This is a genomic window from Rhodococcus mengyinensis, from assembly GCF_048381435.1.
GTDB lineage: Bacteria > Actinomycetota > Actinomycetes > Mycobacteriales > Mycobacteriaceae > Rhodococcus_F > Rhodococcus_F opacus_D.
Map to the genome: position 1 here is coordinate 1 of NZ_JBLWIT010000009.1, position 56,057 is coordinate 56,057.

The 56,057-nt window shown below is 68.4% G+C and carries 51 protein-coding genes, 1 pseudogene and 2 riboswitches; of the genes and pseudogenes, 26 read left to right on the top strand and 26 right to left on the bottom strand.

All coding sequences use genetic code 11. The annotated features are described in order from the left end of the window. The coding region (gene hutH / locus ACNJ7E_RS00390) for a histidine ammonia-lyase (protein WP_418338727.1) at positions 1 to 1,385 on the bottom strand (1,385 nt) is incomplete at its 3' end. A gap of 476 nt (positions 1,386 to 1,861) precedes the next feature. On the opposite strand from hutH, the gene ACNJ7E_RS00395 reads away from it, so the two are divergent. From ACNJ7E_RS00395 to ACNJ7E_RS00420, 6 genes are all read left to right on the top strand, one after another. Then, on the top strand, positions 1,862 to 2,317 hold the full coding sequence (locus ACNJ7E_RS00395; RefSeq protein ID WP_418338729.1) for an SRPBCC family protein: 456 nt from the start codon (positions 1,862 to 1,864) through the stop codon (positions 2,315 to 2,317). Positions 2,318 to 2,351: 34 nt separating this feature from the next. Next, a complete protein-coding gene (locus ACNJ7E_RS00400; protein WP_280779823.1) occupies positions 2,352 to 2,876 on the top strand; it encodes a hypothetical protein in 525 nt (174 codons plus the stop codon). Next, entirely contained in the window at positions 2,851 to 3,888 is a 1,038-nt protein-coding gene (locus tag ACNJ7E_RS00405) for a DNA polymerase III subunit beta family protein (protein ID WP_418338731.1), read from the top strand. Before ACNJ7E_RS00400 ends, ACNJ7E_RS00405 begins: the two co-directional genes overlap by 26 nt. Before the next feature lie 62 nt (positions 3,889 to 3,950). Continuing rightward, positions 3,951 to 4,664: a phosphatidylserine decarboxylase gene (locus ACNJ7E_RS00410; protein WP_005251765.1), complete on the top strand. Its 714-nt coding sequence runs from the start codon at positions 3,951 to 3,953 to the stop codon at positions 4,662 to 4,664. Next, positions 4,661 to 5,524 carry a CDP-diacylglycerol--serine O-phosphatidyltransferase gene (gene pssA / locus ACNJ7E_RS00415; protein ID WP_005251763.1) on the top strand — a complete coding sequence of 288 codons (864 nt, stop codon included), beginning with the start codon at positions 4,661 to 4,663 and terminating at the stop codon, positions 5,522 to 5,524. The genes ACNJ7E_RS00410 and pssA overlap by 4 nt, the downstream gene beginning before the upstream one ends. 27 nt (positions 5,525 to 5,551) lie before the next feature. Next, positions 5,552 to 7,735 (top strand): AAA family ATPase, encoded by a 2,184-nt coding sequence (locus ACNJ7E_RS00420; protein WP_418338733.1) that lies wholly within the window; start codon positions 5,552 to 5,554, stop codon positions 7,733 to 7,735. A 39-nt stretch (positions 7,736 to 7,774) separates the two neighbouring features. Here ACNJ7E_RS00420 and ACNJ7E_RS00425 read toward each other — a convergent pair whose 3' ends face one another. Then, entirely contained in the window at positions 7,775 to 8,527 is a 753-nt protein-coding gene (locus ACNJ7E_RS00425) for an isocitrate lyase/PEP mutase family protein (protein ID WP_280779820.1), read from the bottom strand. A gap of 112 nt (positions 8,528 to 8,639) precedes the next feature. Between ACNJ7E_RS00425 and ACNJ7E_RS00430 the strand changes: the two genes are divergently transcribed. Further along, positions 8,640 to 9,980 (top strand): hypothetical protein, encoded by a 1,341-nt coding sequence (locus ACNJ7E_RS00430; protein WP_280779819.1) that lies wholly within the window; start codon positions 8,640 to 8,642, stop codon positions 9,978 to 9,980. Here the strand turns inward: ACNJ7E_RS00430 and ACNJ7E_RS00435 are convergent. Further along, positions 9,977 to 10,393, bottom strand: a complete 417-nt coding sequence (locus ACNJ7E_RS00435) for an NUDIX hydrolase (RefSeq protein WP_280780017.1) — start codon at positions 10,391 to 10,393, stop codon at positions 9,977 to 9,979. The two genes, ACNJ7E_RS00430 and ACNJ7E_RS00435, sit on opposite strands and share 4 nt — an antisense overlap. Before the next feature lie 195 nt (positions 10,394 to 10,588). Between ACNJ7E_RS00435 and ACNJ7E_RS00440 the strand changes: the two genes are divergently transcribed. The 6 genes from ACNJ7E_RS00440 to mnhG are packed head-to-tail and all read left to right on the top strand — an operon-like array spanning position 10,589 to position 16,769. Beyond that, positions 10,589 to 13,423, top strand: coding sequence for a Na+/H+ antiporter subunit A (locus ACNJ7E_RS00440; protein WP_280779818.1), 2,835 nt, complete (start codon positions 10,589 to 10,591; stop codon positions 13,421 to 13,423). After that, complete coding sequence (locus ACNJ7E_RS00445; protein ID WP_007301319.1) at positions 13,420 to 13,989, top strand: Na(+)/H(+) antiporter subunit C; 570 nt, start codon at positions 13,420 to 13,422, stop codon at positions 13,987 to 13,989. The genes ACNJ7E_RS00440 and ACNJ7E_RS00445 overlap by 4 nt, the downstream gene beginning before the upstream one ends. Then, a complete protein-coding gene (locus ACNJ7E_RS00450; RefSeq protein WP_280779816.1) occupies positions 13,986 to 15,608 on the top strand; it encodes a Na+/H+ antiporter subunit D in 1,623 nt (540 codons plus the stop codon). Before ACNJ7E_RS00445 ends, ACNJ7E_RS00450 begins: the two co-directional genes overlap by 4 nt. Beyond that, positions 15,605 to 16,177: a Na+/H+ antiporter subunit E gene (locus tag ACNJ7E_RS00455; RefSeq protein ID WP_280779815.1), complete on the top strand. Its 573-nt coding sequence runs from the start codon at positions 15,605 to 15,607 to the stop codon at positions 16,175 to 16,177. The genes ACNJ7E_RS00450 and ACNJ7E_RS00455 overlap by 4 nt, the downstream gene beginning before the upstream one ends. Continuing rightward, on the top strand, positions 16,174 to 16,434 hold the full coding sequence (locus ACNJ7E_RS00460; protein ID WP_005251754.1) for a monovalent cation/H+ antiporter complex subunit F: 261 nt from the start codon (positions 16,174 to 16,176) through the stop codon (positions 16,432 to 16,434). The genes ACNJ7E_RS00455 and ACNJ7E_RS00460 overlap by 4 nt, the downstream gene beginning before the upstream one ends. Continuing rightward, positions 16,431 to 16,769: a monovalent cation/H(+) antiporter subunit G gene (gene mnhG / locus ACNJ7E_RS00465; RefSeq protein WP_005251747.1), complete on the top strand. Its 339-nt coding sequence runs from the start codon at positions 16,431 to 16,433 to the stop codon at positions 16,767 to 16,769. The genes ACNJ7E_RS00460 and mnhG overlap by 4 nt, the downstream gene beginning before the upstream one ends. Here mnhG and ACNJ7E_RS00470 read toward each other — a convergent pair. The 5 genes from ACNJ7E_RS00470 to napA form a co-directional block, all read right to left on the bottom strand. After that, on the bottom strand, positions 16,738 to 18,021 hold the full coding sequence (locus ACNJ7E_RS00470; RefSeq protein ID WP_280780016.1) for a phosphatase PAP2 family protein: 1,284 nt from the start codon (positions 18,019 to 18,021) through the stop codon (positions 16,738 to 16,740). The genes mnhG and ACNJ7E_RS00470 overlap by 32 nt on opposite strands. A gap of 118 nt (positions 18,022 to 18,139) precedes the next feature. After that, positions 18,140 to 19,264, bottom strand: coding sequence for a glutamate--cysteine ligase (locus tag ACNJ7E_RS00475; RefSeq protein WP_007301315.1), 1,125 nt, complete (start codon positions 19,262 to 19,264; stop codon positions 18,140 to 18,142). Positions 19,265 to 19,339: 75 nt separating this feature from the next. After that, positions 19,340 to 20,041, bottom strand: a complete 702-nt coding sequence (gene sodC, locus ACNJ7E_RS00480) for a superoxide dismutase[Cu-Zn] (protein WP_280779814.1) — start codon at positions 20,039 to 20,041, stop codon at positions 19,340 to 19,342. A gap of 73 nt (positions 20,042 to 20,114) precedes the next feature. Beyond that, positions 20,115 to 20,666: a LytR C-terminal domain-containing protein gene (locus ACNJ7E_RS00485; protein WP_280779813.1), complete on the bottom strand. Its 552-nt coding sequence runs from the start codon at positions 20,664 to 20,666 to the stop codon at positions 20,115 to 20,117. A 24-nt stretch (positions 20,667 to 20,690) separates the two neighbouring features. After that, positions 20,691 to 21,029 (bottom strand): nucleoid-associated protein NapA, encoded by a 339-nt coding sequence (napA, locus tag ACNJ7E_RS00490; protein ID WP_144287974.1) that lies wholly within the window; start codon positions 21,027 to 21,029, stop codon positions 20,691 to 20,693. 178 nt (positions 21,030 to 21,207) lie between these two features. Here napA and ACNJ7E_RS00495 point away from each other — a divergent pair, with 178 nt between their 5' ends. From ACNJ7E_RS00495 to ACNJ7E_RS00505, 3 genes are read left to right on the top strand one after another with little or no spacing between them, the layout of a single operon-like run. Further along, on the top strand, positions 21,208 to 21,798 hold the full coding sequence (locus tag ACNJ7E_RS00495) for a peptide deformylase (protein ID WP_280779812.1): 591 nt from the start codon (positions 21,208 to 21,210) through the stop codon (positions 21,796 to 21,798). Then, positions 21,788 to 22,753 carry an N-acetylglutamate synthase, CG3035 family gene (locus ACNJ7E_RS00500; RefSeq protein ID WP_317568331.1) on the top strand — a complete coding sequence of 322 codons (966 nt, stop codon included), beginning with the start codon at positions 21,788 to 21,790 and terminating at the stop codon, positions 22,751 to 22,753. The genes ACNJ7E_RS00495 and ACNJ7E_RS00500 overlap by 11 nt, the downstream gene beginning before the upstream one ends. Before the next feature lie 34 nt (positions 22,754 to 22,787). Beyond that, the gene (locus ACNJ7E_RS00505) at positions 22,788 to 23,591 is read left to right on the top strand and encodes an exodeoxyribonuclease III (RefSeq protein ID WP_105421297.1); all 804 of its coding nucleotides are present in this window, start codon (positions 22,788 to 22,790) and stop codon (positions 23,589 to 23,591) included. Here the strand turns inward: ACNJ7E_RS00505 and ACNJ7E_RS00510 are convergent. The 3 genes from ACNJ7E_RS00510 to ACNJ7E_RS00520 all read right to left on the bottom strand — a co-directional run bounded on the left by ACNJ7E_RS00510 (position 23,558) and on the right by ACNJ7E_RS00520 (position 25,178). Beyond that, the gene (locus ACNJ7E_RS00510; RefSeq protein WP_418338738.1) at positions 23,558 to 24,235 is read right to left on the bottom strand and encodes a hypothetical protein; all 678 of its coding nucleotides are present in this window, start codon (positions 24,233 to 24,235) and stop codon (positions 23,558 to 23,560) included. The two genes, ACNJ7E_RS00505 and ACNJ7E_RS00510, sit on opposite strands and share 34 nt — an antisense overlap. Before the next feature lie 92 nt (positions 24,236 to 24,327). Then, positions 24,328 to 24,690 (bottom strand): GNAT family N-acetyltransferase, encoded by a 363-nt coding sequence (locus tag ACNJ7E_RS00515; RefSeq protein ID WP_418338740.1) that lies wholly within the window; start codon positions 24,688 to 24,690, stop codon positions 24,328 to 24,330. Between the two features lie 101 nt (positions 24,691 to 24,791). After that, positions 24,792 to 25,178 carry a GNAT family N-acetyltransferase gene (locus ACNJ7E_RS00520; protein ID WP_418338741.1) on the bottom strand — a complete coding sequence of 129 codons (387 nt, stop codon included), beginning with the start codon at positions 25,176 to 25,178 and terminating at the stop codon, positions 24,792 to 24,794. Between the two features lie 133 nt (positions 25,179 to 25,311). Then, positions 25,312 to 25,419: riboswitch (TPP riboswitch) on the top strand. Here ACNJ7E_RS00520 and thiC point away from each other — a divergent pair. Both thiC and thiD read left to right on the top strand, forming a co-directional pair. After that, positions 25,412 to 27,058: a phosphomethylpyrimidine synthase ThiC gene (gene thiC / locus ACNJ7E_RS00525; protein ID WP_418338743.1), complete on the top strand. Its 1,647-nt coding sequence runs from the start codon at positions 25,412 to 25,414 to the stop codon at positions 27,056 to 27,058. Its footprint overlaps the riboswitch before it by 8 nt. Positions 27,059 to 27,068: 10 nt before the next feature. Next, positions 27,069 to 27,914 (top strand): bifunctional hydroxymethylpyrimidine kinase/phosphomethylpyrimidine kinase, encoded by an 846-nt coding sequence (gene thiD, locus ACNJ7E_RS00530; RefSeq protein ID WP_105421232.1) that lies wholly within the window; start codon positions 27,069 to 27,071, stop codon positions 27,912 to 27,914. 32 nt (positions 27,915 to 27,946) lie between these two features. Here thiD and ACNJ7E_RS00535 read toward each other — a convergent pair whose 3' ends face one another. The 7 genes from ACNJ7E_RS00535 to thiO all read right to left on the bottom strand — a co-directional run bounded on the left by ACNJ7E_RS00535 (position 27,947) and on the right by thiO (position 34,357). Beyond that, positions 27,947 to 28,801 carry an adenylate/guanylate cyclase domain-containing protein gene (locus ACNJ7E_RS00535; RefSeq protein WP_005563843.1) on the bottom strand — a complete coding sequence of 285 codons (855 nt, stop codon included), beginning with the start codon at positions 28,799 to 28,801 and terminating at the stop codon, positions 27,947 to 27,949. Between the two features lie 52 nt (positions 28,802 to 28,853). Then, positions 28,854 to 30,308, bottom strand: coding sequence for a M20/M25/M40 family metallo-hydrolase (locus ACNJ7E_RS00540; RefSeq protein ID WP_280779805.1), 1,455 nt, complete (start codon positions 30,306 to 30,308; stop codon positions 28,854 to 28,856). Positions 30,309 to 30,453: 145 nt separating this feature from the next. Beyond that, a complete protein-coding gene (locus ACNJ7E_RS00545) occupies positions 30,454 to 31,248 on the bottom strand; it encodes an ABC transporter permease (RefSeq protein ID WP_280779804.1) in 795 nt (264 codons plus the stop codon). Beyond that, on the bottom strand, positions 31,248 to 32,189 hold the full coding sequence (locus ACNJ7E_RS00550) for an ABC transporter ATP-binding protein (protein WP_418338745.1): 942 nt from the start codon (positions 32,187 to 32,189) through the stop codon (positions 31,248 to 31,250). Before ACNJ7E_RS00550 ends, ACNJ7E_RS00545 begins: the two co-directional genes overlap by 1 nt. A 113-nt stretch (positions 32,190 to 32,302) precedes the next feature. After that, the gene (locus ACNJ7E_RS00555; RefSeq protein WP_280779802.1) at positions 32,303 to 33,070 is read right to left on the bottom strand and encodes a thiazole synthase; all 768 of its coding nucleotides are present in this window, start codon (positions 33,068 to 33,070) and stop codon (positions 32,303 to 32,305) included. After that, positions 33,063 to 33,287: a sulfur carrier protein ThiS gene (gene thiS / locus ACNJ7E_RS00560; RefSeq protein ID WP_280779801.1), complete on the bottom strand. Its 225-nt coding sequence runs from the start codon at positions 33,285 to 33,287 to the stop codon at positions 33,063 to 33,065. The genes ACNJ7E_RS00555 and thiS overlap by 8 nt, the downstream gene beginning before the upstream one ends. Positions 33,288 to 33,289: 2 nt before the next feature. After that, positions 33,290 to 34,357, bottom strand: coding sequence for a glycine oxidase ThiO (gene thiO / locus ACNJ7E_RS00565; protein ID WP_280779800.1), 1,068 nt, complete (start codon positions 34,355 to 34,357; stop codon positions 33,290 to 33,292). Then, positions 34,356 to 34,468: riboswitch (TPP riboswitch) on the bottom strand. It overlaps the preceding gene by 2 nt. 24 nt (positions 34,469 to 34,492) lie before the next feature. On the opposite strand from thiO, the gene thiE reads away from it, so the two are divergent. Next, a complete protein-coding gene (thiE, locus tag ACNJ7E_RS00570) occupies positions 34,493 to 35,191 on the top strand; it encodes a thiamine phosphate synthase (RefSeq protein WP_005264846.1) in 699 nt (232 codons plus the stop codon). On the opposite strand, the gene ACNJ7E_RS00575 is transcribed toward thiE, so the two are convergent. Beyond that, positions 35,192 to 35,950 (bottom strand): NUDIX hydrolase, encoded by a 759-nt coding sequence (locus ACNJ7E_RS00575; RefSeq protein ID WP_280779799.1) that lies wholly within the window; start codon positions 35,948 to 35,950, stop codon positions 35,192 to 35,194. 124 nt (positions 35,951 to 36,074) lie between these two features. Between ACNJ7E_RS00575 and ACNJ7E_RS00580 the strand changes: the two genes are divergently transcribed. Genes ACNJ7E_RS00580 through ACNJ7E_RS00590 form a run of 3 tightly spaced genes read left to right on the top strand, consistent with a single transcriptional unit; the run spans position 36,075 to position 40,764 of the window. Next, positions 36,075 to 37,457: a hypothetical protein gene (locus tag ACNJ7E_RS00580; RefSeq protein ID WP_280779798.1), complete on the top strand. Its 1,383-nt coding sequence runs from the start codon at positions 36,075 to 36,077 to the stop codon at positions 37,455 to 37,457. Further along, positions 37,454 to 38,434, top strand: coding sequence for a glutamate ABC transporter substrate-binding protein (locus tag ACNJ7E_RS00585; RefSeq protein WP_280780015.1), 981 nt, complete (start codon positions 37,454 to 37,456; stop codon positions 38,432 to 38,434). Before ACNJ7E_RS00580 ends, ACNJ7E_RS00585 begins: the two co-directional genes overlap by 4 nt. A gap of 8 nt (positions 38,435 to 38,442) precedes the next feature. Next, on the top strand, positions 38,443 to 40,764 hold the full coding sequence (locus ACNJ7E_RS00590) for a serine/threonine-protein kinase (RefSeq protein WP_280779797.1): 2,322 nt from the start codon (positions 38,443 to 38,445) through the stop codon (positions 40,762 to 40,764). A 3-nt stretch (positions 40,765 to 40,767) separates the two neighbouring features. On the opposite strand, the gene ACNJ7E_RS00595 is transcribed toward ACNJ7E_RS00590, so the two are convergent. Next, complete coding sequence (locus tag ACNJ7E_RS00595) at positions 40,768 to 41,961, bottom strand: acetate kinase (protein ID WP_280779796.1); 1,194 nt, start codon at positions 41,959 to 41,961, stop codon at positions 40,768 to 40,770. After that, positions 41,958 to 44,078, bottom strand: a complete 2,121-nt coding sequence (pta, locus tag ACNJ7E_RS00600) for a phosphate acetyltransferase (RefSeq protein ID WP_418338749.1) — start codon at positions 44,076 to 44,078, stop codon at positions 41,958 to 41,960. Before pta ends, ACNJ7E_RS00595 begins: the two co-directional genes overlap by 4 nt. A 62-nt stretch (positions 44,079 to 44,140) precedes the next feature. Here pta and ACNJ7E_RS00605 point away from each other — a divergent pair, with 62 nt between their 5' ends. Beyond that, the gene (locus ACNJ7E_RS00605) at positions 44,141 to 44,650 is read left to right on the top strand and encodes a nitroreductase/quinone reductase family protein (protein ID WP_283336667.1); all 510 of its coding nucleotides are present in this window, start codon (positions 44,141 to 44,143) and stop codon (positions 44,648 to 44,650) included. Here ACNJ7E_RS00605 and ACNJ7E_RS00610 read toward each other — a convergent pair. Further along, positions 44,596 to 45,766, bottom strand: a pseudogene (locus ACNJ7E_RS00610) (HNH endonuclease). The gene ACNJ7E_RS00605 and the pseudogene ACNJ7E_RS00610 sit on opposite strands and share 55 nt — an antisense overlap. 186 nt (positions 45,767 to 45,952) lie before the next feature. On the opposite strand from ACNJ7E_RS00610, the gene ACNJ7E_RS00615 reads away from it, so the two are divergent. Further along, positions 45,953 to 46,576 carry a CatB-related O-acetyltransferase gene (locus ACNJ7E_RS00615; RefSeq protein ID WP_418338758.1) on the top strand — a complete coding sequence of 208 codons (624 nt, stop codon included), beginning with the start codon at positions 45,953 to 45,955 and terminating at the stop codon, positions 46,574 to 46,576. Position 46,577: 1 nt separating this feature from the next. On the opposite strand, the gene ACNJ7E_RS00620 is transcribed toward ACNJ7E_RS00615, so the two are convergent. Further along, positions 46,578 to 46,838 (bottom strand): hypothetical protein, encoded by a 261-nt coding sequence (locus ACNJ7E_RS00620; protein ID WP_418338751.1) that lies wholly within the window; start codon positions 46,836 to 46,838, stop codon positions 46,578 to 46,580. A gap of 255 nt (positions 46,839 to 47,093) precedes the next feature. On the opposite strand from ACNJ7E_RS00620, the gene ACNJ7E_RS00625 reads away from it, so the two are divergent. Next, positions 47,094 to 48,008, top strand: coding sequence for an AurF N-oxygenase family protein (locus ACNJ7E_RS00625; RefSeq protein ID WP_418338752.1), 915 nt, complete (start codon positions 47,094 to 47,096; stop codon positions 48,006 to 48,008). 69 nt (positions 48,009 to 48,077) lie between these two features. Here ACNJ7E_RS00625 and fgd read toward each other — a convergent pair whose 3' ends face one another. Both fgd and ACNJ7E_RS00635 read right to left on the bottom strand, forming a co-directional pair. After that, the gene (fgd, locus tag ACNJ7E_RS00630) at positions 48,078 to 49,085 is read right to left on the bottom strand and encodes a glucose-6-phosphate dehydrogenase (coenzyme-F420) (RefSeq protein ID WP_418338754.1); all 1,008 of its coding nucleotides are present in this window, start codon (positions 49,083 to 49,085) and stop codon (positions 48,078 to 48,080) included. A 55-nt stretch (positions 49,086 to 49,140) separates the two neighbouring features. Then, positions 49,141 to 49,482 carry a YidH family protein gene (locus ACNJ7E_RS00635; RefSeq protein WP_005264833.1) on the bottom strand — a complete coding sequence of 114 codons (342 nt, stop codon included), beginning with the start codon at positions 49,480 to 49,482 and terminating at the stop codon, positions 49,141 to 49,143. Positions 49,483 to 49,574: 92 nt separating this feature from the next. On the opposite strand from ACNJ7E_RS00635, the gene ACNJ7E_RS00640 reads away from it, so the two are divergent. After that, entirely contained in the window at positions 49,575 to 50,534 is a 960-nt protein-coding gene (locus tag ACNJ7E_RS00640) for an alpha/beta hydrolase (RefSeq protein ID WP_418338756.1), read from the top strand. Here ACNJ7E_RS00640 and ACNJ7E_RS00645 read toward each other — a convergent pair. Then, on the bottom strand, positions 50,490 to 56,057 hold a 5,568-nt coding region (locus ACNJ7E_RS00645), incomplete at its 5' end, for an amino acid adenylation domain-containing protein (protein ID WP_418338757.1). The two genes, ACNJ7E_RS00640 and ACNJ7E_RS00645, sit on opposite strands and share 45 nt — an antisense overlap.

The following is a 56,057-nucleotide window of genomic DNA, read 5'->3' on the forward strand; positions in this document are numbered from 1 at the left end:
GCCAGCGGGGCACGCAGGTCGAGCGCACGAGCGGCCGTCAACGCCTCGATCGCGAGTACCCGGGTCAGTCCGTCGATCGCCCGGCGCAGCTTCCGGGCCGCCGACCAGCCCATCGACACGTGATCCTCCTGCATCGCCGACGACGGAATCGAGTCCACACTCGCCGGCGCCGCCAGCCGCTTCAGCTCCGAGACGATCGCGGCCTGGGTGTACTGGGCGATCATGTGGCCGCTGTCCACCCCGGGGTCGTCGGCCAGGAACGGGGGCAGCCCGTGATTGCGGGCGACGTCGAGGAAGCGGTCGGTGCGACGCTCACTCATGCTCGCCACGTCCGCGACGACGATCGCCAGAAAGTCCAGCACGTACCCGACCGGCGCCCCGTGGAAATTGCCGTTCGACTCCACCCGCCCGTCCAGCGTCACCACCGGATTGTCGACGGCGCTCGCCAGTTCCCACGACGCCACCCGCTCGGCGTGCGCGAGCGTGTCCCGCGCCGCCCCGGCGACCTGCGGGGCGCACCGCAACGAATAGGCGTCCTGCACCACGGTGCAGGACGGGTTGGCGTGGCTCTGCACGATCTCCGAGCCGGCGAGCAACCGGACCATGTTCGCGGCGGCGTGGGCCTGTCCGGGGTGCGGCCGGAGCGCCTGCAGGTCCGGGGCGAACACCCGGTCGGTGCCCAGCAAACCCTCCACACTCATCGCCGCTGTCACGTCCGCGAGCGACAGCAGCCGACGTAGATCGTGGCACGCCAACAGCAGCATGCCGAGCATGCCGTCGGTGCCGTTGATGAGGGCCAGCCCCTCCTTCTCCTCGAGTATCACCGGTGCGATACCGGCGGCGGACAGTGCCGTCGCCGCGGGCACCAGTTCGCCGTCCGCATCCCGCACCGTGCCCTCCCCGATCACCGCGAGCGCGACATGCGCCAGCGGCGCCAGATCACCCGAGCATCCGAGGCTCCCGTATTCGTGGACCACCGGCGTGATGCCGGCCGACAGGAGCGACGCGTAAACCTGCGCGACTTCCGGCCGCGCGCCGGTCCTGCCGGTGGCCAGGGTCGACAACCGCAGCAGCATCAGCGCACGCACGACCTCGCGTTCCACCTCGGGGCCGTTTCCGGCGGCATGCGAGCGCACCAGACTGCGCTGCAGCTGCGTCCGGAGCGCAGAGGGGATGTGCCGGGTGGCGAGGGCCCCGAAACCCGTCGAGATCCCGTACACGGGCTTCGGGTCCTCGGCCAGCGCCTCGATGCGCTTCCGGGTTTCCGCCATGGCCGACATCGCGTCCCGCGAGATCCGCACCGGCGCGCCGAGACGCGCCACCCGGATCACTTCTTCGGCGGAGACCGCTCCGGTTCCGACCACGACAGACTCTTCGGCTCCCACAAACCCCAGTCTCCCCCGGGGCCGGGCGGAGAGTGACGGGATTGCCGGAGCGACGACGGCGTCTACAACCGGCCGCGGAGAGCTTCCTCGATTTCGCGTGGCGTCATCAGACGTTCGAGTTTTTCACTCGGCCACGAGGACGGACGTCCTTGCAATCGGGCTGATTCGAGTAGAGGGAGAGGGCTGCGGTCCCACCGCAGGATCGAATGAACATTCACTACCGATCACTTCCGAACACCGACTCGACAACTTTCCATTTGCGCCATTGCACCGGCGACATTTCGTCGCGCTCTTGACTCATCGCCCATCGTGCCCCTTTGGTTACACGGTTTCGATGAGGCGCGCGGAAGTGCTGGAAAACTGCGGTCGGGACGAGAATTCAGTGACCTACCGCACACCTCTCCGGCACGAGCGCCTACCATGACGTCAAAGTAATTGTTACCTTACGTACCACCTTCCCTGACTGGAGACAGCCGATGGCAAACACCCTCGAAGTAAGCATCGACATCGACGCGACCCCGCAAGACGTGTGGGCCGTCGTGTCGGATCTGAAGCGGATGGGCGAATGGAGCCCCCAGTGCCGCACGATGCGCGTCCTCGGCGGCGTCGTCGAAGAGGGCACCAAAACCGTCAACATCAACCGCAAGGGCTTCCTCGTGTGGCCGACCACGTCGAAGGTCGTGAAGTTCCAGCCGAACAAGACCATCGCGTTCCGGATCCTCGAGAACCGCACCATCTGGTCGTACGAACTCGAGCCGACGGCAGGCGGAACCAAGGTCACCGAGCGCCGTGAAGCCCCGACCGGGACGTCGAAGGTGTCGCAGTTCCTGGTCAAGACCGTTCTCGGCGGCAACGAGGACTTCGAGGTCGAGCTCGTGAACGGCATGAACACCACTCTCGCCCGCATCAAGTCGGCCGCCGAACGCACGTAGTCCGGTTGACCCTCGACCTGGTCGAGGCCTCAGCGTGGTCCGCATGGACACACCGGACGCCGTCATGGCGAGGATCGCGCAGGGACAGGAACTGGCAGTAGCGGGTGACCGGGAGGGCGCCCGACGCATCTTCGAGGAGGTGTGGGACGCCCTCGCCGGTCCCGGCGACGACACACCGGACCCGCTGCACGTCGTCACGCTGGCCCACTACATGGCGGACGTCCAGACCGACCCCGCCGAGGAACTGCGCTGGGATCTGCGAGCCCTCACCGCCGCCGACTCGCTGACCGACGACCGAGCCCGGCAGCACCACTCCTCGCTGCAGGTCGCGGGGTTCTACCCGTCGCTGCACCTCAACGTCGCGGCCGCTCATCACGCGCTCGGCCAGTCGTCCGAGGCACGCCACCATCTCGATCGGGCCACGCAGAGCTGCGAACACCTCACCGACAACGGATATGGCCGGATGATCCGCGCGGCCGTCGAGCGGCTCCGCGCAGAACTCGACGCCGAGGCTGTCGGACCGCAAGGGCAGAGTGAGCACCGTGCTCAGCATCGGTGAACTCGCCCGGGCGTCCGGTCTGTCGGTCAGCGCGCTGCGGTTCTACGACAAGGCGGGTGTGCTCACCCCGCACGTGGTCGACCCGCGCACGGGTTACCGCTGGTATGCCGACCGGCACGTGGGCGCAGCGGTCCTCGTCGCCGCGATGCGCCGGGTGGGTGTGCCAGTGAAGGACATGGCGGCCGTGCTGAGCGGGACGGATGCCCACGGGCTCCTCGACCGGCATCTCGGCCGGCTCGAGAAGGGGCTCGACGACGCCCGGCGCGAACTGGCAAGGATTCACCGCCTGCTCGACGCGCGAGCGGCGCGGGAGTGCACTGTCGTCCTCCGCACCACCGACCTCCTCACCGCGTTCGGCTCGGTGCGGTTCGCCGCCGACCCGCACTCGGCGTTCCCGGTGTTGCGCGGCTGCCTCCTGGAAACGGACCACGACGTGCTGCGGCTCGTCACCACCGACCGCTACCGGCTGGCGGTGGGAACGGTGACCCTCCTCGAACCGCCGGACGCACCGATCTCCGCCGTCGTCCCGTGCACGTTCCTGGACGACGCGGCCGGGCTGCTGGGTCGCCACGACACGGTGACCGTCGTCGTCTGCGCCGACAGCGTCACCCTCCGCTGCGGCGCCGAACAGCTCGGCACCCGCCTCGTCGACGGTGCGTTTCCCGACCATCGCAGTCTGTCGCCCCTCGACCGCGGAATCGAACACACCTTCTCCTCGGCGGACCTGCGTGCAGTCCTCGCCGACGCCGGCGACCGAGTGGATCTCGGCGTTCTCGAGTCGGGCGAGATCGCCGTCGGCAGGCAGGGGACGGAGCAGCCCGTGCGCTTCCAGGTGCAGGTGAACACCGGTTTTCTCCTCGAAGCCGTCGACGCGCTGCCGGGTGAACAGTTGACGTTCCAGGTGGGTGGACCCATCACCCCGCTCGCCATCCGGCCACGATCCGTTCACACATCGGACCCCGCGAGTGCGTACTCTCTCCTGATGCCGTTGCAGCCGGTAGCGCTCACGTAATCTGTGGGTGCGGCGCGATGGCGCGCAGGCAGCACGTCCGTCCGACACAGTTAGAGGAGCCCGTGGCACGCAAGCCCACACCCCCCGGAACCCCGCAATCCACGAGCGTCGGGCACATCGTCGACCTCGTCCGCGGAGCAGTTCCGCCCCTGCACCCGGCCGGGCTGCCCTTCGTCCTCGCGCCACTCGGTGTGGCCGTCCTCGGCCGCAAGCGCAAGTGGGTCCGGCGTGGAGCGCTGACCTCCGCCGCAGCGTGCGCCGCGTTCTTCCGGCATCCGCACCGTGTTCCGCCGAACCGTGTCGGCGTCGTGGTCGCACCCGCCGACGGCGAGGTCGCGCTCGTCGACTCCGCGGTCCCGCCGTCCGAACTCGACATGGGCACCGAGCCGCTCCCCCGGGTCAGCATCTTCCTGTCCGTGCTCGACGTGCACGTCCAGCGCAGTCCTGTCGGCGGTGAGGTCACGAAGGTCGTCCACCGGCCGGGTCAGTTCCTCTCCGCCGACCTCGCCGACGCCAGCGAGGTCAACGAACGCAACAGCATGCTGCTGCACACCCCGGAGGGCCACGACGTCGCCGTCGTGCAGATCGCCGGTCTGCTCGCCCGCCGGATCGTCTGCGACGCCAAGGTCGGCGACACCCTCCCGATCGGTGACACGTACGGCCTGATCCGGTTCGGCTCCCGCGTCGACACGTACTTCCCGGCGGGCACCACGTTGCTCGCCGAGCGAGGACAGCGGACGATCGGTGCCGAGACCGTCATCGCTCAACTGCCGTGATCGCCAACGCGAAGCAGCAGCGGAGGGGTCGACCCCAGCAGGCGGTCCGGCTCCTGCCGAGCGTGGTCACGATCCTCGCGCTGTGTGCGGGGCTGTCCGCCGTCAAGTTCGCGCTCGACGGCGACCTGGGAACGGCGTTGGCCATGATCGGTGCGGCCGCGGTCCTCGACTCGCTCGACGGTCGGATCGCGCGCATGCTCGACGCCACCAGCAAGATGGGTGCCGAACTGGATTCGCTCGCCGATTCCATCTCGTTCGGCGTCGCCCCGGCCCTGGTCCTCTACGTCACGCTGCTGGACGGCCAGAGTTTCGGCTGGATCATCGCCCTGATCTACGCGGTGAGCATCGTGCTGCGGCTGGCCCGGTTCAACACGCTCCTCGACGAGGACGACATGCCGGGTTACGCCAACGAGTACTTCACGGGTGTCCCGGCGCCCGCGGGTGCCCTGGTCGCGCTGACCCCGCTGGCTGCCGCGGCGCAGTGGGGCGACGGCTGGTGGTCGTCGTATCCCGTCGTCGTGGCGTGGACCGTGATCTCCGCGGCGCTGATCGTCAGCCGGATCCCCACGCTCGCACTGAAGACGGTATCGGTGCCCCCGCACATGGCGGCCGGTCTGCTCGTCCTCGTGGCGCTCGCGGCGGCGGCTCTGGTCACCTACCCGTACATCCTGCTGATCGCGCTCGTCGCGGTGTACCTCGGGCACATTCCGTTCGCGGTCCACTCCAAGCGGTGGGTAGCCGCGCGACCCGAGACGTGGGACATCAAGCCGTCCGAGCGGCGGGCCATCCGGCGTCAGCCCGACGCCCGTGGCAGGCGATCCGCCGCACGGCTCGGACTGCGCCGTCCCCGGGCCCGATAGTTCGCTCCCGCACGTAGGCTCGACGGCGTGACCTCCCCGGAACTTGCGCTCACAGTCCGACTGAACACCTCGGCCGCCGACACCCGGCGCGGCGTGGTCCGGCTGCATCCGGAAGCCCTGGCCGCGCTCGGCCTCCGCGAGTGGGACGCGATCGCCCTCGTCGGCGCGCGCCGCACCGCCGCGGTGGCAGGTCGCGCGCCGACCGGAACCCCCACCGGGACTGCACTCCTCGACGACGTGACGCTGTCCAACGCCGGGCTGACCGAGAACAGCACGGTTGTCGTGACACCGGTGACGGTGTACGGCGGGAAGACCGTGACGGTCAGCGGGTCGAATCTGGCCGTCAACTCCGTCTCCGACGTCACCCTGCGTCACGCCCTGCTCGGCAAGGTCCTCACGGTCGGCGACACGGTGTCGCTGCTCCCCCGCGATCTGGGCCCCGGCACCAGCACCGCCCCCGCGACGCAGGCACTGTCCCGGACGTTCGGTGTCGCCTGGACGTCCGAGTTGCTCACCGTCACCGGGGTCGACCCGGCCGGTGGTCCGGTGAGCGTGCAGCCCAACACCGCGGTCGGGTGGGGCGAGGGTGTGCGCGCAACGGTGTCCACGGCCCCGACCCGGCTGCCCGCGCCGCCCGTCCGGCCCGCCGAGGAGGTTCCCCCGGTTCCAGTCGAGGACCTGGTGGGCGCCCACACCCAGGCAGCCAAACTCACCGAGTGGCTCGGACTGGCACTCGACGAACCCGAACTGCTCCGCAAGCTCGGGGCCTCACCCCATCTGGGCGTCCTGGTGACCGGGCCCGCCGGTGTCGGGAAGGCGACGCTCGCCCGCGCGGTGCTCGCCTCCCGGCGACTCGTCGAACTCGACGGGCCGAGTGCCGGCGCGCTGGAAGCCGACTCACGGTTGCAGCGGGTCACCGCGGCGGTCGACGCGATCCGCAGCGGCGGCGTCCTGCTGATCACCGACATCGATGCCCTGCTGCCCGCCACCCCGGAGCCGGTGTCCGCGCTGATCGTCGAACAACTCCGCCGCGCAGTCGACACCGTCGGGGTCGCGTTCGTCGCGACGTCGGCGCACCCCGAGTCGGTCGACACCAGGTTGCGCGGGCAGGACCTGTGCGACCGCGAACTCACCCTGACCCTGCCCGACGGCTCCACCCGCCGGGCGCTGCTGGAACTGCTTCTGCGGAAGGTCCCCACCGACGGCATCGCCCTCGACGCGATCGCGGCCCGCACACCGGGGTTCGTCGTCGCCGACCTCGCCGCGCTGTGCCGGGAAGCGGCCCTGCGGGCCGCCTCACGCGCGACCAGGAAACCCGTCGACCCCGCACTCACACAGGACGACCTGCTCGGCGCGCTCGACGTCATCCGCCCGCTGTCGCGGTCGGGCAGCGAGGAACTCGCGATCGGCACCCTCACCCTCGACGACGTCGGGGACATGGTGGAGACCAAGCAGGCGCTGACCGAGGCGGTCCTGTGGCCGTTGCAGCATCCGGATTCGTTCGCCCGCCTTGGCGTCGATCCCCCGCGCGGAGTGCTGCTGTACGGTCCGCCCGGTTGCGGCAAGACCTATCTCGTTCGGGCGCTGGCAAGTTCGGGGCATCTGAGTGTGCACGCCGTCAAGGGCGCCGAGCTGATGGACAAGTGGGTGGGCGCGTCCGAGAAGGCCGTCCGCGAACTGTTCCAGCGGGCGCGGGATTCGGCCCCGTCACTGATCTTCCTCGACGAGGTGGACGCCCTCGCGCCGCGGCGCGGCCAGAGCTCCGACTCCGGGGTGTCGGATCGGGTGGTGGCCGCCCTGCTCACCGAACTCGACGGCGTCGAACCGCTGCGCGACGTGGTGGTCGTCGGCGCCACCAATCGGCCCGACCTCATCGACCCGGCATTGCTGCGCCCCGGCCGCCTGGAGCGGCTGGTGTTCGTGCCGCCGCCGGACGGCGAGGCCCGCCGCGCGATCCTGCGGACATCCGGGAAGTCGGTGCCCCTCGCCGACGACGTCGACCTCGACGCCCTTGCCGACGACCTCGACGGCTACTCGGCCGCCGACTGCTCGGCGCTGCTGCGGGAAGCTGCGCTGGCCGCCATGCGCCGGGACATCGACGCCGCCGACGTCACCGCGGCCGACGTGGCCGAGGCACGCGAAAAGGTGCGCCCCTCACTCGATCCCGAGCAAGTGGCGCACCTCGAGTCCTATGCGCTGTCGCGCCCGTGAGTACTTGTTAACCGCCCGCGGTTAACAAGTACTCACGGGTCAGGACCAGCGGCCGAGCAGCGTGGCCGCGTGTGCGGCGAGGGCGGCCTGGAAGAACGGCCCGAAGCTCACCCGCGCGACGCCGAGCGGCCCGAAGCTCGCCGGATCGTCCTGATCGGGCAGGCCGATGGCGTTGACGGGCAGCGGGAGCTCCGACGTGAGCCGCTTCTGGGTGGCGTCGTCGTGACGGCCCACGGGGTACAGCACGTCGGCGCCGGCCTCGGCGGCGAGCTTCAGCCGAGCGATCGCGCGGTCGACACGGTCGGACTCGTCGCCCACCTGCTTCACGAACAGGTCGGTGCGCGCATTCACGACCACGTGGACGCCGGCAGCGTCGGCCGCTTGCCGCAGCCCTCCGACGAAGTCGGCGTGCTCCTGCGGTTCGCGGAGCCGCCCGCCCTCGCTGTGGACCGTGTCCTCGATGTTCAGGCCCACGGCTCCCGCGCCGATCAGACCTTCGATCAGCCGGGCGGGCTCGAGCCCGTATCCCGATTCGATGTCGACCGACAGCGGCAACTCCACCGCCGCGGTGATCTGCGAGATGCGGTGCAGCAGCTCGTCGAACGTGATCCCCTCGTTGTCGGGCTTGCCGATCGAGTCGGATACCGGGTGGCTCCCGACGGTCAGCGCCTGAAACCCAGCGGACACAGCCAGATTCGCGGACCAGGCATCCCACACGGTGGGCAGGATGACCGGGTTGCCGGGCTGGTGCAGCCCCAGCAGGGTGGTGGCCTTCTCGTTGCTCGACGTCATAGGTGGGCTCCTCGCCTCGGTTGTATTCGATCGGAGTCGTTCTCGGGCACGCCTTCGGTGCCAACGCCGGGTTCGCCATTTCCATTCCTTCCCGCTCGAGTACCGTGAGCGAATGGACTTCCGGGAACCTCTGTCGGCCGCGGCTGCTCTCGCGTCCGGCGCACTGGCCGGTTTCGTCCTCACCAATCCCCGCAACCGGGCCTGGACGATCAACGCGTCCGACCGGGAGATCGAGCGGTGGCTCAGCAGCCAGCCGACGGGTGTGGTGGTGGCTCTCGTTCTCGCCGTCGTCGCGGTGGCCGGTCTGCAACGGTCCGGCTCCCGGCGGGTGTCGTGGATCCTGGCGGCGGCGTGCGCGCTCGCCCTGATCGGCGCGCGCTGGGCGGTGCCGAATGCCGGCGGGGTCGACACGCTGATCGCCCTGCACTTCGCGAAGACCGCGACTGCCGGGTTTCTGCTGGGCGCGGCGGTCGCCGCGGTGTGGGGTCGCTGGGTTTCGCATCTGGCGCTGACTCTCGGTGTCGCGAGCGCGTTCCTTCTCGCGAGTGTGCAGCGACTGCCGCGCAGTGACACCGCGTACGTCGAGCCCGCGAGTATGAGCACCTCCGCGATCGGCGAACCCCCGCAGTGGCTGCTGCTCGGAGTTCTCGTGCTCGCGCTCGCGTCGGCGGTGGTGGCGCGGTCGCAGTTCCGGGTGCAGCGTCCGGACCGGAAGACCCTGCTGACCGCGCTGGTCGGCGCCGTGGCTCTCGCCCTGCTCAACCGGTTGTTCGGGGCGTGGATCGACGATCAGGAATTCGGCGAGCCCCTGACGGTCTGGCTGATCGTCGCGTTCTCGCTCGCCGTGATTCTGACGGCCACGGTGCTGATCGCACGCCGGTTCCCGGGGATCGACGGACGCTTCCTGCTCGCCGCGACCGGTGTCACCGCGGCGGCCGTGCTCGTCCTCGACGACCTCCGCACTCCGCGGGTGACGACGCCCGCGCCGGCGTTGCTGGCGGTCGGCGTCGTTGCTCTCGCCGCGGGAATCGCGGTGGCGGTCCGGGTCCCGCCGAAGTGGCGGCGCCCGCAGTGGGGACTCTGCCTGGCCGCCGTCGTTCCGCTGCTCGCCGCCGTGTGGCCCGACTTCGGCGACGACGGCGTCGCACTGCTGATCCGGCTGGCCGTGCTGGGTTGCGGCACGGGTTTCGCGCTCGCCACCGCTCTGCCGGGGTCGGCGCCGGTCGCGGTACTCGGTTTCGCGTTGCCGTTCGCGTCGCTGGTGTTCGTGGCGGCGACCACCGTTCCCCGCAGCCGGGTGGTCTACTCGGGCGCGAGCAGCGAACACCGTCTGCCGTCGTCGCCTGCCTCGACCGCTGCGTCCGACCATCTCGTCGGCTTCGTGATGCTGCTCGTCGTGGCGTTCTGCGTCTACTCGGTGCACGAGCGGCGCAGTACCCCGGAAGGCAGCTAGTCGAGGAGACCGAGCGACTGAAGCCGGCGGAACACGAGCATCGAGCCGGGCGCGACGTCGGGCATGGCCGCGTATTCGTCGACGGTGAAGTACCGGAGTTCGGCGATCTCGCTCGTCGGCCGCGGCTCGGCGCTCAGTTCGGCGAGGAAGCAGGTCATGTGCAGGTCGGTGCCCTCGGGATGTCCGTACGCGGGCGCCTCGAAGACCCCCAGATGTTCGAGCGTCCCATCGACGATTCGGGCGTCGAGTTCCTCCCGGATCTCGCGGTGCAGAGCCTGTTCGGCGTTCTCGCCGGGATCGATCTTTCCGCCTGCCATGTAGAACGCGGTCTTCCCCACCGATCGGGTCTGGAGGAGTTTCCGGTCGCGGATGTGGGCGAGCGCGGCGGTTCGGATCTCGGCGGGCACCGTCACAAGATAGAACAGTCCGGTCGGCCGCCCATAACACACGCGCCCCAATAGTCCGATTTGCCGCGATTGCGAGTCCGAATAACCGACCCAGTAGGATGTACCCCGTAGCCCAGTTCGCTAGCTAAGCGAACGGTCTACACGACTCGGTTCGTTTCGTTCCGACACCCCGCCGCCCGCTGACCCCCGACGGAGTGCCTTTTGCTTGCTGTTCTGCTCGCCCATGCCGTTGCCGCCGTTCTGGCTCCGCTTGTGGTGCGCAAGTTCGGCCGCAACGGTTTCTACCCTCTCTCCCTCGTCCCGCTGGCGTCGCTCGGTTGGGTGATCGCGAACTGGGGCACGGAGCAGACCGTGTCCATCGTGTGGGCTCCGGGCCTGTCGATGGACCTCGACTTCTGGTTCGATCCGCTGGCCGCGATCATGTCGGTGCTGGTGCTGGGCATCGGCACGCTGATCCTGGTCTACTGTGCGCGTTACTTCACCGACGACGAACCTCGTCTCGGCATCTTCGCCGCCGAGATGGTGGCCTTCGCCGGCGCCATGTTCGGCCTCGTCGCCAGCGACAACATGTTGCTGCTGTACATATTCTGGGAACTGACGACGGTCCTGTCGTTCCTGCTGGTCGGGCATTACGCCGAACGCGCGTCGAGTCGCCGGGCGGCAACGCAGGCGCTGCTCGTCACCACCGCGGGTGGTCTGGCCATGCTGGTCGGCATCATCATCCTCGGGCAGGTGAGCGGCACGTACAACCTGTCCGAACTGATCGAGGTCGCACCTCGCGGCTGGCTCGCCGGTGTCGCCGTCGTGCTGGTCCTCATCGGCGCGCTGTCGAAGTCCGCGATCGTGCCGCTGCACTTCTGGCTGCCCGGAGCGATGGCCGCCCCGACCCCGGTCAGCGGCTATCTGCACGCCGCGGCCATGGTGAAGGCCGGCATCTTTCTCGTGGCCAGACTTTCGCCCGGTTTCGCCGACTCGGCGCCCTGGCGGTTCACGATCATCACGCTCGGCCTGCTGACGATGGTCCTCGCCGGGTGGCGGGCGATGCGCGCCTTCGACCTCAAACTGGTGCTCGCGTTCGGCACCGTCAGCCAGCTCGGTTTCATGATGGTGCTGGTCGGCCTCGGCACCCGCGACGCCGCGCTCGCCGGCATGACGATGGTGGTCGCGCACGCGATGTTCAAGGCCGCGCTGTTCATGGTGGTCGGCATCATCGACCACACGACGGGCACCCGCGACATCCGCAAGCTCGCGCACCTCGGTGACCGTGCGCCCGCGCTCGCGGTCGTCGCCGCACTGGCCGCGGCGAGCATGGCCGGGCTTCCCCCGTTCCTCGGGTTCGTCGGCAAGGAAGCCGCATTCGACTCCCTGCTGAGCACGACCGTCCTGGCCGACCCGGCGCGGATCGTCACCGTCGGCGTCGTGGTGTTCGGTTCGATCCTGACGCTCGCCTACAGCGTGCGCTTCATGTGGGGAGCCTTCGGTCGCAAGCGGCTCGCGCGGCCGAGCCCGGCCGTGCAGGGCATGCACGCACCCGGACCGTTGTTCCTCGGCGCGCCCGCCGTTCTCTCGGTACTGAGCCTGGCGGCGGGACTCGCGGCGCCGCAGCTCGAGAAGCTGCTGACGCCGTACTCGCAGACCCTGCCCGCCGAGGGCGTCTCCGACTACCACCTCGCCCTGTGGCACGGCATGAACACCGCGCTGGCGCTCACCCTGCTGGTGTTCGCCGTCGGCACCGCGCTCTTCGTGGCGCAGCGCTGGGTCAACCGGTTGCGGTTCGAGCATCCTCCGCTCGGCAACGCCGACCGCATCTACGACGCGACGCTGCGCGGCATGGACGCGCTGTCGATGCGGCTGACCGGGGCCACCCAGCGCGGTTCGCTGCCGCTGACCCAGGCGACCATCCTCGGCACCCTCGTGGTGGTGCCGCTGGTACTGCTCGTCGTCGGCACGAATACGGGCGCCGACGTCCGGTTGTGGGATTCGCCGGTGCAGTTCGTGATCGGGCTGATGATGGTCGCGGCCGCGCTCGCCGCCACGGTGATGCGCAACCGTCTGGCCAGCGTGATCCTCGTCGGTCTCAGCGGTTACGGCTGCGGTGTGCTGTTCGCCCTCCACGGTGCCCCCGACCTCGCACTCACCCAGTTCCTGGTGGAGACGCTGACGCTCGTCATCTTCGTGCTCGTGTTCCGGAAGCTGCCCGCCGAGGTCGACGAGCGCCGGGCCATCGGATTCAAGATTCCGCGGGCACTGCTGGCGGTCGCGGTCGGTGCCACCATCACCACGATCGGCGCGTACGCCATCAATGCGCGGAACTCGGTGCCGATCTACGAGCGACTCCCCGACGCGGCGTACTACCTCGGCAACGGCAAGAACGTCGTCAACGTCCTGCTCGTCGACATCCGTGCCTGGGACACGCTCGGTGAGATCTCGGTGCTGCTGGTGGCGGCCACGGGTGTCGCGAGCCTGGTGTTCCGCAACCGCCGCTTCGGCAGCGCCCCCCGGGTGTCCGACGCTCCCGCGGTCACGGCCGATTCGTCGGCGTCGCATTCCGAGACCACGTGGCTACTCGGCGGCGACCTCATCGATCCGAAACACCGGTCGCTGGTCCTCGAGGTGACGACCCGGCTGATCTTCCCGACCATCATGGTGTTGTCGGTCTACTTCTTCTTCGCCGGTCACAACGCGCCCGGCGGCGGGTTCGCCGGCGGCCTCACGGCCGGTCTCGCGCTGGTCCTGCGGTACCTCGCCGGCGGACGGTACGAACTCGGCGAAACCGTCCCGATCGACGCGGGCAAGATCCTGGGCCTCGGGCTCACGCTTGCCGCGGGCACCGCGCTGGCGTCGCTGTTCCTCGGCGCCCCGGCGCTCTCCTCCGCGGTGTTCGAGGTGACGCTGCCGCTGGTCGGCCACGTCAAGATGGTCACCGCCCTGTTCTTCGACCTGGGTGTGTATCTCATCGTGGTCGGTCTCGTACTCGACGTGCTCCGCAGTCTCGGGGCGCGTCTCGACGCACAGATCGAGGTGAACCAGCGATGAGCGCGAACATCGGATTTCTCGTCATCATCGGCGTCCTGGTGTCGGCCGGCGTCTACCTGCTCATCGAACGCAGCATCACCCGCATGCTGCTGGGACTGCTGCTGTTCGGCAACGGCATCAATCTCCTGATCCTCACGTCCGGCGGTACGGACGGCAATCCGCCCATCGTCGGCCGCGAGTCCATTCACGAGTCGATGGCCGACCCGCTGGCTCAGGCGATGATCCTGACGGCGATCGTCATCACGATGGGCATCGCCGGCTTCGTGCTCGCGCTCGCGTACCGGTCGTTCAAGATCACCACGCAGGACGCCGTCGAGAACGACCCCGAGGACACCAAGGTCCTGCGGCGCCGGTCGCCCGCCGAGGCACCCGACCGCGACCGCTCCGACGACCCGGTCACCGGCGAGCCGAGTTTCAGCGGCGACGCATTCGACAAGGACGGAAACCCCATTCCCCTGGAAGAGCTGAAGAACCTCGAAGACCTCGAATGCTACGAAGACCTGCACGAGGGTGACTTCGACGACGAAGAGGACTCCGACAAGGCCGGGATCGGGGAGAAGTCGTGACCATTTCCCCGCACATGATCACGGCCCTCGCGCCGCTGCCTGTCCTCGTCCCGATGCTCGCCGCCGCGGCCACGCTGGTGCTCGGCCGTCGTCCGCGGGCCCAGCGGATCATCACGCTCGTCGCGTTGATCGGCGTCCTCGTCGTGTCGGGACTGCTGCTGTTCCTGGCCGACCGCGACGGGACGACGGCCATTCAGGTGGGTGGCTGGGATTCGCCGATCGGCATCACGCTGGTGGTCGACCGGCTGTCCGCGATGATGCTGGTGGTCTCGTCGATCGTGTTGCTCGCCGTCATGGCGTACGCCGTGGGTCAGGGTATCCGCGACGGCAGTGAGGACCAGCCCGTCTCGATCTTCCTGCCGACGTATCTGGCGCTGACGGCGGGCATCTCCAACGCGTTCCTGGCGGGCGACCTGTTCAATCTGTACGTCGGCTTCGAGGTGCTCCTCGCCGCCAGCTTCGTGCTGCTGACGCTCGGTGCGAGCGCCGACCGCGTCCGTGCGGGTGTGTCGTACGTGATGGTGTCGATGGTGTCGTCGCTGATCTTCCTGGCGGGTATTGCGTTCGCCTACGCGGCCACCGGAACCCTCAACCTCGCCGACATGGCCACCCGCCTAGACGGCATCCCGTCCGGCACGCGCACCGCCATCTTCGGTGTGCTGCTCGTGGCGTTCGGTATCAAGGCGGCGGTGTTCCCGCTGTCGACGTGGCTGCCCGACTCCTACCCCACCGCGCCCGCCCCGGTCACCGCGGTGTTCGCCGGCCTGCTCACCAAGGTGGGTGTGTACGCGATCATCCGCGCGCACACGCTGCTCTTCCCGGAGGGCGAACTCGACAACGTGCTCATGGTGTGCGGCCTCCTGACGATGCTCGTCGGCATCCTCGGCGCGATCGCGCAGAGCGACATCAAACGTCTGCTGTCGTTCACCCTGGTCAGCCACATCGGGTACATGGTGTTCGGTGTCGCGCTGTCCACCCAGTCGGGGCTGTCGGGTGCCATCTACTACGTGGCCCACCACATTCTGGTGCAGACCACGCTGTTCCTGGTGGTCGGTCTGATCGAACGCCAGGCCGGGTCGTCGTCGTTGCGACGTCTGGGCGGGCTCGCCGCGGCGAGCCCCGTCCTGGCCATCGTGTTCCTCGTCCCGGCCCTCAACCTCGGCGGCATTCCCCCGTTCTCCGGGTTCATCGGCAAGGTCGCGCTGCTGCAGGCCGGCTCGGCGGATGCGAGCGTGCTGGCGTGGATCCTCGTCGCGGGCGGCACCCTCACCAGCCTCCTCACGCTGTACGTCGTCGCCCGCGTGTGGACCAAGGCGTTCTGGCGGGCCCGCGCCGACGCCCCCGAGGGTGACCTGGCGGACGTCAGCCCGTCGGCGCTGCTCGACGAGTCCGAGGCCGACATCTCGTTCGACGACCGCGCCGACGTGGGCCGTATCCCCGCGATGATGCTCATCCCCACCGTCGCCCTCGTCGCCGTGGGGCTGGCGATGACGGTGTTCGCCGGCCAGATCATCCAGATCAGCGATCGCGCGGCGAGCGATCTGCAGAACCGGTACATCTACATCGACGCCGTCCTCGGCGGGCACCCCGGCGGCGAAGCGCAGGAGGCACCGCGATGAAACGCGAGAGACTTCTCCAGTTCGGCGCCCTTCTGTGGCTGATGGCGGTGTGGATCCTGTTGTGGGGCAACGTCAGCTGGGGCAACATTCTCGGCGGGCTCGCCGTCGGTGCGCTCATCATGGTGCTCATGCCGCTGCCGCGGGTGCCCGTGGAGGGCCGGGTGCACGTCCTGCCGCTGCTCCGGCTGGCGATGATGTTCGTGTACTACTCGCTCCAGTCGAGCCTCCAGATCGCGTACCTCGCGCTCCGGCCCGGGCCGCCGCCCGTCACCGGGGTCCTGCGCTACCAGCTGGGGATCAAGTCGGACCTCGTCCTGACGCTGTGCATCGACGTCCTGAACCTCATTCCGGGCACCATGGTTCTCGAGATCGACCAGGTGCGGCGGATCGTCTACGTGCACGTCCTGGACATGGGCTCGCAGAAGGCGGTCAGCCAGTTCTACCGCACGGTCGCGCAGTTGGAACGATTGTTCATCGAGGCGTTCGAACGCGACTCCGACTGGAAACCGAGCCCCTGGCACAACCGCGACCTGCAGTACGACGACCCCACTCAGGAGGGCAGCTCATGACAGTCGTCTCGGTCATATCCGGAATCATCCTGGTCGTCGCCGGGGTCCTGACGACGTTCCGGCTGCTCGACGGGCCCAACTCGCTGGACCGCCTCGTCGCTCTCGACACCCTGATCGCGCTCGCCATGTGCGGGCTCGCCGTGTGGGCCGCGTACACCGGCGACACGACGATCGTGCCCGCCATCGTCGCGTTGTCGCTGGTGGGGTTCATCGGTTCGGTGTCGGTGGCCCGGTTCCGGGTGAGTGACAAGTCGTGACCACCGTGCTGAACGTCATCGGGGCCACGCTCATGCTGTGCGGCTCCCTGCTGGCACTGACGGCCGCCATCGCCATCGTGCGATTCCCGGACACCCTGCGCCGCATGCACGCCGCCACCAAACCGCAGGTGGTCGGTCTCATCATGGTTCTCGCGGGCGCCGTCCTCGAACTGCGTGGCAACGTCGACATCTGGATGCTGATCCTCGTCGGCATCTTCACCCTGTTCACCGCGCCGGTCATCGCGCACAGCGTCGGACGGGTGGCGTACCGGGAGCAGCGAGATCAGGACGGGCTGTTGATGATCAACGAGTTGGAGCCGCCAGAACATCAGTGACCGCTGCCTTCGCGCCGCTGCCCCACCGCGCGAGTGCGGTGTCGGGCCGGGCGAAGAACGTCGCGTAGAACCCGAGGCTCATCGCGGCGAGGGCACCGAGGACGAGCGGTCCGGACACCTCGGGGAATCGGCCCATCGGCACCGCGAGGTAGCGGTAGCTGAGGAGCAGTCCGGCCAGCACCAGCGCGCCGCCTCCGACGAGACGGACCCGGAACCAGCCCCACCCCCGTTCGGGGTCGCGCAACGCGGATTCGATGGTCAGGCACAGAACGGCGCCGGCGACCAGGTCGACGCCGTAGTGGTAGCCGAACCCGAGGGTCGCCGTCAGCGTGCACACCAGCCAGAACGTGCCGCCGAGGCGCAGCCACCAGGCGCCCTGCCGGGAGTGGATGAACAGGGCGAGGGCCCACGCCGTGTGCAGGCTCGGCATGCAGTTGCGGGGGGTCGCCGAATCGAACGACATCGGTTCGGGCGCGAAGTCGGGTGTCGGGACGACGTTGGGCCAGTAGTCGCTGACCTGGAACCCCTGTCCTTCGGTGCCGAACGCGAAGATCGGTCCGACCACCGGGAACAGCACGTAGAACACGGGACCGATGAGACCGATCAGCAGGAACGTGCGCACCAGGTAGTGCGACGGCCAGCCGTTCCGCAGCTGGTAGACGGCCACCGCGATGGCCGCGACCGGCAGTTCGATGTAGACCCAGTGGAGGATGCCGTAGCCGACGGGTCCGAGGGCGTCGACGAACTGCCCCAGGTGCCACGACGGGCTGCCGAGCGCGTGGTCGGCCAGTTGGGCGTATTCGTCGAGGATCATCGGCCCGGCCATGATCGTGACCTGCAGCCAGGCGTCGCCGAATTTGGTCGCGAGAATCAGCAGCGCACCGAGGCCGACACCCTTGAGGGCGCTGCGCCGGTGGTCGCCGGTCCAGCGGACCGCCGCATACACGCCCACCGCGGTGAGCACCCAGGTCGCGCCGTTTCCGACGGTCAGCGGTCCACCGGACAGGTAGCGCACCGCGGCGACCACGATGTCGATGCCGGCTGCGGCGGAGAGTGCGACGACGCGCTGGCGATTGGTGAGCCCGACCATCGCGAGCGCGAGGCCGGCCCACGGGACCGACGCCGACTTGGGGGTCAGGACGTAGTCGTGGAAAAGGCTTTCGAGGGGACCCTGGAAACCCTGTATGGACGCGACCGATTGGGCGACCACCAGCAGGATCGCCACACCGAGCGCCCCGCCCGCCACGAACATGCGGGATCGATCGACGGACCCACCCGGCCGTACAACGGCAACATCGTCGATCGACACCCGCCAAGTGTAAACAACACGTGAACGGGAAGTGGACGAGTGTCCTGCCCGAGACCGTCTTTCAGGTCCCGAGCTCCTTCACCAACGCATCGACCACGGCCACAAGGTCACCGCCGGTCGCCTCCGCGACCTGACGTTGCCGCTGGTAGGACGCCCCGCGACGGGGAATCTCGGCGACGGCGGCCAACTCGTCCGCGCAGCCGAGTCGCACGGCGGTCGGGGCCAGCTTCTCGAGCAGGTCGTTCAGGTCGTCGGTGACGAGCCGCTCGTTGCTGTCCTCGTCGAGAATGATTTCGGCGTCGAGCCCGTACCGCGCGGCCCGCCACTTGTTCTCCTTCACGTGCCACGGCTGCAAGTTGGGCAGGTTCTCACCCGCCTCGAAACGCCGGTCCAGGTCGACGATCAGGCAGTGCACGAGCGCGACGAGGGAACTGAGTTCGGCGCGGGTGGAGATGCCGTCGAAGACGCGGACCTCGATGGTGCCCCACCGCGGCGCCGGCCGGATGTCCCAGTGCATCCCGCCGATCTTGGTGATCACCCCGGTCTTCATCTGGTCGCTGATGAAATCCTCGTACTGCCCCCAGTTCGCGAACTGGTACGGCAGTCCAGCGGTGGGAAGTTGCTGGAACATCAGCGCACGATTACTCGCGTACCCCGTGTTGACGCCGGCCCACATCGGTGAGGACGCCGACAGCGCGAGCAGATGCGGGTACCGCTGCAGCAGCGCGTTGAGGATCGGGAACACCTTCTGCGGCGAGGACACACCGACGTGGACGTGCACACCCCAGATGAGCATCTGACGGCCCCACCATTGGGTGCGTTCGATCAGCTCGTCGTAATCCGGTGTGCGCGTGACCAATTGGGTCGACCACTGTGCAAACGGGTGCGTTCCCGCGCAGATCAGATCCACGCCGAGCGGGTTCGCCGCCCGCCGCAACAGGTCGAGCGACTCGTCGAGGTCGTCCATCGCCTCACCGACGGTGGAGTGGATACCGGTGACGAGTTCGACGGTGTTGCGCAGCAACTCCTTGGTGATCCGCGGATCCTCGGGACCGGCGAGATTCGCCACCGCGTCGAATACCTCCGCGGCCGTGTTGGAGAGATCCCGCGTGACCCTGTCGACCAGCGCGATCTCCCACTCGACGCCCAGTGTCGGCCGCGGCGAACCGGGAAAAGGAACTACCACGGTTTCGATCCAACCACAGGCCGCAGTGCACGGCAGCGCACCGACATCCCGGCCGAAGCCGGGATGTCACGCGACTCAGCTGGCGCCGATGACACCGCAGGCCACCCGGGAACCTGCGTCCCCGGTGTTCAGGGTTTCCTGATCGGGGGCGGGTGCGTAACGGGTGGGGATGTTGGCGAAATTGTCGGAACCCGAGTGGATCATGACGGCGGTGCCGCTGTCGCCGTTCTTCAGGTCCTCGACCGTGAAGGCGTCGGTGGTGGTGACCAATTCGGCCGTGCCGTCGGCCAGAACCTGCAGCGAGGTGAGGTCACCGCTCGCCGGGTGCCCCGAGTGGCCTTCGGCCTGGAAGTGCCCGCCGGCGGACAGGAAGTTTCCGGGCGCACCCCCGGTCGGTGCCACGGAGTTCGTCTCACACTTGCCGACGGAGTGCACGTGGAAACCGTGGAATCCGGGTGTCTGATCCTTGACGGAAACGGTGACCTCGACGTGGCTGCCTGCCTGCTTGAACGTGGCGGTGCCCACGTCTTCGCCCTCGGCGTTCTTCAGCGCCGCGCTGACCGCGCCGCTCTCCGCGGCTTCACCGGAACCGCTCTCGGCGTCGCCGGGAACGCCTGCGGCGCTGGGATCGGCGGCGCCGGTCCAGACGGGAGGAGTGGTGCCGGGAACGTCGGTCGGCTCCTCGTTGTTACTGCAGGCGGTCAGTCCGAGTGCTGCAATGGCCACCACCGGGGTGACAATGCGCCAGGACATCCGACGGGTAGAACTCGAGGCCATCAAACCGCTCCTTTGAGGTGGCGAAGAAGTGCATCTGATCATAACCGCGGCGACGGTGCACCGACCGTCCGGTCTACTGCGCGGAGGTGACGATGACGATCACACCGGCGGACGAATCGGCGATACCCGGGAACCGCGGCTGGGCCGACACCCCGAGCTGCGCGGCGATCTCCGTCGCCGCTTCCTTCTCGGCGGCGGAAGTGCCGTAGTACACCGTGGTTTCGGAGATGGTGCCGTCGCTGTAGTTGCCGGTTTCCGACACCGTCCACCCCGAGGACATCAGTTCGGTGGCCGTCTGGCTCGCGAGACCGGTGACGTTGCTGTTGTTGAGCACCCGCACCGGGACCGACGCCGCGTCGGCGGACTTCGAGGTGCTCGAGGCACCGGACGTGGTGCTCGCCGCGGACGTCGAGGTGGCGCCCGCCGCTCCGGCAGCCGTCGTCGGGCGCGCGGCGGGAGTGGTCGTGGCGGCCGCCGTGGTCGTGACGGTGGCGGCGGTCTCCTCCGAGTCCGAGCCTCCCAGGGAGGCGAACCCGAGACCCGCGAAGAGAATCGCGAGGGCGATCAGCACCATCGCGAGGGCACGTAACGGCGGGCCGGACGATTCGGGCTTCGGAGTACTCACGATGTCGACCTTAGCGACCGGGTGCTACGTGACGTCGAACCCGAGGCGACGGGCGGCGCGGGCCTTCTGCCTACTCGCGCGCAGCCGTCGCAGCCGCTTCACGAGCATCGGGTCGGCCGCGAGTGCCTCCGGCCGGTCCACCAGCGCGTTGAGAACCTGGTAATACCGGGTGGCGGACATGTCGAACAGTTCTTTGATCGCTTCTTCCTTCGCGCCGGCGTACTTCCACCATTGGCGCTCGAAGGACAGGATGTCGTGCTCCCGACGCGAGAGGCCGTCGTCGCCGACGTCCTTGACCCCCGCCGAGTTGTCGCCGTCGATGCGCTCGGACTGGGTCCGACTACGCGCTGTTGCGCCGTCCATCTCACTCCTCGACTACTAGCTCTCGCTCGACCTCAGCGAAACCACGTTCCCCCGGCTCCTCGATCGCGTGGCCGACCGAGCAACGAATTACACCGCTGTACTTCAGCGACTATTCAACCACGACGAAGGCCGCGGGCAGTGCGAACGGCTCGGGCGCGCCGCACTATCCTTGACGACCATGGCCATCCTCCCCATCCGGATCGTGGGCGACCCGGTATTGCACGAACCGACCGAGGCAGTGTCCCAGTCACCTGCGGAACTCGCTGAGATCATCGCCGACATGTACGACACGATGGACGCCGCCAACGGCGTCGGGCTCGCCGCCAACCAGGTCGGCCTGCCGCTGCGGTTGTTCGTCTACGACTGCCCGGACGTCGACGGAGACGGCACGGCGCTGCGCCGCCGGGGTTGCGTCGTCAACCCGGTCCTCGAAACGTCGGAACGACCCGAGACCATGCCGGATCCGGACGACGACGTCGAGGGCTGCCTGTCGGTGCCGGGCGAGCAGTTCCCCACCGGGCGGGCCGAGTGGGCGAAGGTCACGGGCACCGACGCCGACGGCAACGCCGTCGAGATCGAGGGGCACGGCTTCTTCGCACGCATGCTCCAGCACGAGGTCGGTCACCTCGACGGCTTCCTCTACGTCGACATGCTGGTCGGCCGCAACGCGCGCGCCGCCAAGAAGACCATCAAGCGCGCCGGCTGGGGCGTTCCCGGCCTCAGCTGGGTGCCGGGAACGGTCGAAGACCCGTTCGGGCATGACGACTGACATTCCGCTCGGAAGCCGGGTGGTGCTGCGATACCAGCTGCCACCCGGCCACAGCCATCCGATGACCGACGTCATCGGGGTGCTGGAGAGCGTCGACCCGGTGGTGATCGTCCGCGCCGCGGACGGCTCGGTCGTCGAGGTGGATCCGGAGCGGGTGGTCGCGCTGAAGGCCGTCCCCGCACGACCGGTGCGCGCGAGCGAGATCCGATCCCTCGAACTGGCCTCCGCCGACGGCTGGCCGGGTGTCGAGTACACGTGGATCGACGGGTGGCTCGCCCGCTACGGTCACGGCTTCACCGGACGCGCCAACTCGGCGGCCCCGCTCGGCGACCGTGGGTCGGTGGGCAGCCTGGACGACGCCTCCCCCGGCGGCACGCTCGACCGTCTGCGCGAGTGGTACGCCGAGCGCGACCGCCCCCTGCGGTTGCTGATCCCCGACCGGCTGGGCGAGGTACCGCTCGGCTGGAACGTCAGCGACGAAGTGGTCGTCATGGCGGCGGACATCGACAACCTGGCACTGCCCGAGGGCCCACGAACCACCACCGTCACCGATCACCCCGATCCGGACTGGCTCGCCCTCTACCGCTACCGCGGGTCCGCGCTCCCCGACTTCGCCGTCGACGTGCTGGACTCGGTCCGCGGCGGCACCCTCGGGTTCGGCCGGATCGGCGCCGCCGACTCGACGCTCCTCGCCGTCGCCCGCGGATCCGTCACGTCCGCGCCCGACGACCGCCGGTGGGTCGGGCTCACCGCGGTCGAGGTCGCGGAGGCTCACCGCCGCCACGGAATCGGCAGCCTCATCTGCGGCGACATGATCAACTGGGGACGCGAACACGGCGCGACCCACGCGTGTCTGCAGGTCGCCGTCGAGAACGAGGGCGCGCAGGCGATGTACCGCAACCTCGGCTTCGTGGCGCATCACCGGTACCGCTACGCCACCGAACCTGGCGGCTGACGACCTGTCGGAGAGTGCCGCTAGGGTGGCTGCCGTGCGCATCGCAACCTGGAACGTGAACTCTGTTCGTGCCCGTACCGACCGGATCCTGGACTGGCTCCAGCGGTCCGACGTCGACGTGCTGGCGATGCAGGAAACCAAGTGCAAGGACGAGCAGTTCCCGTACGAGCGTTTCCGCGAACTGGGCTACGAGGTCGCGCACGTCGGCCTCAGCCAGTGGAACGGCGTCGCGATCGCGTCCCGCGTCGGTCTCGAGGACGTGCAGATCGGGTTCGAGGATCAGCCCGGTTTCCACAAGGACCCGGAGGTCGCGCCCGCGCAGGAAGCCCGCGCCATCGGCGCCACGTGCAACGGCGTCCGCATCTGGAGCCTGTACGTCCCCAACGGTCGTGAGCTGACCGATCCGCACTACACGTACAAGCTCGACTGGCTGGCGAAGTTGCACACCGACGCGGTCGGGTGGCTGGGGCAGAACCCGGACGCGCAGATCGCGTTGGTCGGCGACTGGAACGTGGCCCCCACCGACGAGGACGTCTGGGATCCGGCGCTGTTCGAAGGCAAGACGCACACGTCCGCACCCGAGCGTGAGGCGTTCCAGGCATTCGTCGAATCCGGATTCGCCGACGTCGTCCGGCCGCACACCCCCGGTCCCGGTGTCTACACCTACTGGGATTACACCCAGTTGCGGTTCCCGAAGAAGCAGGGAATGCGCATCGACTTCGTGCTGGGTTCGCCCGCCCTCGCCGGCCGCGTCGACAAGGCCGAGATCGACCGCAACGAACGCAAGGGCAAGGGCGCCAGCGATCATGCGCCGGTCATCGTCGACCTCGGCGACTGAGAACGCAGCACACCGAGCGCCACAACCGCGCACCCGAATCCGATGAGCACTCCGTGCCCGATGCGCAGTGGGGCGGCGACGTAGAACTGCGGGATGAACAGCGCGAACCCCACTGCCATCGGGATCCCCGCCCACCCGGCGAGTAGCCTGGACCGGGCGATCGCCACGGCGGCAGCGGCTGCGCCGACCGCGACGAGGAGCAGACCGGTGGCGAACAGCGTCGCCTGCGCCGCCCCCATCCGCACGCTTTCGGTGAGGGTTGTGACCGCATTCTCGTCGAGGTCGCTGCCGCCCAGGGCGTGCAGCGCGAACGTTTCGGCCCCGTAATAGGGCAGCGTCAGCCCTATCCCGATCCACGACGCCGCCACCGCGACCACCGCCGCCCGTTCACCGCCCGTCCCTTTCAGCAGTCCGCTGAGCGCGACGAGCGCAAGCCCGAACGCGATGAATCCGCCGACCGCGGCGAGGTGTGCGACGAGCCACGACGGTGAGGCGAACTCGGCCCGCCCGTCCGGCGCCCCGCCCGCTGCGTAGGGCCGCACTAAGGGGTACACGACGAACAGGACGCCGGCGAGGGCGAACAGCGCCGCGGCGCAGATCCGTGCGACCCCGATACGACTCTCGATCCGATCCGACACGGTCATGACGACTCCTCCATTGTGAGCACCGCTCTCTATGCAGAGCAGTATTCACAGCAGAGTCGCAGATGGCAAGAGCAGCGCTCTCGCGAGTGGGGCTACTCGGCAACCAGGACGTCGAGGTGCTCAGGATTTAGCGCCAAGTAGCGCTGGACATACGTGCAGATGGGACGCACTTTCCAGCCGCGCCGACGCGCCGAGCCGAGCGCCTCGCCCACGAGGACCGCGGCCAGCCCGCGCCCACCGAACTCTTCCTTGACGACCGTGTGCATGAACGCGACCACCTCGCCCGGCTTCGCGGTGAATCCGGGAATGTCGTCCTCGTCCCGGTAGCCGAGGATGCCGACCAACTCGTCCCCCAGCCACAGATCGAATCGTTCATGGGCAGGGTTGTCGAGCACGCGAGCATCAGTGGCCGTGATGTTCCCCGACGACTCGGAACTGTTCGAAATGTGATCCATGCCACTCATGGAATCAGTAAGGCGGCATCCTCGCGAGCGGAATCGCCGCTCCCGGAACCGTTTCGTTGCCGACGAGTGCCCGATTCGTGGCCCGACCGCAGTCAGCCATCCACCGGAACGACGAGGTCGCGGTACTCGGGATGCGCCGAAACGAAGCGCTGCACGTACGTGCACACGGGCCGGACCTTCCAGCCGTACCCGCGGGCGAGGTCGAGGGAGCGACCCACCATGAGGGCGGCGAGTCCGCGGTGGCCGAAGTCCTCCACGATCACGGTGTGCATGAACGAGACCACGGGCCCCTGCCGCCCTCGACTCTTCGGGCCCGGCGGCCGAGCGGCCACCACGCCCACGCCGGCACCGGCGCCGGGCGGGGTGGCCGCGAGGTCGAAATACCCGAGGATCCCGACGAGGTCACCACTCAGGCGTAGCTCGAATCGGTTCTGATCGGCGTTGTCGATCACGTCCACAACCTGCGCGTCTGTCAGCATGGCTATCTCCTGGGGGTATGTGTCGTAATCGAAATGTGATGTTCATCACCCTTTATACCGATGCCGGGAACCGCTGTCCAAGTTTCACCCGAATGATTGCTCACAGAGATCTCGGTTACAGTTTGTGTGACAACTACACATCCACGGGGGCTCGCACCAGCGGGCTGAGAGGACGGCTAGGGCCGTCGACCGTCGAACCTGTCCGGGTAATGCCGGCGTAGGGAGCATCATCGATGAGCACACACGTATCTACAGCCACGTCCGTCACCACGGGACCGATCGAGGGCAGCACCAAGCAGTACCTGCTGTCGGGCGACGACATCCGGGTGCCGGTCCGGCGCGTACACCTCACCAACGGTGAACACCTCGACGTGTACGACACGTCGGGTCCGTACACCGACGCGGACGCCACGATCGACCTGGAAGCGGGATTGCCGCATCTGCGCGCACCGTGGATCGCCGGCCGGGAGGGCACCCAACTCGATGCCGCTCGCGCCGGCGTCGTCACCGCCGAGATGCAGTATTGCGCTGCACGCGAGGGTGTTTCACCCGAGACGGTGCGCACCGAGGTCGCGGCGGGACGCGCCGTGATCCCGGCCAACCGCTGCCATCCCGAACTCGAGCCGATGATCATCGGCAAGGCGTTCGCGGTGAAGATCAACGCGAACATCGGCAACAGCGCGGTCACGTCGTCGATCGCGGAAGAGGTCGAGAAGATGGTGTGGGCGACGCGGTGGGGTGCAGACACCATCATGGACCTGTCCACCGGCAAGAACATCCACGAGACACGAGAATGGATCCTGCGCAATTCGCCCGTGCCCGTGGGAACCGTGCCGATCTACCAGGCGCTCGAAAAGGTCGGCGGCGACCCGACCGCGCTCACATGGGAGATCTACCGCGACACCGTGATCGAACAGTGCGAGCAGGGCGTCGACTACATGACGGTCCACGCCGGTGTACTGCTTCGCTACATCCCACTGACCGCGCGCCGCGTCACCGGCATCGTCTCCCGCGGTGGGTCGATCATGGCCGCCTGGTGTCTGGCCCATCACCGGGAATCGTTCCTGTACACCCACTTCGACGAACTGTGCGAGATCCTCCACCGCTACGACGTCACGTTCTCGCTCGGTGACGGCCTGCGTCCCGGCTCCATCGCGGACGCCAACGACGAAGCCCAGTTCGCGGAACTGCGCACCCTCGGCGAGCTCACAAGGATCGCCAAATCCCATGGGGTGCAGGTGATGATCGAAGGCCCCGGGCACGTCCCGATGCACAAGATCGTGGAGAACGTGCGCCTCGAGGAAGAGTTGTGCGAGGAGGCGCCGTTCTACACGCTCGGGCCGCTCGCCACCGACATCGCGCCGGCGTACGACCACATCACGTCCGCGATCGGCGCGGCGATGATCGCGCAGGCCGGCACCGCGATGCTCTGCTACGTGACACCCAAGGAACACCTGGGACTGCCGAATCGGGACGACGTCAAGACCGGGGTCATCACGTACAAGATCGCGGCGCACGCGGCGGATCTCGCGAAGCAGCATCCGCGGGCGCAGGAGCGGGACGACGCGCTGTCGAAGGCCCGGTTCGAATTCCGCTGGCACGACCAGTTCGCGCTGTCCCTCGACCCGGATACCGCGCGGGAGTTCCACGACGAGACGCTGCCCGCCGAGCCGGCGAAGACGGCCCACTTCTGCTCGATGTGCGGCCCGAAGTTCTGTTCGATGCGGATCTCCGCCGACGTGCGCGAGTACGCACAGCAACATGGACTCGATTCGGTCGAAGCCATCGAGGCGGGCATGGCCGAGAAGTCGAGCGAGTTCGTCGACGCAGGTGGTCGCGTGTATCTGCCCGTCGAGTCCGTCACCTCAGAGAATCGGTAAGGTCCCCTTCGTGAAGCTGCTGCCCCTGACCCCCGACGGCCAGACCCCCGTCCGAGTCCTCACCATCGCCGGCACCGATTCCGGCGGTGGCGCCGGGATCCAGGCCGACTCGCGGACGATGGCGCTGTGCGGCGTCCACGCATGCGTCGCGGTCGCCGCGGTGACGGTGCAGAACTCGGTGGGCGTCAGCGGTTTCCACGAGATTCCGCCGGAGACGGTGGCCGCGCAGGTGCGGTGCGTCGTCGACGACATCGGGGTCGGGGCAGCGAAGACGGGCATGCTGGCGTCGACGGCCATCATCGAGGCCGTCGCCGCCGTGTGCACCGAGGTCGGGATCGGCCGCGACCTACCGGTCCCGCTGGTCGTGGACCCGGTGTGCGCGTCGATGCACGGCGATCCGCTCCTGCACGCCGAGGCGCTGGACGCCGTGCGGAACACGCTGATCCCGATCGCCACGGTGGTCACCCCGAACCTCGACGAGATCCGGTTGATCACCGGCATCGAGGTAGTGGACGACGCGACCGCACGCCGGGCCGCCGAAGCGCTGCACGCGCTCGGGGCGCAGTGGTCGATCGTGAAGGGCGGGCATCTCCGGACGTCGGCGTCGAGCACCGATCTGCTGTTCGACGGCGACAGGTTCCTCGAGTTCAGCAGTCCCCGCATCGACACCGGCAACGACCACGGCGGCGGCGACACCCTCGCGGCCGCCATCGCGAGCGCGCTCGCCCACGGGTGGTCCGTGCCCGATGCGGTGGCGTTCGGCAAGGAATGGGTCACCAAGTGCCTGGAGGCGTCGTACGACCTGGGTGCCGGTCACGGCCCCGTCTCTCCACTGTGGCGACTCCGTCACCCGTGAGTACTTCTTAACGTCCGGCGGTTGAGAAGTACTCACGGGCGGCGGAGCCGCAACCGCCAGATACCGAGGTCGGAGGGCACCCCACTGGGCGCGGGGGCGAAGAAGGCGCGTCGCCACGGTTTGACGCCGACACCCAGTTCGTCGAGGGTGCCCGGCTGCAGACTCTCCAGCGTGGCGGACGACGCCATCACGTTGCCGTCGCCGCCCAGTTCCATCATGCGTGCCGCGATCGTCACGTCCACGCCGAGCCAGTCGCTGCCGATCTGCCGGGGCACACCGGTGTGCATGCCGACGCGCATGCGGGGGCGGTAGCCGTCCACCTCCACCTCCGCGAGCGCTTCCTGCGCGGCGAAGACGGCGTCGATCGCGCGGTCCGGGCTCGGGAATACGGCCATCACGCCGTCCCCCAGGCGTTTCACCACGTGTCCTCCGCGGTCGACGATGGGGGTCTCGACGGCTCGGGCGACGTCGCGCAGCAGGGCGAGGGTGGCGCTGTCACCGGCGGGCAGCGACCAACTGGAGAACCCGACGAGGTCGGTGAACACGATGGTCACTTCCTGCGTTCCCCGGCCGCGTCCGGTGCGCTCGAGCAGCGCCTGCCACACCTGCAGCGCGCCGAGGCTCATCTCGCGGGACGCGCCCGGCTGGTGGTCGAGGAAGCGATCGGCGACGCGGGCGATGGCCCGTGCGCTGCCGGGGCCTGCCGTCGACAGTGGATCGCCGAACGCCGGATCGCCGGGTAGCGCACGACGAACCCTCCGCAGCCCTTCGATCAGCTGTGGCTGCCGGTTCACCGATCCCATCCAGCCCAGAACCTTGTCGCCTCGTTTCGGTGTTTGCGCAGCGTCGAGTTCGGCACTGTCCTCTTCGGCCGGGTCGTCGCTCACGAGAGTAAGGGTAACCCAGCGTCACATGCACAAACCCGTGTCGAATCGGACATCACTCCGCCGCCCGCGCCTTCTCCCGGTCCGCGCCGGTGGGGACACCGTTCGGCCCGGCGAGCGACTCCGCATAGACCCCGACGGCATACGCGACCGCGGCGGCATTCTTGGCGAGCGCGGCCCGGTTCACGTTCTCGAGAGTGTCGGTCGCGCTGTGGTAGTTCTCGTCGTACACCACATCCGGGGTGCCGCCCCACTTCTGTGCCTGCTCGGGGGTCTTCGTCTCGTCGGCGCCGCTGAACACGCCGCCCGAGGGGATGCCGTGCTCGATGAACGGACCGTAGTCGGATCGGCCGTCGAAGTCCGTGCCGTCGGCGGCGACCCCGTTGCCCTTAAGGAACTCGATGAACGTGCGCTCGATGCCCGCGGAACCCTCCGGTCCGGGCCCCTCGCCGACGTTGTCGGAGTTGTCGCCGTCGTACGCCAGGTAGCCGGCGTTCTCGGAACCGAGCATGTCGAAGTTCAGGTACAGCGCGATGTCGTTCCGCTGGTCCTCGCTGAGGCTGTTCACGTAGGCCTCCGAACCGAGCAGACCCAATTCCTCGGCGCCCCAGAACGCGAAGCGCACCGCGTTGTCGACGTCGGGCGAACCGCCGAGCTGCACCGCCGTTTCGAGGGTCGCGGCGACGCCGGTGCCGTTGTCGTTGATGCCGGGACCGTCCGGGACGCTGTCCAGGTGGGCGCCGACCATCACGACGTCCTCGGCCGAACCGGTCTTCGTCTGGGCGATGACGTTACGAGCGGTGCTCGACTCGGTGGTGGTGTCGAGGGTGAGGGTGACGTCGCCCCCGGCCTGCTCGAGTGCGGCGCCGTCCGCCTTGCTCACTCCGCCGGTGGGCACCTTGCCCACGTCCGGGTCGCCGAGGGTTCCGCCGTTCATCGGTCCGTCCTCGTTGTTGACGACGATCACGCCTGCGGCGCCGCGCTCGGACGCGAACTGCTGCTTGGCCGCGAACGGGCACACCCCGCGGTTGACGAGGACGATCGCCCCGGTGACGTCGAGGCCGTCGTAATCGGTGACCTCGCATCCCGGACTCTCGTCCTTGGGGGCGGGTACCAGGCGGGCGGTGATCCCCTCCGGACCGGTCGACGGTGAATACGACAGCGCACGCACCTCCAAGTCACGGTCGCCGGACCTGAGTGCCTCCGTCCGGACGTCGAACTTGTGGAACTCGAATTCGGGCGTCTCGACGTCGAAGCCCTTGTCTTCCAGCACCTGTGCGACGTAGTCGACGCTGGCGTCGTAGCCGGAGGTTCCGGCCGCGCGGTTGCCGTTGTTGTTCTCGGCGATCGTCTGCAGTTGCTCCAGGTGCCCCACCACACCGCCCTCGGTGACCGAGGCCGCGAGAGCGCTCGCGTCGACCGGCGGCGAATCGGGTTCGCTCGTCGACGAGCACCCGGCCAAGATCATCGCACCGGCCACTCCGACTGTGAAGGCTCCCCGTAGTCGCATGTCGGGAGCCTAACGCAGAAGCACCGGTGGGCCGGCGCGAATGGATTTCGCACCGGCCCACAGGCTCCCGCCCCACCGTCACCCTCAGCCAGGTCTCCCGACGATCACCTGGCGGAGGAGCGGGGCGAAAGTACTGTATCGGGTGTCAGGCGTCGCGCTTGTTGACGACCACCAGGCCGGCCCCGAAGATCACGAAGACGAACACCGCGAAGTACACCAGGCTGCCCCACGGGCCCCAGTGGAATTCGACCCCCTGCGGCGCCCCCAGGAAGTTGTTGGCGTTGAGGAACGGCAGGAAGGGCATGATCTTCTCGCCGAACGAGCCGAACAGGTTGAACAGGCTCTCGATCAGCAGCGGCCACAGCAGCAGCAGTGCGATCGCGCCCGCCGACTGACGCAGCAGCGTGCCGACACCGACAGCGAGAACCACGCACAGGAACGCGTAGATCGGGACGCCGTAGATCGACCGCCACGCGTCGTCACCCGACAAGGTGAGCGCCGCTCCGGCCTCGTCACCCGCGGTCGCCTTCGCGATGGCGTACGCGCCGAAGGTGAGCACGAACGTCAGCACGGCGCCGAACGCGCCGATCAGGCCGGCCTTCGCGATGAGGACGGACGCGCGGTTCGGGATGGCCTGGAACGTGGTGCGGATGACGCCGAACCGGTATTCGCTGGTCACGGCGAGCGCCGCGAGGATCATCAGGACCAGCACGCCGAATCCGGAGACCCCGCCGACCGCGTCCGACATCTGCGGCAGGAACGGATCGAAATCCGGTTGCTTACCGTCGGCGATCTGGTTGTTGAAGGAGTTGATGCTCGCCTTGGCGCTCAGCCCGATGACCGCGGCGAGGCCGAGACCCAGCACGATGATGATGACCGTGCACCACCACGGCGACCTCGTCGACGTGATCTTGATCCGTTCGGCATTGAGAACAGCCATTACAGTGCACCCCTCATCACATCTTCGACGCCCTCTGCGTGGTACTGCACGTCGTCTCCGGTCAACTTCATGAAGGCGTCCTCCAGCGATCCACGCTGAGATGCCAACTCGTGCAGGACGATGCCCTGCGAACCGGCGATCCCGCCGACGACGTCCGTCGACGAATCCACCACGACGAGCGCCTGCTGCCCGTCGGATCCGTCCTCGCGCACGGTGAGCCCGTTGGACGTGAGCGCGCTGCGCAGCGCGTCCAGCTGTGGGCTCCGCACGCGCACCGTCGATTCCGAGGACTTGCTGACGAACTCGGACACGGTGGTGTCGGCGATCAGACGCCCCCGGCCGATGACCACCAGATGTTCGGCGGTGAGCGCCATCTCGGACAGCAGGTGGCTCGACACCAGCACGGTGCGTCCCTCCGCGGCGAGGCGCTGCATGAACTTCCGGATCCAGACGATGCCCTCCGGGTCGAGCCCGTTCACCGGCTCGTCGAACAGCAGCACCTTCGGGTCGCCGAGGAGCGTGGCGGCCAGGCCCAGTCGCTGGGACATGCCGAGCGAGAACCCGCCTGCCTTCTTCCCGGCCACCTCGGTGAGCCCGACGAGGTGCAGCACCTCGTCGACCCGGCTCTTGGGCAGCGAGTTGGACGCCGCCATCCACTGCAGGTGGGCGCGGGCCGAGCGGTTGGGGTGCACCCATTTCGCGTCGAGCAGTGCCCCCACCGTCCGCAGCGGCTGCACCAGCTCTCCGTACGGTTTGCCGTCGATCAACGCGGTGCCCGCCGTGGGGCGGTCCAGCCCGAGGATCATGCGCATGGTCGTCGATTTGCCTGCACCGTTCGGGCCGAGGAAGCCGGTGACCATACCCGGCTTGACGTTGAACGTCAGGTTGTCCACCGCCTTCGTCGCACCGAAGGTCTTTGAAAGTCCCCTCACTTCAATCATGGTGAGAAGGATGCCGGAACCTGCGGCCGGCGCGCATCGGCCGCAGGTCTACACCTGACTCGTCCCCTGGTACCGGTCGGACCCTGAGCGAGACCCCGACGCGACCCCGAGAACTACGACGACGCCTGCGCCCAGAACCGCTTGGGAATGCGGCCCGCGTGACGTGCCTCATAGCCCGCCACCACGGCCCCGCGCATCGCCGAAGCCATGAGTGCCGGGTCCTTCGCCCTGGTCACAGCCGTGGCCAGCAGCACGGCATCGCAGCCGAGTTCCATCGCGAGGGTCGCGTCGCTGGCGGTCCCGATGCCGGCGTCGAGGATGACGGGAACCCCGGCACCCTCCACGATCATCTGGATGTTGTGCGGGTTCGCGATACCGAGCCCGGTGCCGATCGGCGAACCCAGCGGCATCACGGCCACGCAGCCGACGTCCTCGAGCCTGCGGGCCAGCACCGGGTCGTCGGTGGTGTACGGCAGGACGATGAAACCGTCGTCGACCAGTTGCTCTGCAGCGCTGACCAACTCGATGGCGTCGGGCATCAGGGTGCGTTCGTCGGCGATGACCTCGAGCTTCACCCAATCGGTCTCGAGCGCCTCACGGGCGAGTTGCGCCGTCAGCACCGCCTCGGCCGCACCGCGACACCCGGCCGTGTTGGGCAGCGGCGCGATGTCGAGCCGGCGCAGCAGGTCCAGCACACCGGTGCCGCCTGCGGCGTCGACGCGGCGCATCGCGACCGTGGTCAGCTCGGTGCCGGACGCGACGAGCGCCTCTTCGAGCACCGTGAGGTTGGCGGCGCCGCCGGTGCCCATGATCAACCGTGAACCGAACGTGCGGCCCGCGATCGTGAGGCCCTTCTGCACGCCGGGCGTCGCGTCAGCCACCCTGCACCGCCGTGAGGATCTCGATCTCCCAGCCCCGGACCACGAGCTCGTCCCACCGGGCGCGCGGGAACACGGCGCCGTTCACTGCCACCGCGATGCCTTTGGTGGGCAGGTTCAGCACCTCCAGCAGCCCGGTGACGGTCAACGGTTCCGTGAACTCGTGGTCCTCGCCGTTGACGCTGATGCCGATCGGCACCACTAGTTGCTGCTCACTCATTTCTACCTCGCTACTTTCTCGAAACGTTCGGGGTCGGCGGCTTTCGCCTCGACCAGTGCCGAGCCCTCCAACAATGCCACCGTCGCGTCGGCGGTCACCGGGGTGAGCAGGATGCCGTTACGGCCGTGTCCCGTCGCCACCACGACCCGATCGGACACCCGGCCGATCAGCGGCAGGTTGTCCGGGGTCATCGGGCGCAGACCCGCCGAGGTCTCGCGCAGTTCGTACTCGCCGATGGCGGGCATCAGCGCCTCGGCGTCCGCGATCAGGTCCCGCACGCCGGCCACCGTGACCTGCGTGTCGTTGCCCGACTCGTACTGGGTGGCACCGACGACGATGCCGTCGGCCCGTGGCACCAGGTAGGCGGGCCTGCCGTGCACGCTGCCGCGGATGGTGCGGCCGGGCGCGGGGGTCACCCCGGGACGCGAGCGCAACCGCAGGATCTCGCCCTTCACGGGGCGAACCGGAAGCCCGGGCCACAGGGCCGGTGACGCGATGCCCGCGGTGACGACGATCTGGTCCGTGCTCAGCCGGTCGAGGCTGTGCACGGCCTCCCCGATCAGCTCCACTCCGGCGTCGACGGCGCACCGCTGCAACGCCTGCAACAGCAGCCTGTTGTCCACGGCCAGTTCGTCGACGGCCAAGAGTCCCAACCGGACTCCGCGACCCAGCATCGGCTCGAGGGCCCGAACTTCGGCGCGACCCAGGATCTGCAGTTCCCGCCCCTGCGCACCCACCCATTCGGCGATGGTCCGCAGGTCCTCCGCGTCGGCGCCGTCCAGCGCGACGGTGAGCGAACTCTCCGACGTGAACAGCTCGACGCCGGTCCCGGCCTCGAGTTCCTTCCCGAATTCGGGCCACCGGTCGAGCGACGCGCTCCCCAGTTCGAGGACGCTCTCCTCGCCGGGCCAGCCCTCGGACAACGGGGCGAGCATGCCGCCCGCCACCCAGGACGCTCCCGAACCGATCGACGGGTCGTACAGCCGTACCGACCACCCGTTGCGGGCTGCGCGCCACGCAATGGACAGGCCGATCACTCCGCCTCCGACGACGGATACCGATCTCGCCATTGAACTCCACCTCACTTCCTGCGCCGGCATGATCCGGGTCAGGTATGACGGTCGGGCTCGGCGTGAGCCCCTCTCAGCCCCACGTTCCCCGGGACTCCCGTGTTGCACTTTCACCGTAGAGGCTACCGTCATGCCGTGACCACCTCGCATCACAGCAACCTCACGGACCGTCGGCGCCGCCTCGGAACAGCACGTTTGTACCTGTGCACCGATGCTCGGCGCGAGAAGGGCGACCTGGCGCAGTTCGCCGAGGCCGCACTGTCCGGCGGCGTCGACATCATCCAGCTCCGCGACAAGGGCTCGGCCGGAGAGAAGAAGTTCGGCACGATGGACGCCCGGGACGAACTGGCGGCGCTGTCGGTGCTCGCGGCCGCGGCCAGGCGGCACGGAGCGCTGCTCGCGGTCAACGACCGCGCCGACATGGCGCTGGCGGCCGGGGCCGACGTGCTGCACCTCGGCCAGGGCGACCTGCCCGTCCCGTACGCACGGACCGTGGTGGGTTCCGACGTCCTGATCGGCCGCTCCACCCACAGTCGCGCGCAGGCCAGTCTCGCGGCGATCGAGGACGGCGTCGACTACTTCTGCACCGGTCCGGTGTGGGCCACCCCCACCAAGCCGGGGCGGACCGCGTCGGGCATCGATCTGGTGCGATCGACCGCCGACTCGGAGCCGAACCGCCCGTGGTTCGCGATCGGCGGCATCGACGAGTCCCGCGTTCCGGAGATCCTCGCCGCGGGGGCCTCCCGCATCGTCGTCGTGCGGGCCATCACCGAGGCCCGCGACCCGCAGGCCGCCGCGCGCTCGCTGTCCGCCCTGTTGCAGCAGAACGCGTAGTTACGGCTGGTCCAGCCAGTCCAGCACCGTAGCGGGCGGCAGGACCACGACTGTGGCCGGCAACTGTTCGATCAGGTCGGGGTCGGTGGTGACGAATGCCGTCACCGTTCCGAGCGTGGTGCCGTGGCCGGCCGGTTCGGCGAGGCTGCCGACCGCGTCCAGGGCTTCGAGCACCTCGACGCGCGGCAACCACCCGTAGGTGCCGTCGGGCAGGTGCACCGTGCGGGGCAGTGCCTTCGACAACTGCGCCAACGCGCCGCGTTCGCCCAGCACGTCGTGCCGGTCGAGCAGCAATCGCACCTCGGTGGTGCGCAGTTGCGGCCACCCCGCTTCGAATCCCGGGTGCAGCGGCAACCCGGCGACGTCGGTTTCCCGCACCCAGCGCAGTTCGGTGCTCTCGCCGTTCGCGACGGTGGGCAGTGGGCGCTCGGCGTCGGCGATCACCGTGGTGTAACTCCAGCCGCTCGCGGCCTTCATCGTGACGACCTCGGTGCGGACGCGGATGGCCGCGCTCTCGATGCCGGCTTCCTCGTGGGCCTCGCGCACCGCGGCGTGGGTGGTGGTCTCGTGGCTGTCCCGGGCACCGCCGGGCAACGCCCACGTACCGCCCTGGTGACTCCAGACCGCACGGTGCTGCAGCAGCACGGCCGGCGTCTCGTCGGGGAGCGGCGCACGCAGCAACAACCCGGCCGCACCGTGCTTGCCCCAATGACGACTGCCGTCCGGCCCGGTTGCCCAACCGTCACCGTCACCACGCATCGACTACCCCTGTCCGACCTGATGGGTCTCCCTGCAGTTCCCTCACACTAACGGTTTCTTCCGGAACTGCCCGTCGGCAGTCGTGAACCGACCGCTGCTTATATGCTCCCCACAAGGTGCGGCCATGACACGGGAGGGGTGCGAGGTGGTTCTGCGTGAGGCACCGTCGATCGAACCCCACGGCAGCCGCGCATTGTCTGCCGCCGCGGACGACGACGTCGACCCCGCGGTGGCGCGCCGCAAGGAACTGCGCGCGTTCCTGGCATCGACTCCCGCCAAACTCACCGCCCTCGGAGCCCTCCTGGTCCTGCTCACACTCGCGGCCGGGTTGGTGGCCGCCTCGACGGTGAACAGCAGGGAAGCCACTCTCGACAGCGTCCTCGCGGAGACGGAACCACTGTCGTTCTCGGCGCAGAACCTCTACAGCGCCCTGTCCGTGGCGGATGCCGCGGCCACGACGGCATTCATCTCCGGCGGTCTCGAACCTCCCGAACTCCGCGACATCTACGCGCAGGCGATCGGCACGGCCTCCGCCGACCTGGTGTACGCGTCGGGCGGTCTCGCGGCGAGCGACGTGGACAGCCGCCGACTGCTCGCCTCCATCTCCAGCGACCTCAGCGTCTACGCCGGTCTCGTCGAGACCGCGCGGGCCAACAATCGCACCGGCCATCCCGTCGGCGCGGCCTACCTCAGCGAGGCGTCCACGCTGATGCAGACGAGCATGCTGCCGATGGCGCAGCAGTTGCACGCCCAGCAGGAGGCTGACGTCGCGGACACGCAACGGGACTACTCCCGTCCGCCCTGGCTGGCGCTGATCCTGATCCTCGTCGCACTCGTCGCGCTGCTCGTCGCACAGATCGTCATCGCGAGACTCAGTCGGCGCACGTTCAATCTCGGGCTGATCGTGGCGTCGTCGTGCACGGCGATCCTCCTGGTGTGGATGCTGGTCGCCGGTCTGGTCTCCTCCGTCGACACCAAGCGGGCACTGACCGAGGGCGCCCGCCCGATGCACGAGTTGACCGCCGCCCGCATCCTGGCCCAGCAGGCGCGCACCGAGGAGACTCTCAAACTGGTCCGCCGCGACTCGAACGGTGACTACGACGCCGTCTTCGAGGACAAGTCCGGTCAGCTCGACACCCTGCTGTCGAGCTACCCCCACGACGGCGACCGCGCGGTCGGCCACGACGAGGTGGCGCGGGCGCAGGAGGCGTGGACGCGCTGGTCTTCGGCACACGACCGCATGAACGAGATCCTCGCCAGGGGCGACTTCGTCTCGGCGGCAATGGTCGCCATCGGACCGGGACCTTCGGATTCCGCGGCTCAGTTCACCGCCGTCGACGACGCGCTCACCGACGGAATCGGCACCGCCCGCGATCGGCTGCGGTCGAATGTCGAATCCGCGGCCCGGGTGCTGACCGCGCTCGGTTCCGGTGCCCTCGTCCTGACGCTGATCGCGTTCGGCGGAATTATCATCGGGTTGTGGCCTCGATTGAGGGAATATCAGTGAGGCGGCGCCGGATCGCGCTGGTGCTCGTGGCGGCCACCTTGCTGATCGGCGGGTGCGCCGAGTCGAGTCCCGAGCACGTCGGATCGCCGAGCGTGTCGTACACCGAGCCCCCGCTTCCCGCGGCTGCGACGCCGGCGCCCGAGACCAGCGCTGCGCCGCCGACTCCCGAGAAGGACTGCGGCGATCCCACCGCGAGCCTGCGCCCGTTCCCCGACACCGACGCCGCACCGCCGATGCCGACGGTCGACGCCATCCGTGCGCGGGGGCGCCTCGTCGTCGGCCTCGACACGGGCAGCAATCTGATGAGTTTCCGCGATCCGGCGACCGGTGCCATCCAGGGCTTCGACGTCGACGTGGCCCGGGAGATCGCGCGGGATCTGTTCGGCGATCCGGACCGGCTCGAGTACCGCATCCTCACGTCGGCGAATCGTGAGAAGGCACTTCAGGAGTCGATGGTCGACATCGTGGCCAAGACGATGACCATCACCTGCGACCGGAAGGAGCGGGTGGCGTTCTCCTCCGAGTACTTCGAGGCGCAGCAGCGGGTTCTCGTCGTGAAGGGCTCCCCGATCCGCAGCGCCGCCGACCTGGACGGGAAGCGGGTCTGCGTCGTCCGCGGCACGACGTCGCTGACACGGCTGCAGCAGGTGGCGCCCACCGCGGACATCCTGACGGTGCCCATGTGGTCGGATTGCCTGGTGGTCCTGCAACAACGGCAGGTCGATGCGGTGAGCACCGACGACACGATCCTCGCCGGCCTGGCGTCCCAGGACCCGTATCTCGAGATCGTCGGAGACAGCATGGGCGCCGAGCCGTACGGCGTCGGCATCACCAAGGCGAACGAGGACCTGGTGCGGTTCGTCAACGGCACGCTCGAACGGATCCGCCGCGACGGTACCTGGACCGGGATGTACGACCAGTGGCTGTCGATGCTGGGGCCGTCCCCCGCCCCGCCGTCCGCCGTGTATCAGGACTGAGGGGACACATGCCGCAACATTCGAAGAACCCGGAGTCCACCGACCCGGACATCGCCACCCAGGCCGCCGTCCGGGAGCCGGAAGAGGACGCCACGCAGGCCGCGGTCCGGGAAGAACCGGACGAGGGTCCGGCCACCCAGGCGACGCCGACGTCCCGGCCGTCCGGCGCGTCCGGCACCGGCCGCTCGACGCGCTCACCGCGCACCCGGTCCGGGCGGCGCCTGCGACTCGGTGGCGGTCTCGTCGAGGTTCCCGTCGTGAAGACGCTCGACCCGGCGTCCGCCGTGATGACCGACCCGAAAGTCCCCGAGAGCAAGCGCTTCTGCTGGAAATGCAACAAACCGGTCGGCCGCACCAGTGCCACGTCGGAGGGCTCCGAGTACGGTCTGTGCCCCTCGTGCGGAGCCACCTACGACTTCCGGCCGCTTCTCGGCCCGAACGAGCTGATCGGCGGCCAGTACGAGGTGCAGGGCTGCATCGCGCACGGCGGCCTCGGCTGGATCTACCTGGCCATCGATCGCAACGTCAGCGACCGGTGGGTGGTTCTCAAGGGCCTGTTGCACTTCGGCGACGCCGAGGCTCAGGCCGTGGCGGTCGCCGAACGGCAGTTCCTTGCCGAGGTGGCCCACCCGAGCATCGTGAAGATCTTCAACTTCGTGGAGCATCCCCGGTCGGACGGGACCCCGATGGGGTACATCGTCATGGAGTACGTGGGCGGTCACTCGCTGCGGGACGTCCTGTCGACGCACGAGAAGCCCGAGCGGATGCCGGTCGAGCAGGCCATCGCCTACGTGCTCGAAATCCTTCCCGCACTGGCGTATCTGCATTCCACCGGCCTGGTGTACAACGACCTCAAACCGGACAACGTGATGGTCACCGAGGACGCCCTCAAATTGATCGACCTCGGGGCCGTCGCGGGCATCGAGGACTACGGCTACCTGTACGGCACACCCGGGTTTCAGGCGCCGGAGATCGTCAAGACGGGCCCGACCGTGGCGTCCGACATCTACACGGTGGGGCGCACACTCGCCGTCCTGACGCTCGACATGCCGTCCGACAAGGGCCGGTACCTCGACGGGATCCCGTCCCCCGAGCAGGCGCCGCTCCTCGCGGAACACGAGTTCTTCCACCGACTCCTGTTGCGCGCAACCGACCCCGATCCGAATCGGCGTTTCGCGTCCGCCGAGGAGATGGCGGGGCAGCTCACGGCAGTACTGCGGGAGGTGCTCGCGCAGCAGACCGGCGAGGAGCATCCCGGACTGTCCACCGTGTTCAGCAAGCAGAGAACGACGTTCGGCACGAACGAGGCCGTCGAGCAGACCGACGTGTACGTCGACGGCGTCGAACGGGACGAGAATCTCGATCCGCAGTCCGTGGCGCAGGCGTTGGCGGTGCCCCTGATCGACCCGACCGATCCCAACGCCCCACTCCTGGCCGCCGCGGTGCACAGCGAACCGCAGCAGACACTGGAGTCCATTCGGCACGCGCGCGAGAACGGTATCGAACGAGTCGTCGGTGAGCTGGACGTGTCGTTCTCCCGGGAACTCACGCTCGCCGAGATCAAGGCGCACCTCGATCTCGGTGACGCCGCCACCGCCACCGAACTCCTCCGCGACGTGGCGGGAGACATGGGCGGGAACTGGCGCGTCGACTGGTACGCCGGACTCGCGACGCTCATCGACGGCGACTACGAGACGGCGTTCTCCCGTTTCGAATCCGTGCTGAAGGCGATGCCCGGGGAGACGGCTCCCAAGCTTGCGCTGGCCGCCACCGCCGAACTGATTCTGCAGCACTGGGAGAGTTCCGATCCCCATCAGTGGCGGACGTTCGCCGAGAAGTACTACCGGACGGTGTGGCGGACCGACCACAGCATGGTGAGTGCGGCATTCGGGCTGGCGCGGCAACTCACCCAACGCGGCGACCTGCCCGGTGCCATCGCCGCCCTCGATCAGGTTCCCGCGACCTCCCGGCACTTCACCATGGCCCGGATGACGAGTGTGTTGATGCTGTTGTCCGGCAAGCCGATCGAGGAGATCAACGAAGCAGCCCTCCGGGAGGCTGCACTCCGTGTCGCCGCGCTCGCACCCGAGGAGAGCCGGGCACTGCAGATGCGCACGCTCGTACTGGGCACCGCACTGGACTGGATGCGTGCCGGTCACACGTCGGCGACCGAACGCGAACAGATACTCGGTGTGCCGTTCACCGAACGGGGCCTCCGCAAGGGCGCCGAGGCCGGCCTGCGGGCGCTGGCCCGCAACGCCCCCGAGCGCACTCACCGGTACACGCTGGTGGATCTGGCCAACGCCATCCGGCCCAAGAGCCTGCTGTAACGCTCAGGCCCCGATCAGGTCCGCCGCGGCACGGGCGATCGCGAACTCCTCGTTGGTGGGCACGACCAGCACCTGCACGTCGGACTCGTCCGCCGAGATACGGCGTGCGTCCCGGGAATCCGTGCGATTGCGGTCGTCGTCGACGACGATGCCGAGCCGCCCCAGCCCGGCCAGGCTGTCGCGGCGGACGTCGACATTGTTCTCGCCGACTCCCCCGGTGAACGTGATGACGTCGACACCGCCCAGTTCCACCAGGTAGGCGCCGATGTACTTGCGGAGTCGGTGCACGTACACGTCGTACGCCAACGCCGCAGCGTCGTCGCCCTCACCGACGAGCGTCAGGAGCGCCCGGAAGTCGTTGACCCCGGACAGGCCCTTGAGTCCGGAGTGCCGGTTCAGGAGGTCGTCGATCTGATCGACACCCATCCCGCTGCGGTGCAGGTGCAGGATGACACCGGGATCGACGTCCCCGGACCGGGTGCCCATGACGAGCCCCTCGAGCGGGGTCAGCCCCATGCTCGTGTCGACGGCCCGCCCCCCGCGGATCGCGGACGCCGAGGCGCCGTTCCCCAGGTGCAACACGATCTGGTTCAGCTCGGACAGGTCCCTGCCGAGGAACTCGGCCGCGCGCGCCGACACGTACTGGTGCGACGTGCCGTGGAAGCCGTACCGCCGGATGGAGTGCTCCTTCGCGACCTGCAGGTCGATCGCATACGTCGACGCCTCCGCGGGCAGGGTGTGGAAGAACGCGGTGTCGAACACCGCGACGTGCGGGATGTCCGGCAGCTCCTCCCGCGCCACCTCGATCCCGATCACATTCGCCGGATTGTGCAGCGGTGCAAGGTTCGAGAGATCCGAAATGGACTGCACCACCGCGTCGTCGATGATCGTGGGTTCGAAGAACACGTCGCCGCCGTGGACGATGCGATGACCGACCGCGACGATCCCGGCCTCCCTCAGCGGTCGGCCCACCTCGGCGACGATGTCCGACACCATCTTCAGCCCGACCCGGTGGTCGGCGATGTGAACGTGGCGCTCCGCCAATCCGGTGCGGTGGTGGTAGACGATGCGCCCCTCGGGTTCCCCGATCCTCTCGATGAGCCCGGACGCCGAGGCCTTACCGGTGTCCGGGTGGATCAGCTGGAACTTGATCGACGACGAACCGGAATTGACTACCAGTACGGACCCCTCGGTCACTGCTCTGCTCCCTGCGCCTGGATCGCGGTGATGGCCACGGTGTTCACGATGTCCTCGACCAGCGCCCCTCGCGACAGGTCGTTGACGGGTTTGTCGAGGCCCTGCAACACCGGTCCGACGGCGATCGCGCCGGCGCTGCGCTGCACGGCCTTGTACGTGTTGTTCCCGGTGTTGAGGTCGGGGAAGATGAAGACCGTCGCCTTCCCGGCCACCGCCGAATCGGGCATCTTCTTGTCGGCCACGCTCTGCTCGATGGCGGCGTCGTACTGAATGGGGCCCTCCACCAGGAGGTCCGGGCGACGCTCGCGGACGAGTTTCGTCGCGGAGCGCACCTTGTCGACGTCCGCGCCGCTGCCGGAGTCGCCGGTCGAGTACGACAGCATCGCGATGCGCGGATCGATGCCGAACTGAGCCGCCGTCTGCGCCGAGGAGATCGCGATGTCGGCCAACTGTTCGGCGGTGGGGTCGGGTACCACCGCGCAGTCCCCGTACGCGAGCACCCGATCGGACAGGCACATCAGGAAGACACTCGACACCGTGGACACCCCCGGTTGCGTCTTGATGATCTCGAACGACGGCCGGATGGTGTGCGCCGTGGTGTGCGCGGCACCGGAAACCATGCCGTCCGCGATTCCCAAGTGCACCATCATGGTTCCGAAGTACGAGATGTCGCCCATCACCTCGCGGGCCCGCTCCACGGTCATGCCCTTGTGGGCGCGGAGCCGCGCGTACTCCTCGGCGAACGGCCCGGCGTGGTCGGACGTCCGGGGGTCGAGAACCTGTGCGTCACCGAGGTCGACGCCGAGTTCCGCCGCGCGGCGCCGCACCTGCACCTCGTCGCCGAGAATCGTCAGCGCCGCCACCTGCCGCTGCAACAGTCTCCCCGCCGCGCGGAGGATGCGGTCGTCGTCGCCTTCCGGGAGCACGATGTGCTTGCGGTCGCGGCGGGCACGGTCGATCAGCTGGTATTCGAACATCTGCGGAGTCACCACCGAGGGGATCGGTAACTTCAACCGCTCCAGCAGTGTGGGTGCGTCCACCCGCAGTTCCATGACGCTCAGCGCGGTGTCGATCTTGCGCTGCGAACCGACCGCCACCCGGCCACGGGTCTGCGCGGCCGCACTGGCCGTGTCGAACGTGCCCAGTCCGGTGGTGAGGATCGGCAACCGCGGCTTCAGGCCGGCCATCAGCTTCGCGATCGCCGGGTGCGGCATCAGGCCACCGTTCATGATGATGCCCGCCAGCGACGGGAAACCTTCGGCCTCATGCGCATTCACCATCGCCAGTAGCACGTCGGAACGGTCGGCCGGGGCGATCACCACCGTGCCCTCGGTCAACCGTTCGAGAATGTGCTCCGCCGTCATTCCGCCCACCATCACCCTCAGCGCCTCGCGGTGGAGAAGCTCGGGGTCGCCGCTGAACAGGCTGCCGTCGATCGACTCGAGGAGTTCGGCCATGGTCGGTGCGACCAGCAGCGGGATCTCGGGCAGGCTCCACGCGGGCACACCGGTGGACGCCAACGCGGCGGTGACCGCATCGAGCTGATCCGGGTCGCAGCGGTTCGCGACCACGGCGAGCGGATGGGCGTGGTGAGAAGTCAGTTCACCGATCGCGAGATGGGCGAGTTGCGCGACCTCCTCGGGGGTGCGCCGCGCTCCCTTCACGGCGAGCAGCACGGGTGCGCCCAGGTTGGCGGCGATCCTCGCGTTGTAGCCGAGTTCGCTCGGGCTCGCCACGTCGGTGTAATCGCTGCCGATCACCACGACGGCGTCGCACTGCGCGGCCACCTGGTGATACCGGGAAACGATCTCGCTGAGCGCTCCGTCGGGATCGGCGTGGACCTGCTCGTACGTGACCCCCAGGGACTCCTCGTAGCCGACGTCGGCCGTCGTGTGTTCGAGGAGCAGCTCGAGGATGTAGTCGGGTTCCCGTGTCGATCGGGCAATGGGACGGAAGACGCCCACTCTCGCTGCCGACGCACACAGCATCTGCAGGACACCCAGCGCGATGGTGGACTTGCCGGTGTCTCCCTCCGGTGAGGCGATGTAGACGCTCGACGGCTGGGGACGTGCGGGCGGATTCACGGGTGAGGGTGTCGCTGGCGCAGCCATGGCCATAGCGTATCCGGCCGCCGCCGCGCGGCGATTGACACCGCACCCGCCCGGCGGTCAGATGACCTATGGCCGAATCACCCTTCCCCGACGTCCGGTGGGGCAGCGAGAACAGCTTCCTCCGCGAACCCGCCGCGAAATTTGCCGCCACCCGACCCGGATCGTGGGTGATCCGGAATCTCGCCGGAGTCGACCGCCGGCTCCTCCAGAAGAGCAGAGGACGCTTCACGATCCTCGGTCCGATCGCCGCACCGGTGGTCCTGCTGACGACGACGGGTCGTAAGTCGGGCGCACCGCGGACGAGCCCGCTCCTGTACTACCGCGAGGGACAGCAGATCTTCGTCGTGGGCAGCAACTTCGGGCAGGATCACCACCCGGCGTGGTCGGGGAACCTTCTCGCCCAGCCGAACGCGAAGGTCACGATCGGAGGGAAGGACATCCCCGTCACCGCGACCCTCCTCGCCGAACCGGAGCGGACACGGATCTACCGCGAATTCGACGAGATGGTGCGCGTCTACGGCGTCTACGAGCACCGAACGAACCGCACGATGCGGGTGTTCGCTCTCACCGCCTCGTGAGCCGAGCGCCGTGCCGGGGCCGGGAGCGGTGGGGCCGCCGACCGGTAGTGGTGCCCGGTCGGGGTGCCGAGGTCGATGAGGTGGGTGCGGCCGGGGTTGCGTACGGGGCGGGCGGACCGTCCGTCGCCTTCCTTCGCGTGGTTGCATGCCTCGCAGAGGCCGGACCCGTTGTCCGCCGTCGTGGCACCGGATTCTCGGTGTGAGCGGATGTGGTCGTGATGCCGGATCGGCGCATCGCACCACGGCGTGCGGCAGGTGCGGTCCCGGAGGTCGATCAGCTTTCGCAGGCTCTTCGGGAACGTGCGCGACTGCGACTCCATCGCCGTCAACGCCCCCGACTGTGGGCACGCGTACACCCGCTGAAGCGTCGTCTCGGTGTCACTGTCGACGGCGGCGGCCACCAGCTGCCGGGCAATTCCCGCGGGTGCGGCCGCCGCTGTTGCCGGTGGCGATCAGACTGTCGGCATCCCGACCCAGCGTGGCCTGCACACACACCGCCTGCTCCACCGGCATCAACGCACTCAGGTAGGCCATCGAGTCCGGCGCCGTCCGCGTCGTGACCCGACGCTCCGACACCGCCTTGCGGTGCCGGGCCACGACCGCTGCGGCATCGAGTTCGACCGCCAACGCTTTCGCGCGTGCGATCAGACCGCGGTCGCCGACCCCGTCGAGAGTGGCCGGGTCCGAACACAACCGGCGGTCCACGATCGCCCGATCCGCAGCCGACAGGCAGGCCGTTTCGCGCACCAACAACGTCGCTCGCCGGCCGGTCCGCAACATCGCCAGGGTGTGCGGCATCTCGTGCACCAACGCCTGCGCGAAACCCAGATGCCGACCACCACGGTTCGGGGACTCCCTGCGCGCCAACGCAATCTGCGAGGCAATGCCGCGGTCCCACTCCACCCGCGGCAACCCCCGAGCCCTGCGATCCGCACGGATACACGTGGCGACACCATCGGCGATCACCGCCTGCACCGCACACCCGACCGACTTCAACACCTCGAGCGCATCGAGCCACTCGATCCCCAACCCCGCATCACCGTCAGCGGAAACCCTCCGCAACCGCGCCGTGAACGCACGCAGCTCATCCAGATCCGGCGCCATCGATTCCCCCACAACCAACCTCCCCCAAGGTCGTTCGAATGCATGTTCGACTCTAGCAACAGTTCGTGAACAATGGCAATAGCCGCACGCCGATAAAAGTGCGTGCAGCACAGGACCGTACGGCGCTATACAAGAGATCGCGCACGCCTGCGCCGAGGAATGGAGAAGTAGTTGCCCACGAATGCCGCACCGGATCCGATGACCCTGCACCCTGTTTCGGGTCAGCCTCGGGTGGTCCTGCTCAAACCTCTGATCGAGAACCCGCTGATCATGGTCGGGGAGTACAGCTACTACGACGACCCCGAGTTCGCGGACGAGTTCGAAACGCGCAATGTCCTGCACCATTACGGGCCGGACCGGCTGATCATCGGCAAGTTCTGCGCATTCGCGACCGGGACGACGTTCATCATGAACGGCGCGAATCATCGAATGAGCGGAGTCTCGACCTTCCCGTTTCCGATCATCGGAGGGTCGTGGGCCGAGCATTCCGATCTACTCGCCGACCTACCGTCGCGCGGCGACACCGTCGTCGGCAACGACGTGTGGATCGGAGGCAACGCGACGATCATGCCCGGCGTCCGCATCGGGCACGGTGCGATCGTGTCGACCGGTTCGGTAGTGACGCGGGACGTGCCGGACTATGCGGTCGTGGGCGGGAATCCGGCCGTCCACATCAAGGACCGCTATTCGAAAACCGAGATCGCCGCGCTGGTGCGGATCGCGTGGTGGGACTGGCCGATTTCCATCGTTACCGAACATGTGCGGACCATCGCCGCAGGCACCGTCGAGCAACTTCAGGATGTCGCCGACGGACTCGGCTGAATCAGCCGCGCGCCGCCTGCGGTGCTTCGAGGTCGAGTTCGCCGTCGTCGGCGAATACGAGGCGTCCGTCGTCGAGAGCGACGGCCCAGCGGTGCACGGGCGCCCAATCACGTCCGAGGAGTCCCTCCGACTGGGACAGGTCCGCGAAATCCTCGATCACGACACCGGGCGCGGGAGCATCGGAGTCGCGGCGGACCCGGACGCGAGCGCCGACGACGACGTCGGGGCCGTGGGGCTGGGCGGCACTCTTCTGATCAGACATGGGTTCATTCCGCTTTCTGCAGGGTGATGCCGGGGCAAGGGATCATCCGGGCCCGCTGCCGAGAACTCACTACAGACGATCCGCAAATTTTGAGCAAGCCTTGCGTTGGAGTTGTGGGGATCATCACCGAGGCCTTGACGTACGCAGAACGACCCGACTTTTGTCCACTGTTTGTACACCAGAGGCATTGACGTCAAGAGACTTCTTCGACATGATTAGGTGTAACTGCCGGTCACACTGACATGGAGGAATTTCATGGCACGCTCGACGCTCGATATCCGCAATCCGAAGATCACGGATCGCCAGGACACCGGCGCCCGGCTCCTCCAGTCCTCCGCCCGCATGTCGTACGACCCGACGGTCGAGGTGGACTGGGACGCGCCCGTCCCCGACGACCTGTACGGCCTCACCCCCGAGTGGTCCTCGCTGTACGGCACGCCGATGTGGGACGAGATGACGTTCGAGCAGCAGATCACGCTGACGAAGCATGAGGTGTCCTCGATCATGGGCACCGGAATCTGGTTCGAGATGATCCTCCAGCAGATGCTCATCCGGGACATGTACGCCAAGGACGCGTCGCAGGCCCACTTCCAGTTCGCGCTGACCGAGGTAGCCGACGAGTGCAGGCACTCGGTGATGTTCGCTCGCACCGCCGAGAAGTTCGGTTGCCCCTCCTACGTTCCACGCAAGTCGGTGGTCACGCTGGGTCGCGGGTTCAAGGCACTCGCTTCGGGGGAGGTCGCGTACGCCGGCATTCTCGTCGCCGAGGAGATCCTCGACGTCATGCAGCGCGACTGGATGAAGGACACACGCGTCCAGCCGATCGTCCGCGTCACCAGCAAGATTCACGTGGTCGAAGAAGCCCGGCACATGCGCTTCGCCCGGGAGGAGACCCTGCGACGGGTCCAGGGCATGAGCAAGGCGCACCGTGCTGCGAGCCGCGCCTGCATCGCGATCGCGTCCAATCTGATCGTCTCCAGCATGATCAATCCCGCCGTCTACGCGGCAGCCGGACTGGACACCGAACGCGCGCTGCGCGAGGCGAAGAACAACCGATTCCGGGCCGAGAAGATTCGCGAGAGTTCGCAGCCGCTCATGCGGTTCCTGGACGACGCCGATCTGCTGGGCGGTCCTTCCCGGCACCTCTACAAGCGCGTGAACATGCTCTGAGGCGCTCCGCGCCCGTGCGCCTTTCTGGTAGCACCCACTACCAAAAAGGCGCACGGGCGGCGAAGCCGCCTACCCCCGCAACCGTGGCGCCAGATCCCGCTCGAAGAGTTCCAGGAACCGCTTCTGGTCGTGGCCGGGAGCGTGGAACACCAGGTGGTTCAATCCCGCATCGAGATACGGGCGGATCTGCGCCACCGCCTCATCCGGATCCGACGCCACGATCCACCGCTTCGCCACCTGCTCGATCGGCAACGCATCCGCCGCCTTCTCCATCTCGATCGGATCATCGATCGAATGCTTCTGCTCCGGCGTCAACGACAACGGCGCCCAGAACCGCGTGTTCTCCAGCGCCAACTCCGGATCCGTGTCGTACGAAATCTTGATCTCGATCATCTTGTCGATCTCCGCCACATCACGGTCCGCCTTCTCCGCCCCCTCCGCGACCGCAGGCATCAACTTCTCCGTGTACAACTCCATGCCCTTACCGGACGTGCAGATGAACCCGTCGCCGCTCCGACCGGCGTATCGGGCCACCACCGGACCACCGGCCGCGATGTACACCGGAATCCCACCCTCGGGCACGTCGTAGATCGACGCCCCCTTCGTGGTGTAGTACTCACCCTCGAAGTCGACCCGGTCGCCGAGCCACAGCTCACGCATCAACCGGACCGCCTCCCGCAGCCGCGCGAACCGCTCCTTGAACTCCGGCCACTCCCCCGCAAAGCCCGTCGCGATCTCGTTGAGCGCCTCACCGGTACCCACGCCGAGCATGATCCGCCCCGGGTACAGACACCCCATCGTCGCGAACGCCTGCGCCACCACCGCCGGGTTGTACCGGAACGTCGGCGTCATCACCGACGTCCCCAGCTGCAGCCGCTCCGTGCGCTCCCCGACCGCCGTCATCCACGCCAACGAGAACGGCGCGTGACCGCCCTCGTGCCGCCACGGCTGGAAATGATCCGACACCGTCGCCGAATCCATACCGTGCGCCTCCGCCAGAACACCCAGCTCCACCAACTCCCGCGGACCGAACTGCTCCGCGGACGCCTTGTAACCGAGCTTGAGTTCGTGGGCCACCGTGTACTCCTTCGTCTTCACGTCCGGTTCGCGAGATGCAAACCTCTTCTGCAGGTTAGAGCGCGGCCACCAGGCTGGCGAGCGCCGCTCCCAGTGCCACCACCGTCAGTGTCACCGCGAACAGCCACAACTCGTGGGGCGGCGGCATCGGTGCGCCGTCGCGCAGGGCCTTCTCGACCTGCGACCACCGCCGCATGCCGACGAGGGCGGCTGCCGCGGCGAGGCCGATCAGGATCAGGCCGAGGGTCGTCCGCACCCACCCGGTGCTGAATTCGGGGACCAGGTGGATCATCGCGATGCCACCGGCCAGGAGTGCGAGCGAACTCCGCATCCAGGCGAGGAATGTCCGCTCGCTTGCGAGGGTGAAACGTTCGTCGGGCCGGTCGTTGTCGGTCACCGAATCATCTTTACACCGGTTCACGGGAACCGCACCAAGCAGGTCCCCCGCAGTTCTAGATTGGAAGGGCAGGCCACAGCCAGGGGGCGTCCATGCGACCGTTCGAAGCTCTGCGATCCGCGTTCTCTCTGCGTGTGCTGGCGGTGATGTTGCTGGTCGTTTCCGGGTGGGCGGCGCTCGGCCCGCCGTCGGTTTCGGCGGAGCCCCGCATCACCAGGGTGGACGTGTATTCGGAGTCGATGGGCCGGTGGGTGGCCAACGACGTCATCTCTCCCGCGTCGGGCGCTCCGGCGCCGACCTTCTACCTGCTCACCGGTATCGGTGGCGGGTCGGACGGGATCTCCTGGTTCAACAACACCGGTGTGCGGGACTTCTTCGCCGACAAGCACGTCAACGTGGTAATGCCGATCGGCGGCCAGTACAGCATGTACACCGACTGGGATGCCGATGACCCGGTCCTCGGCCGGAACAAGTGGCAGACGTACCTGACGAGTGAACTCCCCGCAGCCATCGACAGCCGGTTCGCGACCACCGGGGCGAACGCCATCGGCGGGGTATCGATGGCGGGCGGCGCGGTACTCGACCTCGCCGTTCAGGCTCCGGGTTTCTATCGGGCCGTCGGCTCGTACAGCGGGTGTGCCGCGACGAGCGGACTGCTGGGTCAGGCGATGGTGCGGTCGATGGTGGAACTGCGGGGCGGCGGCAATGCGGCCAACATGTGGGGCTCCGCCATGGATCCGCGGTGGCGGGTACACGACCCGATGCTGAATGCCGAACGACTGCGCGGCACAGAATTGTTCGTCTCGAGCGGCAACGGGCTTCCCGGCAGCATCGACAACCACGACCCCGTGCTGGTGGTGCCCCAGACGATCGGCGGCAGCGTCGTCGAGATGGTGACCAACGTGTGTGCGGCCGCGTTCCAGTCGCGGCTGCACTCGCTGGGGATTCCCGCCACGTTCGCCTACGTCTCGCAGGGCACGCATTCGTGGGGGCTGTTCGAGACCGAGTTACGGGAGTCCTGGCCCGTCATCGGCAGTGCGATCGGGGCGTGACCCCAGGGAGTGTTCCAGGATCGGCCCGATGACCGCGAGGGCTTCCGGCGTGGTCATCCGCAGGTGGTCGCATTCCACCTTGTGCTCGACGATCACGCCGGTGATCGCGGGCTGCCAGACGCTCGGCGACGGCCGTTCGCCTTCCTCCCCGTCGGCGGACTGCGCGGCGCTGAAGAACACCAGGTCGCCGTCGAACACCCGCGGCCGGTATCCGGTGGAGATCTGCTTCGAGTTCTCCAGGCCGGTGCTGATGCGACCGAGGAGGGTCGACGCGAACGCGGGGTCGCGGCCGAAGGATCGTCCGAGCATCTCGACCAGCTGCTCGCGGTACGACGTGCCGCCCTCGCCCTCGCCCTCGAACTCGACACCCAGCCCGTGCAGCCACTCCTCGGCGTTCACCTCCAGGTCACCGAAGTTTTCGCCCTCCGCGACGTAGCTGTCCATCATCGCGAGCGTGCCGACCTCGGCGCCGGACTCACGGAGTTCGACGGCGACGGCCTGGGCGATGACACCGCCGAGGGACCAGCCCAGTAGGTGGTAGGGGCCGTGAGGCTGCACCGCGCGCATCTCGACGACGTACCGGTGGGCGAGCTGCGCCATCGACTCGAACGTCGTTCCGCCGCTGAGGATCGGCAGCTGCAGCCCGTACACCGGACGGTCGGGTGAGACGTACTTCATCAGTCCGGCGTATCCCAGCGCGAGTCCGCCCGCCGGGTGCACGCAGAACAGCGCGGGTTGCGCACCGGACGCCCGGAACGGGACGACGACGTTCAGCACGTCGTCGGCGGGCATGCTTCCGAGCGCCGACGGGTCGACGATGCGGCGAGCCAGGCCCTCCGGCGTGGGGTTGCGGAAAATCCACTGCAGGACGACGTCGGTGCCGAGACGGTCGCGGAGCGCGGACGCCACCCGGGTCGCGACGAGCGAGTTCCCGCCCAGTTCGAAGAAGTCGTCGTCGGCCCCGACGCGGTCGATGCCGAGGACGTCGGCGAAGACCTCCGCCACCGCCTCCTCGACCGGGGTGGCGGGTGCCCGGAACTCTCTGGGCGCGAGCACCGGTGCGGGTAGCGCTCGCCGGTCCAGCTTGCCGGTGCGGCCGACGGGCAGCCGGTCGAGCACCACCAGCTGGGTGGGCACCATGTACGGGGCGAGATGGGATCCGGCGTATCGGAGCACCTCGGCGGTGTCGATGCTCGCACCGGCTTCGGCGGTCACGTATCCCACCAGCCGGTCGCCGGTGCCGCTGTGCACGGTGACCGCCGCGCGGCCGACGCCGTCGCAGCGGGCCAGCACCGATTCGATCTCGCCGAGTTCCACCCGCTGGCCCCGGATCTTCACCTGGAAGTCGTTGCGTCCCACATACTCCAGCCTGCCGACCTCGCTCCACCGCACGAGGTCGCCGGTCCGGTACATGCGGGAGCCGGGTTCGCCGAACGGGTTCGCCACGAAGGACGCGGCCGTCAGCGCCGACCGCCGGTGGTAGCCGCGCGCGAGCCCCGGCCCCGCGACGCACAGTTCCCCGATCACGCCCACCGGAACGGGCTGCAACCACGTGTTCACCACGATCACCTCGACGCCCCGCCCGGGGCCTCCGACGTTCACCGGTTCGTCGGGGGACAGCACCTCGCTGATCGTCGTCTGGACCGTGGCCTCGGCCGGGCCGTACCCGTTGAAGACGAAGCGCCCCGGGGTCCAGCGGTCCGCCAACTCGGGGGGGAACCGTTCGCCCCCCATCGCGAGTATCCGCAGGGAGGGGAGGTCCTCGGGGCGGAGGGTGTCCAGGATCGTGGGTGTGAAGAAGGCGTGCGTGACGTGCTCGGCCTCGAGCAGTTCGGCCAGTTCCCTTCCCCCGAAGATTCTCGGCGGCACGATCACCAGAGTCGCGCCGACGGCGAACGCCATCAGCAGTTCGAACACGGACGCGTCGAAATTCGGCGACGCCAAGTGCGACACCCGGGCACCGTGCATCGACGCGAACCGTTCCCGTTCCTCCACAGCGAGATTCGCGAGACCGCCGTGCGTGATCACGACGCCCTTCGGTGTTCCCGTCGATCCCGATGTGTAGAGCAGGAACGCGGCGTGCTCGACTCTCAGCGGACGCAGACGGTCGGCGTCGGTCACCGGGTCGCTCGAGTACCCGTTCGCCACCTCGGGATCGTCGAGCAGCAGCCACGGCATCACGCCGGGCAACCGGTCACGGTGCGCCGTCACCGTCAGCCCGAGCACCGCACCCGAATCCTCGAGCATGCCGCCGGTGCGCGCCGGCGGCAGGGTGGGATCGACCGGCACGTAGGCCGCCCCCGATTTCGCGACCGCCCACACCGACAGCACCCATTCGATCGATCGCGGCACGCCGATCGCGACGAAGGAGTCCGGGCCGGCACCGCGACGGATCAGCGCCCTGGCCAGCCGGTTCGACCGCTCGTCGAGTTCCCGGTACGACACGGTGACGCCGTCGCACGACACCGCGGTGGCCCCCGGGGCGAGCGTGGCGCCCGCGGTGAGGACGTCCGGGAGGGTGCGTTCCGCGACCGCGGGGAAGCCTCGCATGGGCACGAGTTCGTCCCGTTCGAGGGCGTCGAGGATCTCGAGGTCGCCGACCCTGATCGACGAATCGGACACGGCCGCATCGAGGATCCGGACGAACCGGTCGGCCAGGCCGGCGACGGTTTCGGCGTCGAAAAGGTCGGTGGCGTAGGTGAAACCGGCGGTGATGCCTGCCGGCGTTCCGTCGTCCGTGTACTCCTCGGACAACGTCAGTTGCAGGTCGAACCTGGCGATCGTGGCACCGAGGTCGATGCCCTCGACCTCGACGCCGGGCAGCGAAAGGTCGGGGCGCTCGACGTTCTGGAACTCGAGCAGCACCTGGAACAGCGGGGAATGTGCCGTCGAGCGGGGCGGATCGAGCGCTTCGACGACCTTCTCGAACGGCACCTCGGCGTGGGCGTACGCACCGAGATCGACGTCGCGCACCTGTTCGAGCAGTTCGGAGAACCGGCTCGCGTCGGAGACGACGGTCCGCAGCACCACGGTGTTGACGAACATCCCGACGACGTCGTCGAGTGCGGCCGCGCCGCGCCCGGCCACCGGGGTGCCGACGGCGATGTCCTCGGTACCGGACATCCTCGCGAGGAAGGCGGCCAGGGCGGCGTGCGCGACCATGAACACGGTCGACTGGTGCGCCGACGCCGTCGCCAGCAGCCGGCGGTGCAGGCCGGCCTCGATCTCGAATCCGACCCTGCTCCCGTCGGGTGTGCGTTGCATCGACCGTGGGCGGTCGGAGGGCAGGTCCAGGGCGGCGGGGAGACCGGCGAGCGTGGTGCGCCAGTAGTCCAGTTGCTGCGACACCATCGACTGCGGATCGTCTTCCGATCCGAGGAGTTGACGCTGCCAGAGCGTGAAATCGGCATACTGGACTGTCGGCGGGTGCCACTCCGGGGCGTGCCCGGCCGCCCGCGCGGTGTAGGCCACCATCATGTCGCGTGCGAGCGGGACCATCGACACGCCGTCCGCGACGATGTGGTGGACCACGACCAACAGCACCCGGTCGCTGTGGGAGGTCTCGAATACGGCTGTCCGCAAGGGGATCTGCCCGGTGACGTCGAACCCTTCCGAGACAGCCGCCGACAGCCGTTCCCGCAACTCCTCGTCGCTCGACACGGTCGTGACAGGCAGGTCCGGCATCGAATCCGCAGCGGAGAGGATCACCTGCACCGGTTCGTCGCCGGCCATCGGGAATTCGGTTCGGAGCGATTCGTGGCGCTCCACCACATCGGTCATCGCGGCCCGCAGTGCGTCGAGGTCGAGTGCGCCGGTGAGCCGGAACGCCACGGCGATGTTGTAGGCGGGCGAAGAGGTGTCGAACTGGTTGAGGAACCACATGCGGGTCTGGGCCAGGGACAGGGGAATACGCTCGGGGCGCGGCGCTGCCCGCAACTCCGGCCGGTGCGTCAGCACTCCGGCTTTCGCCGCGCGCTCCGCGAACCCGGCCACGGTGGGCGCCTCGAACAGGGCGTGCACGCCGACGTCGACGCCGAGAGCGGCATCGACCCGTGCGACGACCCGGGTGGCCGACAGCGAATCTCCGCCCAACCGGAAGAAGTCGTCGTCGGCACCGACGCGGTCGACACCGAGGACGTCGCCGTACACTTCGGCGACGACGGCCTCGAACGGGGTTGCCGGAGCACGGAATCGGCGCACCGGAGCGTCCGGTGCGGGGAGTGCGGCACGATCCAACTTCCCACTCGCCGTCACCGGCAACTCCCCCAACACCACCACCACCGACGGCACCACACCCCCCGGCAACACCGACCCCGCAAACTCCACCACCACACCCGGATCCACCCGCACCCCCACCTCCGGCACCACATACCCCACCAACCGACCACCCTCACCCACCACCACCACCGCAGCCGCCACCCCCGGACACCGCCCCAACACCGACTCCACCTCCCCCAACTCCACCCGCTGCCCCCGCACCTTCACCTGAAAATCAGCCCGCCCCACAAACACCAAAGACCCCAACCCATCCCACCGCACCAAATCCCCCGTCCGATACAACCGCGAACCCACACCCCCGAACGGATCCGCCACAAACGACCCCGCCGTCAACCCCGCCCGCCCCAAATACCCCCGCGCCAACCCCGCACCCCCCACATACAACTCCCCCACCACACCCACCGGCACCGGCCGCAACCACCCATCCAGCACCACCACCTCCACCCCCACCGCCGGACCACCCACCGTCACCACACCCCCCGCCACCAACGCATCACTCACCGTCGCCTGAACCGTCACCTCCGTCGGCCCATACGCATCGAACAACTCCCGCCCCGGCGCCCACCGCGCCACCAACTCCGGCCCCAACACCTCCCCCGCCACCACCAACACCCGCACCGACCCCAACGCCCCCTCCTCCACCGTCGCCAACACCGACGGCGTCACAAAACAATGCGTCACCCCATTGACCGCCAACCACTGCCCCAACGCCGCACCCCCGAACACCCCCGGCGGCGCCACCACCAACCGCGCCCCCACCGAAAACGCCATCAACCACTCGTACACCGACGCATCAAAACTCGGCGACGCCACATGCGACACCCGACACCCCGACCACAAACCAAACCGAACCCGCACCTCCTCAACCAAATTCGCCAACCCCCCATGCGTCACCACCACCCCCTTCGGACGCCCCGTCGACCCCGACGTATACATCACATACGCCGCACACCCACCCACCAACCGCCCCGTCCGCTCCCCATCCGACACCACACCCCCCGACACCCCCGCCACCACCGACACATCATCAACCCGCAACCACTCCACCACCGACGGCAACACCACCCCCGACACCGACAACCCCACCACCGCACCCGAATCCACCAACAACTCCCGCACCCGCACCTCCGGCAACCCCGGATCCACCGGCACGAACGCCGCCCCCGACTTCACCACCGCCCACACCGCCACCACCAACTCCACCGACCGCGGCACCGCCACCCCCACCACCAACTCCGGACCCAC

What these genes read in the sequence shown, in the direction of transcription:
- ACNJ7E_RS00395 (WP_418338729.1), top strand. Translation starts at nt 1,862, where the DNA reads ATGGCAAACACCCTCGAAGTAAGCATCGACATCGACGCGACCCCGCAA.
- ACNJ7E_RS00425 (WP_280779820.1), bottom strand. Translation starts at nt 8,527, where the DNA reads ATGACGTCGAGCAACGAGAAGGCCACCACCCTGCTGGGGCTGCACCAG.
- ACNJ7E_RS00430 (WP_280779819.1), top strand. Translation starts at nt 8,640, where the DNA reads ATGGACTTCCGGGAACCTCTGTCGGCCGCGGCTGCTCTCGCGTCCGGC.
- ACNJ7E_RS00445 (WP_007301319.1), top strand. Translation starts at nt 13,420, where the DNA reads ATGAGCGCGAACATCGGATTTCTCGTCATCATCGGCGTCCTGGTGTCG.
- ACNJ7E_RS00455 (WP_280779815.1), top strand. Translation starts at nt 15,605, where the DNA reads ATGAAACGCGAGAGACTTCTCCAGTTCGGCGCCCTTCTGTGGCTGATG.
- ACNJ7E_RS00460 (WP_005251754.1), top strand. Translation starts at nt 16,174, where the DNA reads ATGACAGTCGTCTCGGTCATATCCGGAATCATCCTGGTCGTCGCCGGG.
- ACNJ7E_RS00470 (WP_280780016.1), bottom strand. Translation starts at nt 18,021, where the DNA reads ATGTTCGTGGCGGGCGGGGCGCTCGGTGTGGCGATCCTGCTGGTGGTC.
- sodC (WP_280779814.1), bottom strand. Translation starts at nt 20,041, where the DNA reads ATGGCCTCGAGTTCTACCCGTCGGATGTCCTGGCGCATTGTCACCCCG.
- napA (WP_144287974.1), bottom strand. Translation starts at nt 21,029, where the DNA reads ATGGACGGCGCAACAGCGCGTAGTCGGACCCAGTCCGAGCGCATCGAC.
- ACNJ7E_RS00495 (WP_280779812.1), top strand. Translation starts at nt 21,208, where the DNA reads ATGGCCATCCTCCCCATCCGGATCGTGGGCGACCCGGTATTGCACGAA.
- ACNJ7E_RS00500 (WP_317568331.1), top strand. Translation starts at nt 21,788, where the DNA reads ATGACGACTGACATTCCGCTCGGAAGCCGGGTGGTGCTGCGATACCAG.
- ACNJ7E_RS00510 (WP_418338738.1), bottom strand. Translation starts at nt 24,235, where the DNA reads ATGACCGTGTCGGATCGGATCGAGAGTCGTATCGGGGTCGCACGGATC.
- ACNJ7E_RS00515 (WP_418338740.1), bottom strand. Translation starts at nt 24,690, where the DNA reads ATGGATCACATTTCGAACAGTTCCGAGTCGTCGGGGAACATCACGGCC.
- ACNJ7E_RS00520 (WP_418338741.1), bottom strand. Translation starts at nt 25,178, where the DNA reads ATGCTGACAGACGCGCAGGTTGTGGACGTGATCGACAACGCCGATCAG.
- thiC (WP_418338743.1), top strand. Translation starts at nt 25,412, where the DNA reads ATGAGCACACACGTATCTACAGCCACGTCCGTCACCACGGGACCGATC.
- ACNJ7E_RS00540 (WP_280779805.1), bottom strand. Translation starts at nt 30,308, where the DNA reads ATGCGACTACGGGGAGCCTTCACAGTCGGAGTGGCCGGTGCGATGATC.
- ACNJ7E_RS00545 (WP_280779804.1), bottom strand. Translation starts at nt 31,248, where the DNA reads ATGGCTGTTCTCAATGCCGAACGGATCAAGATCACGTCGACGAGGTCG.
- ACNJ7E_RS00550 (WP_418338745.1), bottom strand. Translation starts at nt 32,189, where the DNA reads ATGATTGAAGTGAGGGGACTTTCAAAGACCTTCGGTGCGACGAAGGCG.
- thiS (WP_280779801.1), bottom strand. Translation starts at nt 33,287, where the DNA reads ATGAGTGAGCAGCAACTAGTGGTGCCGATCGGCATCAGCGTCAACGGC.
- thiO (WP_280779800.1), bottom strand. Translation starts at nt 34,357, where the DNA reads ATGGCGAGATCGGTATCCGTCGTCGGAGGCGGAGTGATCGGCCTGTCC.
- ACNJ7E_RS00575 (WP_280779799.1), bottom strand. Translation starts at nt 35,950, where the DNA reads ATGCGTGGTGACGGTGACGGTTGGGCAACCGGGCCGGACGGCAGTCGT.
- ACNJ7E_RS00580 (WP_280779798.1), top strand. Translation starts at nt 36,075, where the DNA reads ATGACACGGGAGGGGTGCGAGGTGGTTCTGCGTGAGGCACCGTCGATC.
- ACNJ7E_RS00590 (WP_280779797.1), top strand. Translation starts at nt 38,443, where the DNA reads ATGCCGCAACATTCGAAGAACCCGGAGTCCACCGACCCGGACATCGCC.
- pta (WP_418338749.1), bottom strand. Translation starts at nt 44,078, where the DNA reads ATGGCCATGGCTGCGCCAGCGACACCCTCACCCGTGAATCCGCCCGCA.
- ACNJ7E_RS00605 (WP_283336667.1), top strand. Translation starts at nt 44,141, where the DNA reads ATGGCCGAATCACCCTTCCCCGACGTCCGGTGGGGCAGCGAGAACAGC.
- ACNJ7E_RS00615 (WP_418338758.1), top strand. Translation starts at nt 45,953, where the DNA reads ATGACCCTGCACCCTGTTTCGGGTCAGCCTCGGGTGGTCCTGCTCAAA.
- ACNJ7E_RS00620 (WP_418338751.1), bottom strand. Translation starts at nt 46,838, where the DNA reads ATGTCTGATCAGAAGAGTGCCGCCCAGCCCCACGGCCCCGACGTCGTC.
- ACNJ7E_RS00625 (WP_418338752.1), top strand. Translation starts at nt 47,094, where the DNA reads ATGGCACGCTCGACGCTCGATATCCGCAATCCGAAGATCACGGATCGC.
- ACNJ7E_RS00640 (WP_418338756.1), top strand. Translation starts at nt 49,575, where the DNA reads ATGCGACCGTTCGAAGCTCTGCGATCCGCGTTCTCTCTGCGTGTGCTG.